Below are 56,133 nucleotides of genomic sequence, written 5' to 3'. Positions count from 1 at the left end.
AGACCTGGTGGGCGGGAAGGCCGCCGGCCTCGCCGCTCTGATCGCGATGGGCGAGCGCGTGCCGGACGGCTTCTGCGTCACGACCGAGGCCCACCGCAGCGGCGAGGTTCCGCGGGCCGAGGTGCTCGCGGCCTACGACCGGCTCGGCGGCGGACCGGTCGCGGTCCGCTCCAGCGCCACCGCCGAGGACCTGCCGTACGCCAGCTTCGCCGGCCAGCAGGACACCTATCTCGGCGTGACGGGGGGCGATGCGCTGATCGACGCCATCCGAGCCTGCTGGGACTCACTGCACTCCGAGCGTGCGGTCGCATATCGCGAGGCCAACGGGATCGCACACGAGTCGACATGGATGGCGGTCGTCGTACAGCCGATGGTCGACGCCGAGGTCGCGGGCGTACTGTTCACCGCCAACCCGCTCACCGGCTCGCGCGGCGACACCGTCGTCGACGCCGCCCCCGGCCTCGGCACCGCGGTCGTGGACGGCACGGTGGAGGCCGATCATTACGTCCTCGGCGGCTCGGATCCCGCGTACGTCCGGGACAGCGAGCAGCTCGGGGAGCGCGGATGCCTCACCCCGGCCCGCCTGCGGGAGCTTCGCGAGGTGGGTGAGCGCGTCGCGGCCCGGCTCGGTGCGCCCCAGGACATCGAGTGGGCCTATGACCGTGACGGCACGCTGTGGCTGCTCCAGTCGCGGCCCATCACCACACTCTTCCCGGCACCTCCGCCCAGCGACAAGCCCGGCCCTCGGCTGTACATCGAGTTCGGCCATGTGCAGGGAATGCTGCAGCCCGCCACGCCCATGGGGATGTCCACGCTGCAGGCGGTGCTCGCGGGGATGCTCGCCGCCTTCGGCCTCAGGGTCGAGGTCGTCGACATCGGCGGGCGGCTCTACGGCGACCTGACCGAGGCGATGCGCGACCCGTCGACACGGAAGCGTCTGGTGAAGATGATGGCGGTGGACTTCGGGCCGCGCGCCCAGAAAGTGGTCGAACACCTTCTGGACGATCCTCGATTCGCCCCGCAGAAGGGTGCCCGGCGACGCAGCGCGGCCGCACTGAAGAGCGCTCCGAAGGCAGCCGTCGGCATCCTCGGCGCGCTGGCCCGCCCGGCGGCCGCACGGGCCCGCGTCTTCGGCGAGATCGACCGTCTGCGGCAGCAGTCGGTGACCGACCCGACCTCGACGGAGGAGCTCCTCGAACTGCTCGAGGACGACGCGGAGTCGGGGATGCGCGCCGATGCGATCATCTGGCCGGTCGCCAGCGCGCTCGTGGTCTCCGCGGCACTTCCGCCGCTCCTCAAGGAGGTCGCGAGCGAGGACGAGATCCGCACGGTGCTCGGCGGTATGCCGTACAACGTCACGATCGAGATGGATCTCGCCCTGTGGCAGGTGGCTCGGCGGGCCGAGCCGTACCGCGAGATGCTCCTGAACACGTCGCCGCAGGAGCTCTCCTCCGCACAACTCACGGGCGAGTTGCCCGAGTTCGGCCTGGACGCGTTCCTCGACCAGTACGGCACCAGGTCCGCCGCGGAGGTCGACGTCGGTGTGCCACGCTGGTCGGAGAACCCCGCACCCGTCTTCGCGATGCTCGCCAACTGCCTGCGGGTCACCGACCCTGAGCAGGCCCCGGACCTGCGGTTCCAGCGCGCCGCGGGCAAAGCCGAGGAGATGCTCGCCGAACTCACGCGCCGGGCATGCGACAAGCATGCCCTGCGCGGCCGGCTCGCCGGCTTCTTCCTGCGCCGCTGCCGGGAGCTGACCGGATTGCGCGAGGCGGGCAAGTTCGCCGGCCTCTACTCCTTGCGCGACCGGCGGCGACGCCTCCTCCTGATCGGCGCCGAACTACAGGCGAAGGACCTGGTCGAACGCGCCGAGGACGTCATGTTCCTCACGCTGCCCGAGTTGCGCACGGTCGTGCGGGACGGTCACGTGCCGCACGCGACGGTGGCGGGGCGCCGCGCGGAGTACGCGAGGGAGCTGCACCGCAGGACCGTCCCGGTGGCCCTGCTCTCCGACGGAACCGATGTGGAGACCTTGCTGCCGGCGCGGCAGTCCGACGGTCGCACGCTCGTGGGCATGGGCGCGGCGTCCGGACGCGTCACGGGACGCGCCCGCGTGGTCCGCGACCCGGCGAGCGCGACGGTCGAACCGGGCGAGATCCTCGTCGCGCCGACGACCGATCCGGGCTGGACCCCGCTCTTCCTCACCGCCGGCGGGCTCGTCACCGAGACCGGCGCGGTGATGGCCCACGGGCCGACGGTCGCCCGGGAGTACGGCATCCCCGCCGTCATCTGCGTCCCGGGCGCCACGCGGCACATCCGTACCGGGCAGCTGATCACGGTCGACGGCGCGGCGGGCACGGTCAGCCTCGAACAGCACTAGCTCTGCGGGACGTCCTTGACGAACACGATGCCGTCGCTGTCCACCAGGTGCGCCGGGTCGAGCGGGGAGTAGCCGAACCAAGGGGATACGCAGGGCGCGGGCCGCGTGGCGCCGAGGGCGGTGGCCAGGCGGGGAGCGTCGGCGAGATGGCGGTCCTCCGGGAGTGCGTACAGGAGTCCTTCGACGGTGTCCGGCGGCGGGGTGTCCACTCCCTGGTGCCGGATCGTGCCGAGGGCCATGGCCAGGAACGCGTACGCCTCCCCCAGGTGGGCGCTCACGAGCGCGCCGGCGCTCCACCACTCCAGCCGCAAGTCACCCAGCCGCATCGTGCTCTTGTTGCGCTGGAGATGGCCGTTGTGGGCGAAGGCCAGCACCGGGCCCCGTTCGGCGAGGGCGAGGAGGTTGTCGGCCATCATCCGGCCCCGCAAGCCCACCAGCCGCGTCATACGGCTCGGTGACGTGTCGGCCATCCAGAAGTGGTAGCGCAGCAGGCCGGTGGCGGTGCGTCCGTACAGGCGCGCGCGGTCCCATTCTTCCCGCGAGGTCAGCGTGATCAGTCCCGGCGTCTGCTCGTCGAGCAGAGCCACCAGATCGTCGGCGAGCAACCGCAGTTCCGTGGCCTCGGCCGACTGTCCGAAGGACTGCGCCGGGTCCATCATCGCGGCGGGATCGGTCCATCGGCCGTCGGCGCCGAGCAGGCGGTCGAGTCTTTCCGCGGTGCAGGGGAGCAGGTCCGCGTCCACGCCGGCCGCGAGGTAGTCGTGGAGCGCGGTGAGGGCCTGCCGGGGACTTTCGGCGCCGCTGATCTCCAGCGGGCCGTCGAAACCGGCGAAGCGGAGCTGCTCGGATGCGGGCCGGCCGTCGTTGTACGCCCGCATCCAGCGCACGAGTTCGCGGTTGGCCGCGGACGCGCCGAAGCCGTGGGTGAAGCCGCGCTCCATGACCTCGTCGAGGGTGCCCGTGCCCGAGGTGATGTGGTCGTCCACGATCAGGCCCGCCAGACAGCCGCTCTCGATCGTGATCGTCCGGTAGCCCTCCTCCTCGACGAGCTGCCGGAAGAGCGCGTTGCGCACGTCGAGCAGCGTGTCCTCGCCGTGGGTGGGCTCGCCCAGGGCGAGCACCCGCGGCCGGTTCGGGAGCAGCGCCATGACGGTGGCGGCCTCGACGGCATGGACGGTGTCTTTGATGTCGGTAGCCATGCCTTCAACGCTATCGTTGAACTTACGGTTGAAACTTTCGCACGACACTGAGGGGATCATGGGGCGAAACCCTCAAAGCGGGGAGCGGCTCAGGCCGGTCGATCTGGCACGCGAGCACGGTCTGTCCACGCAGGCGATCAGGAACTACGAGGAGGCCGGCGTCCTCCCGGCCGCCGGTCGCACGCCCCACGGCTACCGCACCTACACGCCGCTGCATGCGGGGGCCCTGCGCGCGTTCCTCGCCCTGGTGCCCGGCCACGGCCATCAGACGGCGACGTCGATCATGCGGGCGGTGAACGAGGGCGCGGTCGAGGCGGCGTTCCGTCTCATCGACGAGAGCCACGCCCAGCTCCTCGACGACCGCCGGACCCTCCAGGCCGTGGAGAACGCCCTCCGCGACCTGGGGCCGGGGGTGGCATCCGAGCCGGGCGCGGTGTCCGGGTCTGGCGGCACGTTCATCGGGCCGCTGGCGGGAGAACTCGGAATCCGGCCCGCGACGCTGCGCAAATGGGAGCGCGCCGGGCTGGTGCGCCCGCGCCGTGACCCGCTGACCGGGTACCGCGTCTACGACGAGGCCGCTGTACGGGACGCCCGGCTGGCCCACCAACTCAGGCGCGGCGGCTACCTGCTGGAGCAGATCGCCCCGCTGATCGCCCAGGTGCGGACAGCCGGCGGGCTGGAGCCGCTGGAGGCGGCACTGCACGACTGGCACGGCCGCCTGTCCGCCCGCGGGCGGGCGATGCTGTCGGGGGCCGCGGCACTGGAGGCGTACCTCCGCGACCGGGGATAGGGCGAGCCACCGAGCGGTGTGTCGGTGGCGAGAGGGCCGGTGCTCACATTGCCGGCGACGAGGCTGGGCCGGCCTCGAATTGGGTCGACCCGGAGGACTGGAAGCAGTGGCGGGCCGTGATTGCCCGCCTTCGCGCGGTACTTGTGCCGCCACCACCTTCCATCGCTCTCTTCGATGTCCAGCCGTAACGGAGCGCTGATCGGCACGGAAGTCGAGCCAGAACCGGTTCGCGTGAGCAGAGCCAGGGGCGACCGGAGCGCGGCGGCTGCGGACGGCGACGCCCTGGCTGCGATCGAGACCTCGGCTGACCCAGCCACCGCTTGGATTCGCCGGGCGCCTGCGGGAGCGCCCCGGTCGTGCGCGTACGTTACGGGCCGCACCGCGCTCCGTACGACCTGGGTCTGTGTCCGGCACCGCGCGGTGCCGGACACGGACGCTCCGGACGGCCTCCGCTACGTCTGCGTCAGAAGATGCGCTGACCGGGCGTGAGGACACCGTCGGGGTCGTAACGGTGCCGTGCGGCTTCGAGTTCGGCCCAGAAGGGGCCGAAGTGGTGCACCCAGTCGTCCCTGGTCAGCGGTACGGAACCGATCGGGTACCAGCAGCCGCCCGCGGCGACGGTGGCGTCGTACTGGCTACGGTTCGCGGCGACCATCTCCTCGGCGGAATCCGCCCCGGGTGAGGCGGTCTTGAGGAGGGAGAAGAGGTAGACGAGCTCCTCGTCCGGCATGACCGGGAGCGGGGTGCGGCACTGCGCGGTGGGCACGGGGTACAACAGGACGACCGCGCTCACGCCGAGAGCGCCAGCCTTGAGACCGGAGAGCGTCTCCGTGACGACGGCGTTCACGGTGGACGCGGGGAGCAGGCTGTCGTACCAGGGGTGCGGCCGCGTCCACTCGCCCATGGACTTGAAGGCTTGCACCGCCGGGGCGAGCCGGTTCAGGAAGTCGAAGTAGGGCACGTCCTGGACCTCGACCGAGATGTGCTCCAGGTCGCCCGTGAGACGGGCGTCGTCTGCAGGCGCCCCGTCGTAGGTGGCGGCCTCGATCATGTACGTCCAGCCGTCCGGGGTGGGCAGGACCTGTCCGACGAGGTAGTCGAACCGTCCGTCCTCGATCAGCTTGGCCTGCTGCGCGGTGAGAGTGGCGACGCTCCCGAAGAGCATCACGTAGTGCCGTACGGAGCGGGGCGCGGGGACCAGGGAGAGGGTGGCGCGGGTGATGATCCCGCACTGTCCGAGGCCGCCGAGGACGGCTCGGAAGAGGTCGGGGCGCTCAGTGGGTGAGCAGGTGGTGAGCTCGCCCTCACCGGTGACGACCTGGAGTTCGAGCACGTTGTCGACCTGCGTGCCGTGGCGGCTGATCTGCCCGCCCAGGCCTCCGGCCGACAGCGTGCCGCCCACGGAGAGCTCGAGATAGTCGGTGAAGGCCGGCGGGGTGAGGCCCATGGGCAGGGTGGCCTGGACCAGCGTGCTCCACCGCGTCCCCGCCTGGACTATGGCGGTGTCCTCGCGGATCTCGATCGAATCCAGCGAGCCGAGGTCGATGACGAGCCCGGAGGGCACCTGGGCCTGTCCGTTGGTGGAGTGCCCCTGGCCCCGTCCGGCGACCTTCAGCCCGCGCTCCCGGCAGTAGCGGACCATCGTGGCGACGTCCTCGGCCGAGCCGGGGCTGAGGACCGCGGCGGGCGGGCGGCTGACCAGGTGGCCGAAGTCGGTGGACGCCGCGTCGAGGGCGGCTTGGTCGAAGCGCAGCTCTCCGTCCAGGGCGGGAACCGCGTCGAAGGCGGTGCCGACGCCGTGGGCGGCTTCGGTCGGGTCCGGTTGCGCGGCAGGAAGGTGCGAAGGCGTCACGCTCACTCCAGATCAACTCGGCTACAGGGGCTGCCTCCGACTCACGAGCGAACCGAAGGCGGCGCGGCGCCGGCCCGCAGCATGGTCAATCACTCCGGACACTGGCACAGTTCCTTCACATTGTGATCACCTCTGTGCCAGAAGGGCGCCAAAATAACCAAGTTGGTGCCGTTCGGTGCGACCACCCGAGCAATCCGCACTCCCGCTTCCTCGAGTGCCCTACCGGGCTCGGCACTCAGCCCTGGCCTCCCCTATCCCTGAGGGCGACGCGGCGACCGACTCCTATGCTCTTGGCTGTGGACGGATACCAGGGCCCTACGGCATTGATCGAATCGGCCTGGAAGGAACTGAACGGCTCCGACGCGGACCACCGGGGTTCCCGTCTCGATGCCGTCAGCGACGTCCTGGAGACGGGCCGCCTGACGCAGGACGATGCCGAACGGGCCGTCGAGCGTCTCGTCACGGTCGCGCTCTCCGACGAGGGCCACCCAGTACGAGAGTCCGCACTGCACGCGGTCTGCACGGCCTCCACGCACTACAAGCTTCCCTATCGGGTGGTGGAGCCGCTCGCTGTCGGCGCGGATGGCTTCGAACCGCTGCTCCTGGACTACGTCCTGAGCATCTTGGGCTCGACTCACGACCAAGCGGCGCTCCCCATCCTGGAGGGGTTCCTCCAGCACCCCCACCCCGATGTGCGCGGGGAGGCGGCGGATGGGATACACGAGCTGGGCTGGAGTCGGAAGTCCTCCCAGGGGGAGACGGTCTAGCTCCCGGGTCTGAGCAACTCGGCCGTATAGGTACCTGCATGGGCCGCCGAAGACGATGGCGAGCGCACCAGGAAATGTCCCCCTAGACGCGTTCCAAGGGGTGGTGAGGGGTGGACGGGAGTTCGACCTCTATCGGGTCGTGCGGGCAGACGGTTCCACCGTGGCGGACCACGGCCATGATGCCGGACTTGAAGGTGAACTCTCCCGAGTCGGGGTCCAGGGTGAAGACCTCGCCGAGCAGGCCCTTACGGAAGTCGTTGATCTTCGCGCACGGGTTTCGCAGCCCCGTCACCTCGAGCACGGCGTCCGCCCCGAGATGGAGCAGGGCGCCCGTGGGAAGGCCGAGCAGGTCCACGCCGCGGGTGGTGATGTTCTCGCCGAGCTGGCCGGCGGAGACCTCGAAGCCCTTGAGCGCCAGCTCGTCGAAGAGTTCCTCGCGCATGAGGTGGACCTGTCGCAGGTTCGGAAGGTCCGGCTCGTAGGTCATGCGGAACTGATGGCGGATCGTCTCACCGGCGTGAACGTCCCCTTCCACCCCCAGCCCGGCAAGCAGTCTGACGGACTCCCGATTGGGCTTGCTGAACGAATACGTCCCGTTGCAGCTCACCGCCGTGACCTTGGCAGCCATCGCTCACCCCACCCCACCTGTTCCCACCCTGCAGCCAGGCCGATCCTAGAGGCCGCCACGGGCTGACTGGGCGGCGAGTACCCCGACCTTCCACAGGCGGCCGACCGTCGAGTGACGTACGTACTACCGATCGGGACTGCCGTGAGCGCCCAACCGGCGCTCCCCCGGCCTTTGGTCCTACCCGGCTTTCTCCGCGCGGAAGGCGCGCCGGTACGCGGCAGGCGTGGTCCGCAGGGCCTCGTGGAAGCGCCGGCGGAGGTTGACGGCCGAGGAGAGGCCGACCCGGCGCGCGATGGTTTCCACGGACAGGTCGGTCTCCTCCAGCAACGCCCGGGTGGCGGCGATCCGCCGGTCCAACAGCCATCGCCCGGGACTGATGCCGAGCTGCTCGGTGAAGCGCCGCGTCAGCGTGCGGGCCGAGACCTGCGCGTGGACCGCCATCTCGGCGACGCTGACCGGCTGGTCGAGGCGTCCGGCCAGCCACTCCAGGAGCGGGGCCAGCGAGTCGGCGACCGGTCCGGAGGTGGGCAGTTCGGCATACTGCAGCTGGCAGCCCTCGCGGTGTGGCGGCATCACCATCTGCCGGGCGATCCGCATCGCGTACGCGGCACCCTGGTCGACGCTCACCAGGTGCAGGCAGAGGTCCACGCCGGCCGCCGATCCGGCGCTGGTGGCGACGTCGCCGTGGTCCACGTACAGCACCGCGGGGTCGACCCGGACCTGCGGGAACCGGGCGGCCAGCTCGGCGGCCCGGGCCCAGTGGGTCGCGGCCCGTCGGCCGTCGAGGAGTCCGGCGGCGGCGAGCACGAACGCGCCCGAGCAGATGCCGACGATCCGCGCGCCTCGCTCGTGTGCCGCGCGGACCGCGGTGACCACCGCCGACGGCACCTCGGTGCCGACCGGTTGCTGCCAGCCTGGGACCAGCACGGTGTCCGCGCGCTCCAACGCGTCCAGGCCTGTCGTGACCAGCATGTCGTAGCCGACCTGAGTGCGCACCGGGCCGGGGCGCTCGGTGCAGACCTCGAACGCGTAGCGGGCGGGGATCGCCGGGCCGTGGGAGCCGAACACCTCGGTCGCGCAGGCCAGCGGGAACGTCGACTGCGGGGGCTGCAGCAGGGCCACGACCCGGTGCAGCTTCGGGGATTTCGGCAGCGAACGAAGCGTCATGGCGCGAAAGTACCCCTTCATGTCGTTCGGGACACTGGGTTGACTGATTGGTCTAGTCCAACATCTGTGCTGTGACCACCGCGCAGACGAAGAACCAGACCGAGACCGCCGCCCGGACCGAATCGCCGACCACCACCCCTCCCGCCCGACCACCACTGTGGGATCGGCGCTTCACGCTCTACTTCACCGCCCGCGCGGTCTCGCTTCTCGGCGACGCGATGATGCCGGTCGCCGCCGCGCTCGCGGTCGGCCCGCTGTACGGGATCTCCGGAGTCGGCTTCGTCCTCGGCATCTGGACCGGGACGTTCGTCCTCCTGGTCCTGTTCGGCGGGGTGTTCGCCGACCGGTTCGGCGCGCGCCGGATGATGGTCGGCGCGGACCTCGTCCGGGTGCTCACCCAGGGTGGGCTGGCTGCCGCGTTCTTCGCCGGCTCGCCGCCGTTCTGGCTGCTGGCGACCATGGCGGCACTGGCCGGAGCGGCCGTGGCGATGTTCCTGCCGGGGGTGAACGGGATGGTCCCGCTGGTCGCCCGCGAGCCGCAGCGGGCCAATGCCACGCTCAAGGTGGCCGACGCGTTCGCCCATCTGCTCGGCCCGGCCTTGGCGGGGCTGCTGATCGCGCTGACCAGCGCAGGGACCGTGTACGCGATCGACGCCGGCACCTTCCTGCTCAGCGCCCTTTGCCTCGCGCTGATCCGGCTCGCCCCGGCGGCGACGGCCACGGACGCCCCGGTCGGCGCCGACTCCCCTGCCCGCACCGGCAGTTCACTCCGTCGCGACCTGCGCCAGGGCTGGCAGGAGTTCCGCGCACGCACCTGGATGTGGGCGGTGATCCTCATCTGGGTCGTGTACGGCGTGCTGCTCTTCGGCCCGCTCGTACCGCTCAGCTCGACACTGATCGGCGCCCGCCTCGGCCCGAACGCCTACGGTCTCGTGGTCTCCTCCCTTGGCGTCGGAACGGTGCTCGGCGGCCTGCTGGCACTGCGGCTGCGCCCGGCCCGACCGCTGGCCGCCGGCGCGGTGGCGATGGTGCTGTACACCGTGCTGCCGCTCTGCGTGGCGCTGGGCGCCGACCTGCCGGTGCTGCTGGCCTGCCACGCGCTCGGCGGCGGCGCCTTGGCGTTCTGGTCGGTGATGTGGGCGACCAGCGTGCAGACCCACACGCCACCGGCGGTGCTCAACCGGGTCACCGCGTACGAGCTGGCCGGCTCGGTGTCCGGGATCGCGCTCGGCCAGATACTGGCGGGGCCCGCCACCGCACTGACCTCCCCGGGGCGGCTGCTGCTGGTGTCGGCCGGCACCTGCCTGGCGGGCTGCGTGGCGCTGTTCGCGATCCCGGCGATCCGAACCCTGCACCGCGCTACCCCTGCGGACACCGGCGGACCGGGAGCGCCGGAAGGCCGGGACGGCCCGGTCGGCCGGGACGGCTCGGACGGTCCGACGGCCTGAACAGCCCGGCCGGTCCGGACGCCTGGACGGTCCCGTCCGGCCCTGACGGCCCTACGGCCCGGACTTCCCGGACGACCCGACGGCCTGAACAGCCCGGACGGTCCGGACAGCCTGGACGCCCCCGACGCTCCCGTCGTTCCTGACGGCTCGGACGGCCCGGACGACCCGACGGCCTGAACAGCCCGGCCAGTCCGGACAGCCTGGACACCCCCGACGCTCCCGTCGTTCCTGACGGCTCGGACGACCCGGATGACCCGGACGCTCCGACGGCCCGGACGGTCCGGCGCATACGGCCCGGACGACCCGGACGACCCGGACGCTCCGACGGCCCGGACGGTCCGGCGCATACGGCGCAGATCTCCTGCAGTTCGAAGCCTGGGCGGCGAAGCACCGACTCCTCAGCAGCCCCGGATCCGTCGAAGTGACCGTCGAGCTGTCCGCCGGTTCCCGGATCAAACCGAAAGCGGCCGACGCCGAGTTCAAGGGCGTCGGCCGCTCGGGCACTGCCGCCCGCCGCCTCGATGGCGTAGGGCTCGGTCATGCTCGACGAGGCCGCGAGAGCCGGCCTCACCTTCGCCCAAGGCACGCATCCGGATCGCCGAGGCCGCGCGAGACACCGCCGTGACGCTCACTCAGTTCCCTGAATCGACCCGGGTGTTCACACCTCGCGGTTCGGATCTCGACGCCCCTCCACCTTGACGGCTAACACCGTTAGCCTTAGCGTTACGCCTCGCAGCTAACACCGTTAGCCAAGTTGGTCAGTCACACCGCGAGAGGGCCGCAGTGAACACCGCCACAGCCGGCAGCACCCCACACGGTCCGCCGAACGTCGCCGCGCCCGTTCGCCTCGCTGGACCGGACCCCTTCCTACGAAGCCCTGCGAAGTACACGAAGCACGCGTCGGGATTCCGGCGTCCCAGGCACGGCGCCTTCCCCGCCCCGGCCGGTGTTCGCGTCGCGGCTTCCGCGGCCGGACGGCGTATCGGAATGGCAAGCACGCGGACGGCCCGACGTGGCTGACCGCGCGCGGCAGATCATGGCCGCTGCCCGTGAGTTGCTCGACGCCGAGGGGCCGGAGGCGTTGTCGATGCGGCGCATCGCCGAGCGTGTCGGCATCCGGGCGCCTTCCTTGTACAAGCACTTCCCTGACAAGGCCGCCGTCGAGGCGGGGCTCCAGGTCCAGGGAATGACCGAGTTGGCGGAGGAACTGGAGGCCGCCGAAGCCGAGATCGGCGTCGAACCGCCCCTCCTCGTACTCGCCCGCGCCTACCGACGGCACGCTCTCGCCGGCCCGCACCTGTACCGCGTCACCCACACGCAGCCGCTCGTCCGCACCGCTCTCCCCGACGGACTCGAGGATCGCGCGGCGGCGCCGCTCGCCCACGCGGTGGACGGCGACATCGACATCGCGCGCTCGTTCTGGGCCTTCGCGCACGGCATGGTCGTGCTCGAACTCGACGGCCGCTTCCCGTCCGGCGCGGACCTGGACGCCGCATGGCGTACCGGCTGCGATGCGTTCGCCCAAGCGCTCCGACACAAGACCCGGGGAGGGACGGCATGACCACGGCCGCCGAAAGGCCTCCCAACGGCTTCACCACCCGTGCCGCCGGATACACACACGCCGCGGCATGGATGCTCGGGCTCGCGATCGCATGGGGAGCCACACCCGAAGTCGGTGACACGCAGGTCGCGATCACGAACGCGTATGCCGGCCGGCCGTTCCAGGCGGCGGCCCAGCATTGCTTGTTCACGGTGTGGCAGGCGTCGGCCTCGTGGTCATCGGATCCGGACTGCTCGACTGGGCCCGCCGTACCGGCAACTCTGCGGCCGGCTTGGCCGGATGGGCAGGCAGAGTCGCGGGGGTGCTCGCCCCCGTCCAAGCCGTCCTGGAAATGATCGCCGTATCTGGAGCTGATCCAGCGTCACCAGGCAGGGCCGGAGCCCTGTTCGAGGCGGTCCAACGTACGGACGGTGTCAAGATGTTGGCGCTCGCCGTGCTCGCCGGGGCTGCTTGCGGCGCCTCGCGGCACGGCACCCTGCTGCGGCGTTGGGAGGTCGTCGTCGGCTGGCTCCTCGCCGCCACGATCACCGCCTCCGGCATCGGATACCTGTTCCTGTCCCCCGCCTTGACCCCGATCGCGTCCATCTCACTGCCCTTGCTGCTGCTCTGGATCGCCGTACTCGGAGCAGCCCTCAGTCGCCGCCCCTGAGCGCTCCCCCACCGGACGAGCGCCTGACCGACATCGGCCACCCGTCAGTCGGCCGGCCAACAGATGGGACTTCTACGGAGTGACCATGGATCTCGCCTACCTTCCCAGTCCTTCGACCGGGGTCCTTCACCTCGGCCCCGTTCCGTTGAGGGCGTACGCCTTCTGCATCATCCTGGGTGTGTTCGTGGCCATCTGGCTCGCCAACCGGCGCTGGGCCGCGCGGGGCGGCGATCCCGGCGTCATCGCGGACGTCACCATGTGGGCCGTGCCGTTCGGCATCGCCGGTGGGCGGCTCTACCACGTGATGACCAGCCCCGACGCGTACTTCGGCGAACGCGGCGAGCCCATCCGAGCCCTGTACGTGTGGGAGGGCGGCCTCGGCATCTGGGGCGCCATCGCCTTGGGCGGAGTCGGCGCGTGGATCGGCTGCCGTCGCCACCGGATCCCGCTCGCCGCCTACGCGGACGCGGTCGCCCCTGGCATAGCCCTGGCCCAGGCGATCGGCCGTTGGGGCAACTGGTTCAACCAGGAACTCTACGGTCGTCCCACCACGCTCCCCTGGGGCCTGGAGATCGACGTTGCGCACCGTCCGTCCGACATGCTCGACATCGCCACGTACCACCCCACCTTCCTCTACGAGTTCCTCTGGGACATCGGCGTCGCCGCCCTGGTCATCTGGGCGGGCCGCCGCTTCGCGCTCGGTCACGGCAGGGCCTTCGCCCTGTACGTCGCCGTCTACACGGTCGGCCGGTTCTGGACCGAGTACCTGCGCATCGACGAGTCCCACACGTTCCTCGGCCTGCGCCTGAACAACTGGACCTCTGTGGTGGTCTTCCTTGGCGCCATCGCCTGGCTCGTCGTATCGGCCCGCCGTCACCCGGGCATCGACGAGGTGACGGGATCGCAGGACAAGGACCGCCACGAGAAGGCCGACGAGCCGCGCTTGGGCGACGCCGTCAAGACCGGAGGTGGTGAGGCGCGATGACTCGTGAGACCGTCGGCGCCACCATCAGGTCCGACACCCTGCGGGGGTTGTCGCTCCGCTGCGGCTGGGACAGCCCTTGGTGCGCGTCATCGAGACAGTCGAGGAGTTCCGGCCCGCGACCACTGCGTCCGACGTCGGCGTGGGGGGGCAGGATCTAGGCCGGGTTCGTAGCGCGTTCGATGATCACGAGCGTGCCTCTGCTGCCGGGGCGCACGGCGTGCTCCACTCCCGCCTCCACGATGTACATCTCCCCCGCATGCACGTCGACCTCGATGCCGTCGGCCTCCAGCCGCAGAGTTCCCTCCACGACCAGGAGCGCTTCCGCGGTGTCATGGGATTCCGATGCCACAGGGCGTCCGTCCATCCGCAGCACCTTCACCGCGGTGCTCGCGACCTGCCCGAGCAGGAGCGAGTCCCAGGCGTCGGGCAGTTCCCCGGCCGTGCTCCGTATGTCGACGACGTTCATGGCGTGCCTCCTGGCGGGCTGCCTGGCCTGGGGGCTGAATGAGCCGCCGGAGACGCCCGTAGTGGTGATCAAGTGATGTAGTGACGTTAAGGCACGGTGGCCCACAGCTGGTCGACCGTTCGGTAAAACCCGGTCGAGGGTCTGGACGGGGACCACAGGGCTGGACCTCACGGGCCTGGACATCTCGCGCGTGGCACGCACTGGACCGCCTGGCGGCGCGGCCCCCCGAGTGTGCCCGGCTCCTCGACCCCGTACTCGAGCCGCGGATCCACCAAACCCTCCGTCAGGCTCCTTCACCGGGCCAATGGTCTCAGTGGGAAGCGATCTACCAACGGCCATGTCGTCCCCACCACGACGGCCACTCGACGACACCCAGGGCGGGCGGATCTGGATGTCCTGGGCGACGTCGAGAAGTCGGCGCCGGGCTCTTCGCGCGGGGAAGGCGCGGCGCTGCTGCGCAGGGGCAGGCCCCGTCCCGTCCTCAGGCGGGGCGCTCGGCCATGATGACCACGCCCGGCCCGCTCAGCTCTTCCGCAGGGAGTCGAAGTTCGGCGACGGGGCGCAGTCCGGCCTGCTCGATCAGGTCCACGAGCTGTTCCGGCCGCCACTTGTGAGTGGTCCAACGAACCGGCACTCCTCCGTACGCCTCGGTGCGCTCCACGTCTTCGTCACCGACGTGCGTTGCGGTGATGAAGTGGCCGCCCGGCTTCAGGGCAGCCGCGAACAGCGCGAGAACCTGGGGAAGGACCTCGCGGGGGAGGTTGAACAGGGACCACCACCCGAGCACCCCGCCAAGTGAGGCTTCTCCAAGGTCGAGTTCGGTGGCGGAGGCGACGCTGAAGCGGCAGTGCGGATGAAGACGGCGCGCGTTCTCGATCATGCGGGGGGAGAGGTCGACTCCTGACACGTCGAGTCCGCGTTCGGCGAGGTAGGCGGTCACCGTTCCGGGCCCGCAGCCGACGTCCAGGACAGGTCCGAGCTCGCCCACCGTGTCGGCGAATGCGTCGATCGATGCCTTGAGCCATGGATGACGACGGATGTCGCCGAATCCCGTCGTCTGCACCATGTGGACGTAGTTGTCAGCCACGCGGTCATAGGACTCGCGGACCACGTCGAGATCTGCCGGGCGGTCAATGGGGTGTGGGTGCATCAGCCAACCATAGGACGGCGGTTGAAGCGCGGCAGCGTCCGGGAGGACGTCACGGCAGGGTCAGGATGCGGGGGCCCTCGTCGGTGATGGCGACGGTGTGCTCGATGTGGGCGGCCCTGCTGCCGTCGGTGGTGCGCAGGGTCCAGCCGTCGGTGTCGGTGCGGTAGGCGTTCCGCCCGCCGGCCATGAGCATGGGTTCGATGGCGAGGACCAGGCCGTGTCGGAGGGGGAAACCGCGGCCGGGACGGCCGCGGTTGGGGACGTGAGGGTCCTCGTGCATGCGGCGGCCGATGCCGTGGCCGCCGAAGTCGGCGGGCATGCCGCAGCCCGCCGTGCGGGCGACGGTGCCGACGGCGTGGGAGATGTCGCCGACGCGATTGCCCACCTGGGCCGCGGCGACGCCGGCGTCGAGGGCTTGCCGGGTGGCGTCGATCAGATCGAGGTCGCCGGGGCGGGGCGTTCCGACGGTGAAGGTGATGGCCGCGTCGCCCGTCCAGCCGTCGAGCTCGGCGCCGCAGTCGATGCTCACCAGGTCGCCGTCGCGCAGCCGGTAGCCGGTGGGGATGCCGTGCGACACGGCGTCGTTGACGGACGCGCAGATCACGGCGGGGAAGGCGACCGGGGCGAAGGACGGCCGGTATCCGAGGAACGGGGAGCCGGCTCCGGCCTCGGCCAGAACCGACCGGGCCGCTTCGTCCAGTTCTTTCAAGGACACCCCCACGCCGGCCGTTGCCCGGACCGCGGCCAGGGCGCGGGCCACCACGCGCCCGGCTTCCCGCATCGCGTCCAATGCGGCATCGGTCTTGATCTCCACCATGTGTGGACTCCTCGCAACATGTCGACCCAATACTTATACCGGTATTAGTATCACGGTCACGGCTCGGGCTCCTCTCGCACCATGGGTGGAGGAGGGGGTACGGGGCTGCCGGGGCGGAAGCCCGTTCCATGCGGATGCGGAAACGGCCAACTGGAGGGACACGCTCCGACCGCGAGGGCGCAGGCGCTCGAAAAGCATGCGGGGACTGCGATCCGGAGGGGCCGGCGGGCGCCGGTGTCGCGCAAGGATCGCTCCGTCGTCACGGTCCCGTCACGGAGCCGTCGTGGCCCCATCGAACTCGGGGCCCTCCGGATGGCTGGAAAGCACGCAGCTCAATCCCCCACGCCCGCACGGTCGTTGATCGCCTCACATACTGCGCTGACCGGCGGCGGGCGCCGTTGCGCGCCATCGGCCGGTGACGACCACTCGACCTCATCCCAAGCTCCTGGGGGAGACTTGCGCGCACACGTGCACAAAGCACGCGCCTTCACCATCGTGGCGACCACATCGGTGGCGCTGGTGGCAGGCATGACCGGTCCCGCGACGGCGATCGCCGCCAACGCGACGGCCGCACCGGACGTCTCACACGTCGACGGCAACCAGCGGATCCCGCTCATCACGGGCGACCGCGTGGTGGTGGACGCCAAGGGTCGGATGGTGGGCTTCGAGTCCGCCGAGGGCCGTGAACACATACCCGTACAGGTGCGGCGCCTCGAAGGCCACACCCTGGTGGTGCCCAGCGACGCGCAGCGCCTGATCGCCGACGGCAGGCTGGACCAGCGGCTCTTCGACCTCGACGTGCTCACCGACGCGCGACTGCGCAAGAGCCATCGAGACGGGCTCAAGCTGATCGTGCAGTACGAAGGGGGCGCCGGCGCCGCACGGGCCGAAGTGCGCGCGGCCGGCGACACCCAGCTGCGGCGCACGTTCCCGACCATCGACGCCGACGCGATCCGTACGTCCCAGGACGACGTCGCCAGGGTGTGGGACGCGCTGACCGACCGGCAGCGGAGTGGCGCGCGTGCCACCGCGTCCGGCATCGGCAAGGTGTGGCTGGACGGGGTCCGCGCGGCGAGCCTGGACCGCAGCGTCCGGCAGATCGGCGCCGACAAGGCGTGGGAGTCCGGATACGACGGTACGGGCGTCAAGATCGCCGTCCTCGACACCGGCGTCGACAAGACCCACGACGACCTCAAGCCGCAGGTCGTCGGGGAGAAGAACTTCTCCGCCTCCCCCGACGCCGTGGACCGCGTCGGACACGGCACCCACGTCGCGTCGATCGCCGTGGGCACCGGGGCCAAGTCCGGTGGCCGGTACAAGGGCGTCGCCCCCGGTGCCAAGGTGATCAGCGGGAAGGTCCTCGACGACGAGGGCTACGGCGACGACTCCGCCGTCATCGCGGGCATGGAGTGGGCCGCCGCCGAAGGCGCGGACGTCGTCAACCTCAGTCTCGGCGGCCCCGACAGCCCCGGAGTCGACCCGCTGGAAGCCATGGTCGACAGGCTGTCCGCCGAGAAGGGGATCCTGTTCGCCGTCGCGGCGGGCAACGAGGGCGAGGCCGGCGCGTCGACGGTGGGTTCGCCGGGTAGTGCGGACGCCGCGCTGACCGTCGGCGCCGTCGACGAGGACGACACGTTGGCGCCCTTCTCCAGCGTCGGCCCGCGCGTCGGCGACGGCGCCGTCAAGCCGGACGTGACCGCCCCCGGCGTCGCCATCACCGCGGCCGCCGCTCCTGGCAGCGTCCTCGACACGCGCCCCGGCACCCCTCACCCGGCGCCCGGGTACCTGCAGCTCGACGGCACCTCCATGGCCACCCCGCACGTGGCGGGCGCGGCGGCGATCCTGAAGCAGCGGAATCCGGGCTGGAAGTCCACCGAGCTCAAGGGCGCGCTGGCCGCGTCCGCCAAGGGCGGCGACCACACCGCCTTCCAGCAGGGCTCGGGGCGCGTCCAGGTCGACAGGGCACTGGTCCAGAGCGTCATCGCCGATCCGGTCTCGCTGAACTTCGGCACGGCGCGGTGGCCGCACACCGACGACCAGCCCGTCACCCGCAAGGTCGCCTACCGCAACCTCGGGACCACCGACGTCACCCTGGACCTGTCGGTGTCCACCCTGGATCCGAAGGGCAAGCCCGCCCCGGCCGGGTTCTTCACGCTCGGCGCCTCGAAGGTGACCGTGCCCGCCGGCGGCCGAGCCGAAGTCGACCTCGTCGCGGACACCAGGATCGGAGACGCCGACGGCACCTACTCGGGTTACGTCACCGCCACCGGCGCGGGCCAGTCCACCCGCACGGCCGCGGTGGCCGTCCGGGAGGCGGAGTCGTACGACCTCACGCTCAGGACCGTTGACCGTGACGGCACGGACGCCGAGAACTTCTCCAGCACGCTGATCGGCGTCGCCGGCCCGGCCGCCGGCTTCGAGACCCGCGTCGACAACGACCCGGGCAGCCACACGGTCCGTGTTCCCAGGGGCTCGTACACCTTGAACACGGCCGTCTATCAGGACCCCTCGGACTTCACCAAGGGCACCGACTGGATCGCCCAGCCGAAGCTGGACATCTCCGGCGACACCACGGTCACGGCAGACGCACGGACCACCAAGCCGGTGGATCTCACCGTCCCCGGCATCGACCGGGCGGACTACGGGGGCACGTACTACGAGGTCGCCACCGAGGAGCTCGGCCGCGTCGGCAACGGCTGGGTCCTCAGGGGCTTCACCGGCTTCCGCACCGCCCACATGGGTCCGGCCGTCACCGACGGCACCCTCCTGCAGACCTGGGACGCACACTTCCTCAAGGACGCCACCACCCAGTACTCGGTGGCCTTCGGTGGCAAGACCAGCAGGGTCACGACCGGGTACACCAAGCACGTGAAGGCCGACGAGCTGGCCACGCTCAAGGTCGGTCTCGGGGCCTCCGCCCCCGGGAAGTCCGCCCTCGCCTCCCCGTTCGCCCATCTCCCCGGTGCGCCGGAGGGCAACGGGTTCTCCGCCCCGCAGGCGGCGCCGGGCACGCGCACGTTCCTCGTCTCCACCGCCGACGGCGTCGAGTGGCTCACCAAGCTCGACCAGCTCGGCGAGCCCGACGAGTGGGGCTACCCGGCCTGGGAGGGAAGCTGGGAGATGGTCCGGCCGAAGCGCTACGAAGCCGGCAGGACGTATCGGGAGACGTTCAACACGGGCGTCTTCGGCCCGCTCCTGGGCGAGCGGACGGGCGTCTTCCGCACCGCACCCGACCCGGCGACGGGCGAGCAGCATCTCATCGGCGCCCTGCCCCTGTTCGCCGACGGCGAGGGCCATTCGGGGTCCACGCCGTACACCTCGGCCACGTCGACGCTGTTCCGCGACGGCGTCGAGGTCGGCCGGAACGACGACCCGCTGAGCGGCTCGCAGCCCTTCACGGTCGACGCCGCCGACGCCGAGTACCGGCTGGTGACCTCCGTGACACGCCCGGCGAACACCGCCTCGGCCTCCACCCGCGTCGAGACCGGTTTCACGTTCCGTTCGAAGCAGGTCGCGGCCACGACGGCGCTGCCGGTGTCCACGGTCCGCTTCACGGCGCCCGTCGACCTCGCCTCGCGCGCCCCGCAGCACACGCCGGTCGTGGTCCCGGTGACCGTGCAGGGCTCGGCGGCCGGGAAGAACCTCAAGTCCCTGAAGGTGTCGGTGAGTTACGACGACGGCAGCACCTGGCAGCTGGTGAGGGTCCAGAACGGCAGGATCTCCGTGACGAATCCGGCGAAGGACAAGGGGATCTCGTTCTCCGCCGTGGTCACGGACAAGCAGGGCAACACGTCGACGCTGACCATCCACAACGCGTGGTACGGCAAGTGACGCTGCCTCGACGACTGTTCTAGCCGGTCACGGCGTCACCACCTGAGGTGGTGGCGCCGTTCCGTCGTGGTGCGGCCGACGCGTCCCGGCGACGAGCGCCACCGAGCACCCCACAGCCGCCGGGCACCGGGCCTCTCCCGCCACCCGGGCCCCAGCCCCGGCCCCGGATTCCGCCGGATACGCCCGGTCTCCCCGCCCTAGGCTTGACCGGTGGACCTGCGGCGACGTAGCTTCGGGCGCACCGGTTCGTGAGCTCATGGAAGGAGGCGAATTCGGATGTCGACCTTCTCCGAAGCGCATCGCCTCGCTCACGAGACCGCCTGGGCCCCGGGCCGTGTAGCGCACGGCTGCTGAACAGCCCCCTTTTCCGGCGTGCCCTTTTGTTGGCCCCGGTATCTTCCGATCTCTGTCACCGGCTTCGGCACGTCATCGCGTGCTGATCTACGCGCCGGGCTCTCGAGCTGCGCCACCGAAACAGAAGGCTCCCGAAATGGCGACTTGGACAATTGGATCGACCGCGCACCGAAATGAGGATGTGCCATGGTAGCGGCGCGGATCACGGTCAATGGAGAGGAAACTCCGCTTTCACCGGCAGCACCCCACACCACTGTGCTGGATTTCCTGCGCGAGCGTGGCCTCACCGGCACCAAGGAGGGCTGCGCCGAAGGTGAATGCGGCGCCTGTTCGGTCCTCGTGGCCCGTGCCGGCGTGAACAAGCCCACGGACTGGGTGGCGGTCAACGCCTGCCTGGTCCCGGCTGCGGCCCTCGACGGTCAGGAGATCGTCACCTCCGAAGGTCTCGCCACCGCCGGCGAACCCGGCAGGCCGCCCGCGCTGCACCCCGTGCAGGAGGAGATGGCCGTCCGCGGTGGATCCCAATGCGGTTACTGCACACCGGGGTTCATCTGCAGCATGGCAGCCGAGTACTACCGGCCCGACCGCTGCGCCCACACCGACTCGGCCGAGGAAACCGACTCCGAGCACGGCCCGAACGGTTTCGATCTGCATGCGCTGAGCGGGAACCTGTGCCGCTGCACCGGTTACCGCCCGATCCGGGATGCCGCGTTCGCCGTGGGTACGCCCACCGAGGGCGACCCCCTGGCGCAGCGCCGCGAGCAGTCCCCGCCCGAGCCGGTCGCCACCGAATACGTCCAGGACGGCAGCGCGTTCCTGCGGCCGGGCACCCTCGCCGAAGCGCTGCGGCTGCTGCGCGAGCGGACCGACGCGGTGGTGGTCGCCGGAAGCACCGACTGGGGCGTGGAGGTGAACATCCGTTCCCGCCGGGCAAGTTGCGTGATCGCCGTCGACCGTCTGCCCGACATGCGGGAGCTTCGAGTCGAATCGGACCACATCGAGATCGGGGCGGCGCAGACGCTCACCGAGATCGAACGACGCCTCGACGGCAGTGTCCCGCTGCTGGCCGAGCTGTTCCCGCAGTTCGCGTCCCGGCTCATCCGCAACAGCGCGACCCTCGGCGGCAACCTGGGTACGGGCTCCCCCATCGGTGACAGTCCGCCGGTGCTGCTGGCGCTCGAGGCGTCGGTGGTGCTCGCCGACGCCGACGGCGAGCGCGAAGTCCCGCTGGCGGACTATTTCACCGGCTACCGGCAGAGCGTGCGCAGGCCCGGGGAGCTGATCCGGGCGGTACGCATCCCGCTGCCGTTGTCGCCGGTCACGGCCTTCCACAAGATCGCCAAGCGGCGCTTCGACGACATCTCCAGCGTGGCGGTCGCATTCGCGCTCGACATCGAGGACGGGGTCGTCCGCAAGGCGCGCATCGGCCTGGGCGGCGTGGCAGCCACCCCGATCCGCGCCCTCGCCACCGAGGCGGCCCTGGAGGGCGAGCCGTGGACGGCGCAGACCGTCGAGGCGGCGGCCGGGGTGCTGCGGGCCCAGGGCACGCCCATGAACGATCATCGCGCCAGCGCCGGCTACCGCTCCGCGATGCTGGGCCAGAGCCTGTTGAAGCTGTACGCGCACACCACCGAGGCGGTCTCGTCATGAGCCATTTGTCCGAGCGTCCCGAAAGGCCCGTCGTCGGCGTCTCGATGCCGCACGAGAGCGCGAACCTGCACGTCACCGGCGCCGCGCTCTACACCGACGACCTGGTCCACCGGACCAAGGACGTGCTGCATGCCTACCCGGTCCAGGTCATGAAGGCCCACGGCAGGATCACGGCGCTGCGCACCGGGCCCGCGCTCGCCGTGCCCGGTGTGGTCCGCGTGCTGACCGGTGCCGACGTGCCCGGCGTCAACGACGCCGGGATGAAGCACGACGAACCGCTCTTCCCCGACGAGGTCATGTTCCATGGCCACGCGGTCGCCTGGGTGCTCGGCGAGACGCTGGAGGCGGCCCGGCTCGGCGCGGCGGCGGTCGAGGTCGAACTCGAAGAACTGCCCTCCGTGATCACTCTGCAGGACGCGATCGCGGCCGACAGTTTCCACGGCGCCCGGCCCATGATGGTGACGGGCGACGTCGACGCCGGCTTCGGCGACTCCGCGCACGTGTTCACCGGCGAGTTCCACTTCTCCGACCAGGAGCACTTCTATCTTGAGACGCACGCGGCGCTGGCGCTCGTCGACGAGAGCGGGCAGGTGTTCGTCCAGAGCAGCACCCAGCACCCTTCGGAGACCCAAGAGATCGTCGCGCACGTGCTGGGTCTGCACAGCCACGAGGTGACCGTGCAGTGCCTGCGGATGGGCGGCGGCTTCGGCGGCAAGGAGATGCAGCCGCACGGGTTCGCCGCCGTCGCCGCGCTCGGCGCCACACTGACCGGGCGGCCGGTCCGGCTGCGGCTCAACCGGACGCAGGACCTGACCATGTCCGGCAAGCGCCATGGGTTCCATGCCACGTGGAAGATCGGCTTCGACGCCGAAGGCCGTATCCAGGCCCTGGACGCCACCCTGACAGCGGATGGCGGCTGGAGCCTGGACCTGTCCGAGCCGGTGGTGGCTCGCGCGCTGTGCCACATCGACAACACCTACTGGATTCCCCACGCGCGAGTCGTCGGGCGCATCGCCAGGACCAACAAGGTCTCCAACACCGCCTTCCGCGGCTTCGGCGGACCGCAGGGCATGTTGGTGATCGAGGACATCCTGGGCCGGTGCGCGCCACTGCTCGGCCTGGATCCGATGGAGTTGCGGGAGCGGAACTTCTACCGGCAGGGGCAGGGTCAGACGACGCCGTACGGACAGCCGGTCACGCACCCCGAACGGATCTCCATCCTCTGGAACCAGGTTCGGGACGACGCCGGCATCGCCGATCGCAGGCGCGACATCGCGGCCTTCAACGCCGCGCACCCGCACACCAAGCGGGCGCTCGCCGTCACCGGTATCAAGTTCGGGATCTCGTTCAACCTCACCGCCTTCAACCAGGGCGGCGCACTGGTGCTGATCTACAAGGACGGCTCGGTCCTGATCAACCACGGCGGCACCGAGATGGGGCAGGGCCTGCACACCAAGATGCTGCAGGTGGCCGCGACCACCCTGGGGATCCCGCTCCACAAGGTGCGGCTGGCCCCGACGCGGACCGACAAGGTGCCCAACACCTCCGCCACCGCCGCCAGTTCCGGTGCGGATCTCAACGGTGCGGCGGTGAAGAACGCCTGCGAGCAGTTGCTCGGGCGACTGCTGCAGGTGGCAGGCACCCAGCTGGGCGCGAACGCCTCGGACGTGCGCATCGTCGAGGGCGTCGCGCGCGTCCTCGGCAGCGACAAGGAGGTGGCCTGGGACGATCTGGTGCGGACCGCGTACTTCCAGCGAGTTCAGCTGTCGGCGGCCGGTTTCTACCGGACCGAGGGTCTGCACTGGGATGTGAAGTCGTTCAAGGGCTCGCCGTTCAAGTACTTCTCCTACGGCGTCGCCGCGACCGAGGTGGAGGTGGACGGCTTCACCGGCGCGTACCGCATCCGGCGCGTGGACATCGTGCACGATGTCGGCGACAGCCTGTCCCCGATGATCGACATCGGTCAGGTCGAGGGCGGATTCGTGCAGGGCGCGGGCTGGCTGACGCTCGAGGACCTGCGCTGGGACACCGGTGACGGGCCGAACCGCGGCCGGCTGCTGACCCAGGCCGCGAGTACGTACAAGCTGCCCAGCTTCTCGGAGATGCCCGAGGAGTTCAACGTGCGGCTGATGGAGAACGCGACGGAGGAGGGCGCGGTCTACGGCTCCAAGGCAGTGGGTGAGCCTCCGCTCATGCTGGCGTTCTCGGTACGGGAAGCGCTGCGGCAGGCTGCCGCGGCGTTCGGGCCCGCCGGAGTGAGCGTGGAACTCGCGTCCCCCGCGACGCCGGAGGCGGTGTACTGGGCCGTCGAAGCGGCCCGCGGGAGCGGCACGCGGGGTGACGACCGCGCTCGCGGCGACAGTGGCATCCCCACCGACACGAGCACGCTGAGCAATGCCTGACATGACCTGGGTCGCCGCGGTCGCGCGGTTGCGGGCCCGCCGGGAACCCGGCGCGCTCGTGACCGTCGCGACCGTGCGCGGCCACGCGCCCCGTCGGGCCGGCGCCAAACTCGTCGTGGGACGGACCGAGACCTGGGGCTCGATCGGCGGCGGCAACATCGAGGCCGTCGCGATCGACCGGGCCCGCGAGCTGATCGGCTCGCCCGATCCGGAGTCGGAGCTGATCGAGTTCGCCCTCAACGACAAGGTCACCAGCCGACACGGCGTCCAATGCTGCGGCGGGGCCGTCAGCGTCCTGCTCGAACCGCTGCCGGTGGTCCAAGCAGTGGCGATCTTCGGCGTCGGGCACGTGGGGCTGGAGCTGGCACGCATCCTGGCCCGCCACGACCTCGATCTGCATCTGATCGACACCCGCCCGGACGTCCTCACCGACGAACGGCTGGGCGTGCTCGCGGACGCGGTGGCGCAGATCCACGTGCACCACGTACCGCTGCTTCCGGAGGAGGTGCTCTCGGAGCTGCCGCCGGGCACCCACGCTCTGATCATGACCCACGATCACGCCGAGGACGCGGCACTGTGCGACGCCGCCCTGCGCGTCACCGGCCTGGGCTCGATCGGATTGATCGGCTCGGCCGCCAAGTGGGCGCGGTTCCGGCACCGCCTGTCCACCGAGGGCGGCCACGACGCCGCCACGATCGACCGGATCAAGACCCCGATCGGAATCCCCGGGATCGCCGGCAAGGAACCGGCCACGATCGCGGTGAGCGTCGCGGCGGACCTGCTGCGGACCTTCGAACAGGACGCCCGGCAAACGGGTCCGAACTGACAGAGTCGAGCCGATTGGCTTCCTCCTTCTGGACGCGGGTCGGATTCCCGCACGACATGGTCGGAACAGGGCACACAATGCCCGGAGTGCGGCGAGAATCGACCGGGGACGCCCGCCCCGCCGCCCGTATTCGGCCGACTGACGTGGAGCCGCTCATGACCACCGCACGGGACCTCGCGATCGTTGCCCTGGGAGTGCCGCCCGACCGCCCCGTGGAGCAGGGCGACCTGTCGCTGGCGTTGGCGGGGGCCGAGGTGTTCGACCTCGTCGAGGCGGAGGCCCTGGTCGTGGACGGCGACCTCGTCGTGCCGGGGGCCCAAGCGCCGACCGGGGACCGCCTGCTGGACGAAGCCGTCGGGGCGCTCAAGCGCCAGGAGCCGTACGAGTCGGTCGAGGACTGGCTGTGGCGGCGGGGCCGCGGGCTCTCGTCGGCGTACGTCGACGACTTGGCGCGGGCAGGGCTGACGGCCCCGCCACGCCGTCGGAATCCGCTGCGGACCGGGCCGACGAAGCCGGTCGACTCGGCGGTCCGGCGCCGGGCCGAGGAGCGCTGGGCGGCGGGCGAACCCGTGCTCGCCGCGCTGGCGTCCGCCGTCGGGATCCGGGACGCGCCGGCCGAGGACGCGCCCGAGCTCGCCGCCGACGCGGTCGCGGCGGTACTGGCCGCCGTCGGCGACGCCGTCCAGGAGCTGGGGGCCGTACGACAGCGCCGGGCGATCGAGGACTCCGCGTTCGACAACATCTGGCGCGGCTACTGACCGGCCGTGGCCGGTGACCGCCTCCGGCCGGTGCGGCGCGTCCGGCGGCGACGCACCGGCCCTGCGGGGTCTGTGATCGGGGGCGGGGAGCGCAGATACTGCTGAGGGTCGCACCACACCTGCCAGCGCTGCCAGGAGATGCCCGTGAAGATGCTGATCAACGTTCCGGAGACCGTGGTCACCGATGCGCTGCGGGGGATGGCCGCCGCGCATCCCGAGCTCACCGTCGATGTCGAGCGTCGCGTCGTGCTGCGGCGGGACGCGCCCGTGGACGGCAAGGTGGGGCTGGTGTCCGGGGGTGGGTCCGGGCATGAGCCGTTGCACGGGGGGTTCGTGGGGCCCGGGATGTTGGCGGCCGCATGCCCCGGGGAGGTGTTCACGTCGCCGGTGCCCGATCAGATGGTGCGTGCCGCCGCCGCAGTCGACAGCGGGGCCGGGGTCTTGTTCGTCGTCAAGAACTACACCGGGGACGTCCTCAACTTCGAGATGGCCGCCGAGCTCGCCGAGGACGAGGGCATCCAGATCGCCAAGGTGCTCGTCAACGACGACGTGGCGGTGACGGACAGTCTGTACACGGCCGGGCGGCGCGGGACCGGGGCCACGCTGTTCGTGGAGAAGATCGCCGGGGCCGCTGCCGAGGAGGGCGCGCCGCTGGAGCGGGTGGAGGCGATCGCGCGTCGGGTGAACGAACGGTCGCGGAGTTTCGGCGTGGCCCTGAGCGCCTGCACCACGCCCGCCAAGGGCAGCCCCACCTTTGACCTGCCCGCCGGTGAGCTGGAGTTGGGCATCGGGATCCACGGCGAGCCGGGGCGTGAGCGGCGGTCGATGATGACCTCGCGGGAGATCGCGGACTTCGCCGTCGATGCCGTGCTGGAGGATCTGCGGCCGTCCGGTCCGGTCCTCGCCCTGGTCAACGGCATGGGTGCCACTCCGCTGCTCGAGCTGTACGGCTTCAACGCCGAGGTCCAGCGCGTCCTGACCGAACGTGCGGTGCCGGTGGCCCGGACGCTGGTCGGGAACTACGTCACCTCCCTCGACATGGCCGGCTGTTCGGTCACGTTGTGCGAGGCCGACGAGGAGATGCTGCGGCTGTGGGACGCGCCCGTGCAGACGCCCGCCCTGCGCTGGGGCCGGTGAGAGGGGTGTCCGAGGTGAACGAGTTCGACGCCGCGTTCTTCCTTCGCTGGCTGACCATCGCCGCGGCCGCCGTGGACCGTGAGGCCTACCGCCTCACCGATCTCGACTCGGCGATCGGCGACGCCGACCACGGGGCCAATCTGAAGCGGGGGTTCGCCGCGGTGACGGACGTACTGGAGAAGGAGCCGCCCGCGACGCCGGGAGCCGTACTCGTCGCCGCCGGACGGCAGTTGATCTCCACCGTGGGTGGCGCGTCCGGTCCGCTGTACGGGACGCTGCTGCGCCGGACGGGGAAGAGTCTCGGCGAGGCTGCGACCGTGACGCGGCAGGAGCTGGCCGCGGCGCTCACCGCGGGAGTCGCCGCGGTGGGACAGCTCGGCGGGGCGCGGGTCGGTGACAAGACGATGCTGGACGCGCTCGTTCCGGCGGCCGAGGGGCTCGGCGAGTCCTTCGCGGCGGCCCGGGACGCGGCCGAGCGCGGCGCCCTCGCGACCGTCCCCCTCCAGGCGCGCAAGGGCAGGGCGAGCTATCTCGGCGAGCGTTCCATCGGGCACCAGGACCCGGGGGCCACCTCGTCCGCGCTGCTGATCGCCGCCCTCTCCGAGGCGGCGGCCGCATGACCGCGCAGGTGGGAATCGTCCTCGTCTCGCACAGCGCGGAGGTGGCCGCCGCCGTCGCCGCGCTGGCCCGGGGTCTCGCGGCCGGCGGGGCGACCGCGCCGATCGCCCCCGCGGGCGGCACACCGGCCGGCGGCCTCGGCACCAGCTCCGACCGGATCGCCGCGGCGGCACACGAGGTCGACCGGGGCGCCGGTGTGGCGCTGCTCGTCGACCTCGGCAGCGCCGTGCTGACGGTCAAGGCGCTCCTCGCCGAGGAGGACGAGCTGCCGGAGGGTTCCCGGCTCGTGGACGCCCCGTTCGTCGAGGGCGCCGTCGCCGCCCTCGTCACGGCGAGCGCGGGCGGTGACCTGGACGCCGTGGTGGCCGCGGCATCGGAGGCGTACACGTACCGAAAGGAGTGAGAGGGGGGCGCGCGCGAGACCTGTCACACACCGTCCGGAAGGGCCTCCGTGTTGTGATGTACCTGGTCAACCCACTACTGTCACAGCGCCTTGGTGTACGGGAAACCGGTGCGGTACCGGTGCGGCCCTCGCCACTGTGATCGGGAAGTCCGGCTCCATCCCTCCGGGGAAGCCACTGGACCACCGCGGGAGACCGCGGCGGTTTGGGAAGGCGGAGCCGCGACGGCATGACCCGTCAGCCAGGAGACCGGCCAAGGTGCGTTGTCCATCCACGAGGTGCTGGAGAGGGTCTCCCAACCATGCATATAGCCGAGGGGTATCTGCCCCCTGTGCACGCGGCCGCCTGGGGCGTCGCGTCCGCTCCTTTCGTCGTCCACGGAGTTCGCGCACTGACCCGTGAGGTCAAGGCCAACCCCGAGTCCACCCTGCTGCTCGGTGCGTCCGGTGCGTTCACTTTCGTCCTTTCCGCGCTCAAGATTCCGTCGGTGACGGGAAGTTGCTCGCACCCCACCGGTACGGGGCTCGGCGCGATCCTCTTCCGGCCGCCCGTGATGGCGGTCCTGGGCACGATCACGCTGCTCTTCCAGGCGCTGCTGCTCGCCCACGGCGGGCTGACGACGCTCGGTGCCAACGTCTTCTCGATGGCGATCGTCGGTCCCTGGGCCGGTTTCGGTACGTACTGGCTGCTGCGCCGGTCCAACGTGCCGCTGATGGTGAGCGTGTTCTTCGGTGCGTTCGTCGCCGACATCTCCACCTACTGCGTCACCAGCGTTCAGCTCGCGCTGGCCTTCCCGGACCCGGGCAGCGGTGTGCTCGGCGCGCTGGCCAAGTTCGGCGGGATCTTCGCCGTGACCCAGCTGCCGCTCGCCGTCAGCGAGGGGCTGCTCACGGTGCTCGTGATGCGGCTGCTCACGCAGTCCAGCAAGGGGGACCTGACCCGCCTCGGTGTCCTGCTCCCGTCCCGGAAGAAGAACGAGAACGCGGAGGCGAGCGCCTGATGAGCCGGAACGCGAAGATCAACACACTGCTCCTGCTCGTCGTCGCGGCGCTCGCGGTGCTCCCGCTGGTGCTGGGGCTCGGCGACCACAAGGAGGAGCCGTTCGCAGGGGCCGACGCCGAGGCGGAGACGGCGATCACGGAGATCGCTCCCGACTACGAGCCGTGGTTCAGCCCGCTGTACGAGCCGCCGTCCGGCGAGGTCGAGTCGGCGCTGTTCTCGCTCCAAGCGGCGCTCGGCGCCGGCGTGCTCGCGTACTACTTCGGGCTGCGGCGCGGTCGCAGGCAGGGCGAGGCGCGCGCCGTGACGGCGAAGGAACCGCTGGTCACCACCGGCGACGAGTAAGCGCCGATGCTGCCGATCGACGCGGCGGCGCACAGCAGTCGCTGGCGCCGCCGTCACCCCTGCGAGAAAGCCGTGCTCGGGTTCGGTCTGACGCTGTGCGCGGTCTGTCTGCCGCCCTGGCCGGGCGCCGTGCTCGTCGCGGCGGCCACGCTCGCCGTGCTTCTCGGCCCCGCCGGGGTGCCGGGGCGTCAGCTGTGGCGGGCGTTCCGGATCCCCCTGGGATTCTGTGTGACGGGCGCGATCCCGCTCCTGTTCGAGGTCGGCGGAGCGCGGGGGATCGTCGCCCTCGCGCCGGACGGTCCGGTGCATGCGGGCGAGTTGCTGCTGCGGACCTCGGCTGCCTCGCTGGGCGTGCTGCTGTTCGCGTTCACCACACCCGTCTCGGACGTGCTGCCACGTCTCGTACGGGCGGGGGTTCCGGCGCCCGTGGTGGACGTGGCGCTGGTGATGTACCGGATCAGCTTCCTGCTGCTGGACGCGATATCCAAGATCCGACAGGCGCAGGCGGCCCGGCTCGGGCTCACCACCCGGGCGGCGACCTGGCGCTCGCTCGCGGGGCTCGGCGCGACCGCGTTCGTCCGCGCCTTCGACCGGGCGCAGCGCCTGCAGACCGGGCTCGCCGGGCGGGGGTACGACGGGACCCTGCGGGTGCTGGTGCCCCAGGCCGCGGTCTCGGCCCGATTCCTCGCGTCGACGGCCGGTCTCCTGGCCTGTCTCGTCGCGCTCTCTCTCGTCCTGGAAAGGTCCCTGCCGTGAGCCCTGCGCCGCCTGTCGTGGAACTGGTGAAGGCCACGTTCGCCTACGAGGACGGGCCGGTCGTCCTCGACGGCATCGACTTCGCCGTGCCGGAGGGCCGGGCGATGGCTCTCCTCGGCCGCAACGGCGGCGGCAAGACGACGCTGCTGCGGCTGCTCAGCGGGGGTCTGCGCGGCAGCGCCGGCACGCTCCGGCTGGACGGCGAGGACGTGTCGTACGACCGGAAGGGGCTGACCCGGCTGCGGACGACCGTGCAGTTGGTCGTCCAGGACCCGGACGACCAGCTCTTCGCGGCCTCGGTCGGGCAGGACGTGTCGTTCGGGCCGATGAATCTGGGGCTTCCGGAGGATGAGGTACGACTCCGGGTCCGCGAGGCGCTGGAGGCGCTGGACATCGTGGCCCTGGAGGACCGGCCGACCCATCTGCTCTCGTACGGGCAGCGGAAGCGGGCGGCGATCGCGGGCGCCGTGGCGATGCGGCCGCGGGTCCTCATCATGGACGAGCCGACGGCCGGTCTCGACCCGCACGGGCAGGAGCGCCTTCTTGAGGTGCTCGGGCGGTTGCGGGACTCCGGTACGACGGTGGTCATGGCGACGCACGACGTCGATCTGGCGCTGCGCTGGGCGGACGAGGCCGCCGTGCTCTCGCCCGAGGGGCTGCGGACGGGCCCGATCGAGGAGCTGCTCGCCGACGACGAGCTCCTCGACGCGGCGCGCCTGCGTCGCCCGTGGGGCATGGCGGTGACGCGGCTGCTGCGCGCGCACGGCCTGCTCGCCGCGGACGCGGAGGGTCCGCGCACGGCGGAGGACCTGGACAGCTGGGTGACCGCACCGCGAGGCGCGTGAGGCACAGGAGGCATCCGAGACACCGAACGGAGCTGGGGGCCCGAGACGCCTGATGCACCCGCGTCCCCAAGGCACCTCGTGCACCTGGGCGCCCTGAAGCGCAAGGCATACGACGCGCCGTGCGCACCTGGGCGCCCACGGCGCTTGAAGCACCACGACGGCCCCCTGGCGGATCCCCGCCAGGGGGTCGTGGTGCGCAACGTCGCGCAGATCACCCTCCCCCGCTTATGCAACTTGTTGCACAAGCCCCCTCGGGTCGTCTACAACAGTCACGACGACACTGCGCGAGGAGGCGCCCCCATGACCACCCCGTACCCGCACCTGCTGAGCCCGCTCGACCTCGGGTTCACCACCCTGCCGAACCGGGTGCTCATGGGTTCCATGCACGTAGGCCTCGAGGAGACCGAGAACGGCTTCGAGCGCATGGCCGCGTTCTACGCCGAGCGCGCCCGCGGCGGCGTCGGGCTGATCGTGACCGGCGGCATCGCCCCGAACGAGGCCGGTCGCCCCTGGGACGGCGGCGCCAAGCTCAGCACCGATGACGAGGTGGCCGAGCACAAGCTCATCACCGAGGCCGTGCACGCCGAGGGCGGCCGGATCGCGATGCAGATCCTCCACTTCGGCCGGTACGCCTACCACCCCGCGCTCGTCGCACCCAGCGCGATCCAGGCGCCGATCAGCCCCTTCGTCCCCAACGAGCTCACCGACGCCGAGGTCGAGCAGACCGTCGAGGACTACGCCCGCTGCGCCGAGCTGGCCAAGGCCGCCGGGTACGACGGCGTCGAGGTCATGGGCTCCGAGGGCTACCTGATCAACGAGTTCATCGCGGCCGCCACCAACCAGCGCACGGACCGCTGGGGCGGCAGCTACGAGAACCGGGTCCGCTTCCCGCTGGAGATCGTCCGGCGCATCCGCGAGCGGGTCGGCGAGGACTTCATCGTCATCTACCGCCTCTCGATGCTCGACCTGGTCCCGGGCGGTTCCACGCTGGAGGAGGTCGTCGCCCTCGCCAAGGAGATCGAGGCCGCCGGCGCCACCATCATCAACACCGGCATCGGCTGGCACGAGGCCCGCATCCCCACCATCGCCACCTCGGTGCCGCGCGGCGCGTACACCTGGGTGACCAAGAAGCTGATGGGCGCGGTGAGCATCCCGCTCGTCACCAGCAACCGCATCAACACCCCCGAGGTCGCCGAGCAGATCCTCGCCGAGGGCCGCGCGGACATCGTCTCCATGGCCCGCCCCTTCCTGGCCGACCCCGAGTTCGTCGCCAAGGCCGCCGCCGACCGCGCGGACACCATCAACACCTGCATCGGCTGCAACCAGGCCTGCCTGGACCACACATTCAGCCTGAAGATCACCTCCTGTCTGGTGAACCCGCGCGCCTGCCACGAGACCGAACTGGTCCTCTCCCCCACGCGGCTCGCCAAGCGGATCGCGGTCGTCGGCGCGGGCCCGGCCGGACTCGCGTTCTCCGTCTCCGCCGCCGAACGCGGCCACTCCGTCACCCTGTTCGACGCCGCGAGCGAGATCGGCGGCCAGCTGAACATCGCCAAGCGGGTGCCGGGCAAGGAGGAGTTCGACGAGACGCTCCGCTACTTCCGTACCCAGCTCGACGAGCGCGGCGTCGAGGTCCGGCTGAACACCCCCGTCGCCGCCGGCGACCTCGACGGCTACGACGAGGTGGTCGTCGCCACCGGCGTCACCCCGCGCACCCCGGCGATCGAGGGCATCGACCACCCCAGCGTCGTCAACTACCTCGACGTCCTGCGGGACGGCGCGCCGGTCGGCGAGCGGGTCGCGATCATCGGAGCCGGCGGCATCGGCTTCGACGTCGCCGAGTTCCTCACCGACGGCGGCGAGGGCGCGAGCCAGGACGCCGAGACGTACTTCAAGCAGTGGGGCGTCGACACCTCGTACGAGACGCGGGGCGGACTGCGCGCCCCCGAGCGGCCGAAGCCGCCGCGCCAGGTCCACCTGCTCCAGCGCAAGACCACGAAGGTCGGCGCCGGACTGGGCAAGACCACCGGCTGGATCCACCGCGCCGAGATGAAGCACCGGGGCGTCACGATGGTCGCGGGCGCGTCGTACGAGCGGATCGACGACGAGGGCCTGCACCTCACGATCGACGGCGAGCCGCAGACCGTCCCGGTCGACACGATCGTCCTGTGCACCGGCCAGGAGCCGCGCCGGGGCCTCTACGAGGAGCTGATCGCCGCGGGCCGCACCGCGCACCTCATCGGCGGCGCCGACGTGGCCGCCGAGCTGGACGCCAAGCGCGCCATCGACCAGGGCACGCGGCTGGCGGCCACCCTGTGATCACCGTGGCCGGCCACTCCTAGGATGCGTGCATGTCCCTCCCGCACGCGATCCTGACCGCGCTGCTCGAGAAGCCGTCCTCCGGCCTCGAGCTGACGCGTCGCTTCGACAAGTCGATCGGCTACTTCTGGTCGGCCACGCATCAGCAGATCTATCGCGAGCTGGGCAAGCTGGAGCAGGCGGGGCACATCCGTGCCCTGCCCGCCCCGGTGCCCGCGCGTGGGCAGAAGAAGGAGTACGAGGTCCTGCCCGCGGGCCGCGAGGAGCTGACCGAGTGGGTGGCGCGGAGCGAGGACCCCAAGCCGATGCGGGCCGCTCTGCTGCTGCGGATGCGGGCGGCGGCGGTCGTCGGGGCGCCCGGTATGCGGGAGGAGCTGGGCCGCCATCTCGACCTGCACCGGAGCCAGTTGGAGGAGTACCTGGCGATCGAGGCGCGGGACTTCCCGCCCGCGCGCCGGGAGACCGAGCCGGATCGGCTGCGCCATCTGGTGCTGCGGGGCGGGATCGATCTGGAGCGGTTCTGGGTCGAGTGGCTGACGCATGCGCTCGATGAACTGGAGCGCTGAGGCGCGCGCTCGATGAGCCGGAGTGCCGGCCTCCGCTCCAGGTCGTCGGCCCGCGCCCGTCCTCCTACTCGGCGTCGCCGGCCAGCTGCGCCACGAGCTCCTTCTCGTCCTCCTCCGCGAGCGAGGTCTTGAGGACCGTGCCGCCGTATCCCTGCATGGCGGCGGCGAACTTCTCGTCGTCCATCTTCGACGCCATGATCACCACGGCGGAGGAACCGGGCTCGAGCAGGGACTGGACCTTCTCCCGGAAGCCCTTGTCGATGCCCATCTGGTTCAGCTTGCCGATCAGTCCCCCGATCGCGGCGCCCACCACGCCGAGCCCGGGCGTGAGGACGATCATGCCGAAGACCAGCCCCCAGAGCGCCCCCGCCGTGGCCGAGATGGCCGTCTTCTCGCTCTTCCTGGGCGTGTCGACATGAATCTCGCCCTCCAGGTCCACGGAGACGACCGCGAGTCCGCCGAGCGTGACCACGTGGGCCTTCTCCAGCTCCTGAACCGTCTTGAAGGCCTTGTTCGCGACCGAGCGCTCTTCGTAGCCGATGACGATGAGTTCTGACATCTGTGCCTCCGTGATCAGTAGCGCAGGACGCCGGCGATCCGGCCCGCGCCGGACAGGGTGTCGTCGGGTACGAAGCGCACTTCCGCCCCTGTCTGCAGGGCCTGCTCGACGATCTCGTCCACGATGTCGTCCCGCGAGTCGAGGTCGGCCGCCTCGGCCGGCTCCAGATGGTCGCCGTAGTCGCGGACGATCGCCTGGAAGTGCTCTTCCACCGCCAGCAGCCGGATACGGCCCTCCTTCGCGGCCTTCCACGCCTCGTCGAGACCACCGGCGAACTCGCGTCGGCCCTGTGCCGCGTCCAGTTCGGAGACGACCGCCGCCTTCTCCGCCGTCGCCTTGTCCGTACGCAGGGGCTCGAGCGCCTGCCACACCTGAGCGGCCGGACCGGCGGCCAGCCCGCCGCGCTGGACGATCGTCGTGTCCTTGCCGAGCGGACCGATCTCCTCCAGGAGGGACACCGCCGCGGCCTCACCGAGCACGTACAGCGGCCGCGGGGAGGAGCTGAGCACCCTGCGCAGCGCCTCGTGCGCCTGACGCATGAACTGGCGGGTCTGCTCGTCGCGGAAGGTGCTCGGCATGTCGCCGATGCGCTCCTTGCGCTCCGCGTCCGGGTCCTCCAGGCTCCGCGTCAGCGGGAAGCCGTCCTCGGTGTGTTCGGTGACGTGCTCGGCGTCGCCGTTCCACAGCGACACCCGGTCGGCGGCCACGGCGAGCGCCCAGAAGGGCTGCTCGGCCGCGTGGGCGGCGACGAGGTTGCGGGTGAGGAAGGTGTCGGCGATCACGACGCGCTCGGGCACGGAGCGGGCCACGGACCAGACCTGGTGTTCCCCGGGCGCCGCGTAGATCACGAGACCGTCCTCGGCGTGGACGAGGTCCACCTCCGCGAGGGCCTGCTCCAGCTGGCTCAGCACGTCCGTACGCCGCTCGCGGGTCACCGCTGGGTCCGCCTGGAGCAGCTCCCCGGCCTGGGCCAGGAGGTTGCGGAGCCGGACGGGATCCTGGGTGTTGTCGGGCTCGCGGCGGTGTGTCGGCATGAGCAGGGACACGGCCGGATAGGGACGGGGCTGACGCAGTTTCGCGAGCACGTCGCTGCTGAGCGCGGGTTGCATGGAAGCCGACCTTTCGGAGTGCTTGGGCGCAAGGCCGTGGCAGGTCACGGCGGTGCCGGAGGCCGGCCGGCCGGTCGGCCGGCCGCACTTCGGTGCGCGCCTGGGCCGCGGAGACGTCGGGGGACTCCTCCGTCCGGCCATCGTCGCCCGGAGTCCGGCCGACCGCGAGCGGAGCACCTCATCCGGGGAGGGGCACTGCCCTTCCCGATCGCGCCCCCTGCCGGGTCGCGGCGCCGCCGGAAGCGACGATCGGGGGCTCGGGCGGGCCCGCCACGGGTGGCCGGTCCGGGCGACAGCCCGGGTTCGCTCCGACCCGAGCACCCGGCCGTACGCCCCCGCCGCCGCCGCCCCGCTCACTCCCCCGCCGCCGCCCTCCGCCAGGCCGCGTCGCGGAGGAGGCGTAGGCCGTTGAGGCCCACCAGGACCGTGGAGCCCTCGTGGCCTGCCACGCCGAGCGGCAGCGGGAGGTGGCCGGCCAGGTCCCAGATCACCAGGGCGCCGATGCAGGTGCCCGCGATCACCAGGTTCTGGACCACCAGTCGGCGGGCGCGGCGCGAGAGGGCCAGGACCGCGGGGACCGTCGCGAGCTCGTCGCGCACGACGACCGCGTCGGCGGTCTCCAGAGCCAGGTCGGATCCGGCCCGGCCCATGGCGATGCCGCTGTGGGCGGCGGCCAGGGCGGGCGCGTCGTTGACGCCGTCGCCGACCACCAGGACCTTCGAACCGGCCCGCTCCCACTCGCGTACGGCGTCGACCTTGTCCTGCGGCAGGAGCCCCGCCCGTACGTCGGTGATCCCCGTCTGCTCGGCGATCCGGCCCGCCGCCCCGGCGTTGTCGCCGGTCAGGAGGGTGGGGGTGGTACCGGTGAGGCGGGTGAGGGCGGCCACCGCCTCGGGGGCGCCGTCGCGGAGCCGGTCGGAGAGTTCGAGGACGGCGACCCGGGTGCCGTCGACGACGACCTCGACGGTGGTGTCGGCATGGTCGCCGTCCGCGCGCCGGACGCGTACCTCGCGGCCCTCGACCACGGCCCGTACGCCCTCACCGGGTACCGAGACGAAGTCGCTCGCCTCGGGGACGGTCAGGGCGCGGGCGCGTGCCGCGGCGACCACCGCGCGGGCCAGGGGGTGTTCGCTGGGCAGCTCGGCCGCGGCGGCCAGGGCGAGCGCCTCCGGGTCCCCCTCGACGCGGGTCACCCGGGGCGTGCCCTCGGTCAGGGTGCCGGTCTTGTCGAGCGCGACCCGGTCGACCGCGCCCAGGCGTTCCATCACGACGGCCGATTTGACCAGGACGCCATGACGGCCGGCGGTGGCGATCGCGGAGAGCAGCGGCGGCATGGTGGCGAGGACGACCGCGCAGGGCGAGGCCACGATCATGAAGGTCATGGCGCGGAGCAGCGCGCTGGTGAAGTCGGCACCGAGCGCGAGCGGGATCGTGAAGAGCGCCAGGGTGGCGACGACGACGCCGACGGAGTAGCGCTGCTCGATCTTCTCGATGAAGAGCTGGGTGGGCGCCTTGGTGGCACTGGCCTCCTCGACGAGGGCGACGATCCGGGCGATGACGGAGTCGGCCGCGTCCTTGTCCACCCGTACGCGCAGGGCTCCGGTTCCGTTGAGGGTGCCGGCGAAGACCTCGTCGCCGGGCGACTTGGCGGCGGGCAGCGACTCCCCGGTGATGGTCGCCTGGTCGACGTCGCTGGCGCCGTCGAGCACCGTGCCGTCGGCGGGCAGCCGCTCCCCCGGCCGTACGAGAACGGTGTCGCCGATCCGCAGGTCGGCCACGTCCACCGGCTCCTCGGCCCCGCCCGTCAGCCTTACCGCCTTCGCGGGCGCCAGGTCGAGCAGGCCGCGTACGGAGTCGGCGGTGCGGCGGGTGGCGAGGGCTTCCAGGGCGCCGGAGACGGCGAAGATGACGATGAGGAGGCCACCGTCGAGGTACTGGCCGATCGCCGCCGCGCCGATCGCCGCGACCACCATGAGCAGGTCGACGTCGAGGGACTTCTCGCGCAGCGCCTGGAGCCCCGCCCAGCCGGGCTCCCAGCCCCCGGCGGCGTAGCTGACCGCGTAGAGCGGCCCCCAGGCCCAGGCGGGGGCGCCGGTCAGGTCCAGCGGCAGGGCGAGGAGGAAGGCGAGGGCGGACAGCGCGGCCCAGCGGACCTCGGGCAGGGCGGACGCGCGCGTGCGGCGGGAAGGCGGCGGGGCCTTGTCCGCGGCGGCGGTCCGGGCGTCGAGCACCGGGGAAGCCATGGGTGGGCACCTCTTCGATCGGGACGTCGGGGCGGAGGCCCTCACCATAGCGGAACACATGAAGAGGTCTTCATTCGTCAGTTTATCGCCGCCGCTACGATGAGCGCATGGGACACGGCGTGAACGGCGAGACGACCCCGGCAACCCACCTGGACGCGGAGTCCGCGGCCACCATCGCCGCCACCCTCCAGGCCCTCGCGACGCCCTCGCGACTGATGATCCTCACCAAGCTGCGCCAGGGTCCGTGCGGAGTGACCGAACTCGCCGAGGCCGTCGACATGGAGCAGTCGGCCGTCTCCCACCAGCTGCGCCTGCTCCGCGCGTTGGGCCTCGTCACCGGGGTACGACAGGGCCGGCGAATCGAGTACAGCCTCTACGACAACCATGTCGCCCAACTCCTCGACGAAGCCGTGTACCACATCGAGCATCTGCGCCTCGGCGCACGCGACGTGCCCCGCGAGACCGTGGATACTGCTCAGTAGGAGATCCACTTCGGGGAAGGGGCGGGGATGGCCGACGAGTTGGGGCACCGCGGGACACGTCACGCGGTGGTCATCGGGGGGAGTCTCGCGGGCCTGCTGGCGGCGCGGGTGCTCAGCGAGCACGCGGAGAGGGTGACGGTCGTCGAGCGCGACCGCTTCCCCGAGGGACCGGACGCCCGGCCGGGTGTACCGCAGAGCCGCCACACGCATGTGCTGGTCGAGGGTGGACAGCACGCGCTGGACGAGCTGTTGCCGGGGTTCATGAAGGAACTCGGCGAGCTCGGCGCACCTCTCGTGGGCATGCCCGAGGACATGGTGCAGTGGCAGAACGGCCGGTGGATCCGGCGGATGCCCGCCACGTCCACCATCTCCTCGGGCCCCCGCTCGCAGCTCGAATGGCTGGTACGCCGACGGGTTCTCGCCGATCCGCGGATCGAGGCCGTCGAGGGGGCCGAGACGGTCGGTCTGATCGGCGACTCCTCGCGGGTCCGAGGGGTGCTGTTGCGCGACCGTGGCGCGGGCGCATCCAAGGAGACCCGATCCCTGGAGGCCGATCTGGTCGTGGACGCCTCGGGCCGTGGCACGGGCGCCGCCGACTGGCTGGCCGCGATCGGCGCCGAGCCGCCGCACGAGGAGACGATCGACACGGGGCTCGCGTACTCCACCCGTGTCTACCGGGGTCCGCGGGACAGCACCTCGGACACCTCGGACGCGCGCGCCTACTACATCCTTCCCAACCCCGGGCAGGTGTACGGCGGTGGCGTGCTGCCGCTCGGCGGCGGCCGGTACGTGGTGACGCTGTCCGGGCTGCGGGGCGACGAACCGCCCACGGACGAGGCCGCGTTCGAGGAGTACGCACTCCGGCTGCCGCACCCGCTCATCGGCGAGTGGCTGGCGAAGGCGGAGCCGGAGTCCGCCGTCTTCGGCTTCCGCAAGACGGCCAACATCCGTCGCCGGTACGACCTTCCGGGCCGCCGCCCGGCCGGCTTCCTCGCCACCGGCGACGCGCTGTGCGCCTTCAATCCGATCTACGGCCAGGGCATGGCGGTCGCCGCGATGAACGCGGTCGCGTTGCGCCGGGCACTGAGCCGTCCGAAGCGGACGGCGACCACCCGGGCTGTGCAGAAGGCGCTGATCGACTCCTCGAAGCAGGCCTGGGAGATCTCGACGGGCGCGGACAAGACGATGCCGGGAGCCACCGGCAACGCGACGGGCGTACGCGCGCTGGACAAGCCGGTGGGCTGGTACATGAGCCGACTGCAGCAGCGGTACGCGGGGGATCCGGTCGTGGGCGCGGCGTTCCGTTCCGTACTGAGCCTGACGTCGCCGATGACGTCGCTGTTCGCACCCGCGGTGGCGCGGGCGGTGCTCTTCGCCCCCGCCCCGGAGACGCCGGCGGAGCCGCCGATGCGACGCGAGGCGTAGGGCGTACGACGACGGTGTCCGGGGCGCCGACGGCGGCGCTCCGGGGGCGCGGGCGGGCGTCAGATCCCCGGCGCCGCCGTGACCACGCCGGCGGCGATCGCCGCGCTCAGTGCCGCGTAGTCGTCGGCGTTCTGGCCCGCGTACCGGATCGCGAAGTCGGCGATCGACCGGTCGAAGACGTCCGAGGAGCCGAGGTAGGCGGCTATGGCGATGCGGTCGCCGGAGCGCGCGTGGGCGCGGGCCAGGGCTCGGCCACAGAGGCCCGCGTACGCGCGGAGCATCGACGGGGACATGGTCTCCACCTCGGCCGAGCCCTTCATGTCGCGCAACTGGCGCCAGTAGAAGTGGCGCTTCTCGGGTCCGGTCATCCAGCCGAGGAAGATGTCGCTCGCGGCCTGCGTGAGTCGCTGCCCGGAGACGACCCGCTGCCCCTGATGCGTGTACGCGCTCGGCGAGAGGTACGGCTCCAGGACCGAGCGGCCGGCCTCCTTGATCTGGAGGATCAACGGGTCGCCGTCGTCGCGGCCTTGGAGGAGGAGAATGAAGCAGCGGGTTCCGACACTGCCGACGCCGACGACCTTGCGAGCCGCCTCGACGTAGTGGAACCGGTCCAGGAGCAGTCGGCGCTCCTCGGAGAGGGTGCTGCGGTAGTCGCTGAAGATCTTGCCGAGGGTGACCCGGTCCATGTCCGTGACGCGTTCGAGCAGTGGCGGGTCGTCGACGATGTGGCGGCCACCGCTCGCGTCCTCCTCGGTGAGCTTGGTGAGCGCCTGGAGGCTGGTGCGGCGGCGGGCGCGGGCGAGGCGGTTCTCGAGCCGCGCGCGGCGTTCGGGGCGGACGAGGGCGGTCAGGTCGTCGGCGTCGATCCGGGCGTACCAGACGGGGAGCTCTCCGAGTTCCGCGAGGCGTCCCATGGCGATGCGGTACGACTCGGTGGCGACGAGGGCCGCCCGGTGGGCCTTGGCCTTGGTGGTGCCGTTCTGCAGCGCGGCCACGGCGACGCTGGCGGCGAGCCGCTTCACATCCCATTCGAACGGGCCGGGGAGGGTCTCGTCGAAGTCGTTGACGTCGAAGAGAAGCGTCCGTTCGGGTGAGGCGTAGACGCCGAAGTTGAGCAGATGGGCGTCGCCACAGAGCTGGACCGTGAGGCCGGTGTGGCGCTGGGCGGCGAGGTCCGCGGCCATGACGGCGGCGGCGCCGCGCAGGAAGGCGAAGGGCGACACGACCATGCGGCCGTACCGGATGGGGACCAGCTCGGGCACGCGGTCCACGGCCTGCCGCTCCAGCACGGTCAGCGGGTCAGGGCGCTGCGAGGAGGGGATCCAACGGCCGTGTGAGGACCGTGGCACGCTTTTGCGGGCCGCTCTGCCGGCCTGGGCCCGCGCCGCCGGTGTCGTCATCCGGCCTCACCCGCCTCTTCCACAGCGCCTACCGGTCGAGACTCATTACAAGGTCAGACGGCGCCGCGCGCACCCCGAGCGGCCCCGATTTCGGCCACTCCCCCCGACCCCCCTTCCTTAATGGTTTAGACCAATGATAGGAATTGATCACCCACGCGGTTCAGACTGTCACGCTGAGCAGTCACGCTCAGGAGCAGTCACCCGAGCAGTCACGCTGAGCAAAGAGAGGCTTGGAACATGGCTGAGCCCGAACCCGAGCAGACGGCGGTCCCGCTCTACCTCCGGGTCGCCGCCGCGCTGCGGAGCGACCTCGACGGCCGGCAGATCTCCCCCGGCAGCCGCCTCCCGTCCGAGCGCTCCCTCGCGCACCGCTACCACGTGAACCGGCAGACGGTCCGCAGCGCGCTCCAACTGCTGCGCGAGGAACGGCTCGTCGTCACCGACCGCCGCGGCACCTTCGCCGCCGGCCCCGAACACTGGCCGCGGGTACCGGCCCTGACGGCACGCCGGCAGTGCTTCCCCGGTGGCACGGAGGCCGCTGACGCCCTGGTGCGCGCCTCGATCTCCTGGGAGGCGCCGCCGGCCGCGACGGCCGGGCGGCTCGCACTCGTCCCCGGCGAACCCACCCTCGTCCACCGGCATGTCGTCCTCTCTCCCGGCGGCACACCCCTGCAGCGTTCGGTGTCCTGGTTCTCCCGGCCAGCGCTCGCCGAGATACCCCAGCTCGCCCGCTATCGGCGGGGCGGCAACACCGTGCCCCAGCCCGATCTGCGGCTGCTCTACCACTGGATGCACCAGGCCGGACTCCGCCTCACCCGCCGGGAGTCGATCGCCGTGCCCCCGGCCTCCGCCACGGGCGTCGGGGACGGCACGGCCCGGCTGGTCGTCCACCGGGTGGTGTGCGACCAGCACGGGCACGCGCTGGAGATCACGGACATCGACTTCGCGGCCCACGGGGCGGCGTGGACCTATGAGTTCAGCGGCTGACGATCCGACTGAATCCCCGTCCGCTCCGAACATAACCGTGACCTACGGGACTTACACGATGCCCTCCGCGATCTCCGCCTCCTCACGCGCACTTCCGTACGCCGAGGGAGTGCCGTACGAGCGGCGGGCCACGTACCACCAGACACTGGCGAGCAGGAGGACGACGGCGAGCGCGATGACCGCGTAGTTCATGGAGTCGATGGTCACCGGGGACTTCTGCGGCAGGCAGAACAGCACGGTGACCACGGCCACCCAGATCACGGCGATCCACCCGATGGGGGCGCTCCAGCGGCCCAGGCTCCACGGGCCCGGAGTGAACCGCTTGCCCGCCCGCAGCCGCAGATAGATCGGAATGGCATAGGCGGGGGTGATGCCGATGACGTTGATGGCGGTGACGGCGCCGTAGGCGGTGGCGGAGTAGAGCGACGGCACGGCCAGGAGCGCGGCGAAGCCGACCGCGAGCCAGACGGCCGGCACAGGGGTCTGCGTACGGCTGCTGACCTTGCGCCAGAGAGCGGATCCGGGCAGGGCGTTGTCGCGACTGAAGGCGAAGACCATCCGGCTGGCGGCGGCCACCTCGGCGTTGCCGCAGAAGAGCTGGGCCACGATCACCACCAGCAGCAGGACGGTGGCGCCACCGGAACCGAGCGCGTCGAGCAGGATCTGGGCGGGCGGGACTCCGGTGGCGCTGTTCTGCGTGCCCGCGTAGTCCTGGATGGCGAAGGTCAGCCCGGCGAGCAGTGCGAAGCCCGCGATCCACGAGACCCAGATGGCGCGGACGATGCCCTTGGCCGCGCTGACCGAGGCGTTGGAGGTCTCCTCCGAAAGATGGGCGGAAGCGTCGTAGCCGGAGAAGGTGTACTGGGCGAGGAGCAGGCCGACGGCGGCGACGTAGAAGGGATTCGCCCAGCCCGTGTCGTTGACGAACTCGGTGAAGACGAACTCGGCGGACTGGTGGCGGTCGGGGATGAACGCCAGGGCGCCGACGATCACGGCCACGCCGGTGAGGTGCCACCACACGCTGATGGAGTTCAGCACGCTGACGAGCCGTACTCCGAAGAGGTTGAGCACGGCGTGCAGCAGCAGGATCGCGAGGAAGATCAGGAAGGTGGAGCCCGCCGTGGGCACGATGCCCCACTGGAGGTTGAGGAAGGCTCCGGTGAAGAGGGCGGCGCCGTAGTCGATTCCGGCGATCGCACCGAGCAGACCGAGCAGATTCAGCCAGCCGGTGTACCAGCCCCAGCGCCGGCCGCCGAGCCGGTCGGCCATGTAGTAGAGGGCGCCGGAGGTCGGGTAGGCGCTGGTGACCTCGGCGAGCGCGAGGCCGACGCACAGCACGAAGAGCCCGACGCCCGCCCAGCCCCACATCATGACGGCGGGGCCGCCGGTGCTGAGACCGAATCCGTAGAGCGTCATGCAGCCGGACAGGATGGAGATCACGGAGAAGCTGATGGCGAAGTTGCCGAAGCCGCCCATGCGGCGCGCGAGCACGGGCTGGTAGCCGAGCTCGCGGAGCCGTGCCTCCTCGTCCTGCGCGGCCGGGGGCCTGCGTATCTCGTCGGCGGGGACGGTGCGGGACATGCCGGTACCTCCGGGAAGGGGCGGGCGGGCGAACTGGGGAGCCGAGCGGGGTGCTGCGGCCATGGGGCGAGGGCGGTGCTCGGGGTGGTGCCGGGGCGTCGCGAGGACGTCGTGCATGCGGGGGTCAGGGGTCGAGACAGCGTGCGCGGGCGCGTACGAAGACCTCTTCGGCGAGCGCCCGGTCATCGGGCCGTGGAGTGCGGTACGCCCAGGGCAGGACCGTCCAGTACGGCCCGAGGGCCTCGAACACGCGGGCCGCGTCGGTGAAGCGGAGGGCACCGAAGAGGGCGTGGGCGAGGTGGTTGAGGTCCAGGAGGGACGCCTCGGCGGTGGCGCAGAAGAGGAACCAGGAGTCCAGGGCGCGGCGGGCGTCACGGACGGCGTCCTCGGCGACCCAGTGCAGGTCGAGGGCGTGCTCCTGGCCGCGCTCGCGCCGGTAGCGCTCCACCCGGACGTAGAGCGGGAGCGCGTGCAGGGCGGAGCCTGTCGGGGCCGAACCGGCGGCCCACTGTGCGTAGTTGACCGCCTCGGAGAGCGGTCCGGACCGTCGCCCGTAGAAGAACTGCAGCATTCGGTGGTGCGCCTCGCGGTTCTGCGGGTCGCGCTTCTCGGCCTCGGCGAGGAGTCCCCAGGGGCCGGGCGGCAGCATGGGCGCCGGCGGGCGCAGGCGGTGTTCCTCCATGCGCTGGCGCTCGTCGAGCGCGGCGAGGGCGAGCAGGCACACCCAGGGGACGGGGTCGTCGGGCGCCTGTTCGGCGGCGTCGCGGCAGGCGGTCCAGGCCTCCTGCCAGAGGGCGCGGGTGCGGGGGTGGCCGCCGCGGTGGGCACGTACGGCCCGCTCCACGGCGACCCGGGTGTGCATCACGGTCGCGGAGACGCTGTCCGGCTGTTCCGCCCGCCAGATCCGCACGACGTCGGTACCGGCGGCGACGGCGGCGAGCACCTGGGTGCGCCGGGTCCAGCCGTCCCATCCGGGTGTCTCGTCGAGCAATCGGGCCATGGACACCCAGCGGCCGGTCCGCAGATCCTGGACGGCGTGGCGCAGGGCGTGGTCGTGGCCCGCCGGATGGTAGACGGGCCGGAAGCCGTGTCCTGCCTTCACGGAGCGGGGCGTGCGGTGGGAGACATGGGTCCTCGGTGGGTCCTCGGTGGGCGGCGGGGGTGGTCAGTCCCCGGGTGGGTGTCCCGGCCGTTGATCGGCGATCACTATAGAGGCGCGTGGACGAGCACGATCCACTTTCACTTCTGACCGTAACTATCCAGCCACTGAACGAATTTGAAGATCCCTCACATATCTATGACGAGCTGACGCCGGGGCCGCGAACCGCTTGACGGGAGGGCCCGCGTGCACCAGTCTGTCCGCTTCCGCGATCAAGAACCGAAGGCGCTTCGGGGACGGGAGTACGACGATGACGGGCCCGGTACTCGCCGTCGACCAGGGCACTTCCGGGACGAAGGCGCTGGTCGTCTGCCCGGAGCGGGGCGTGATCGGTTCCGGAACGGCGCCCGTGCGGCCGCGCCATCTGCCGGGCGGCCTGGTCGAGGTCGATCCGGCCGAGCTGTACGACTCCGTCGTCGCCGCGGGCCGGGCCGCGCTCGCCGAGGCGGACACCCCGGTCGCGGCGGTCGGCCTGGCCAACCAGGGCGAGACCGTTCTCGCCTGGGACCCGGCGACGGGCGACCCGCTCACCGACGCGCTCGTCTGGCAGGACCGCAGGGCCGAGAGCCTCTGTACTGAACTCTCAAATCACGCCGACGAGTTGAGGCAGTGGACCGGGCTGCCGCTCGACCCCTATTTCGCCGCCCCCAAGATGGCCTGGATCCGTCGGCACCTCACGGGCGCGGGCGTCGTCACGACGAGCGACGCCTGGCTCGTGCACCGCCTCACGGGCGCGTTCGTCACCGACGCCGCGACGGCCGGGCGCACCGGTCTGCTCGATCTGGACAGCGTGTCGTGGTCCGCTCCCGCCCTCGACGTCTTCGGGCTGGGTGCCGAGCGCCTGCCACGTGTGGTCGACGCCGACACCCGGGTGGGCGTCACCACCGCGTTCGGGCCGCCGCTCCCCCTGACCGGGCTCCTCGTGGACCAGCAGGCGGCCCTCCTCGCCCAGAGCGTCACGGAACCCGGCGCGGCCAAGTGCACCTATGGAACAGGGGCGTTCCTGCTGGCGCAGACCGGGCCGTCGCCGCGCCACGGCGACTCGGGGCTCGTGAGCTGTGTGGCCTGGCGGCTCGCCGGGCGGACGAGCTACTGCCTGGACGGCCAGGTGTACACGGCCGCCTCCGCCGTACGGTGGCTGACCGACCTCGGGGTGCTCTCGGGCGCCGCGGACCTCGACACCGTGGGCGGCACGGTGCCGGACTCCGGAGGCGTCACCTTCGTACCGGCCCTCGCCGGGCTCGCCGCCCCTTGGTGGCGCGGCGACGTACGCGGCTCGCTGCACGGCCTCGGCCTGGACACGACCGGCGGGCACCTGGTGCGTGCCCTGTGCGAGGGGATCGCCGCGCAGGTCGTGGAGCTGGCCGGCGCGGCCGGCGCCGACCTCGGGGCACCGCTGACCGCACTGCGCGTGGACGGCGGGCTGACCCGCTCCGCCCTGCTGATGCAGACCCAGGCCGATCTCCTCCAACTTCCGGTCGAGGTCTCGGCATTGCCGGACGCCACGGCGCTCGGTGTCGGCGCGGTGGCGCGGCTCGGTCTCGACCCCGGCCTCACCGTCGAGGAGGCCGTCCCGGCGTGGAAGCCGTCGGCCGTCTACGAGCCCGCCATCACGAGCGCCGAGGCGGCGGAACGCCTCGGCCGGTTCCGCACGGCCGTGACGGCGCTCCTCGACGACGCCCCCGGATCGTCACGGTGATGGCGGCGGGGCGGCTGGGCGGCGGCGCGGGGGCGCCGGCGGGGGACTCGGGGGGCTGGACGAGGGCGGGAGAGCCATCCCGCCCCTCCGGCGTCGTCACCCGAAGAGGAGCGCTGCCGGACACCTCCGCACCGGGCTCGGAGTACGACGTCGTGGTGGTCGGCGCCGGGGTGGTGGGCTGTGCGATCGCCCGCGAACTCGCCCGCCGGCCGCTGCGGGTCGCGCTCGTCGAGGCGTCCGGCGATGTCGGCGAGGGCACGTCCAAGGCCAACACCGCGATCCTGCACACCGGTTTCGACGCCGTACCCGGCTCGCTGGAGGCTGGACTCGTACGGGACGGACAGCGTCGGCTCGCCGACTACGCCCACGAGACGGGCATCCCCGTCGAGCCGCTCGGCGCCCTGCTCGTCGCCTGGGACGAGGACCAGCTGGCCGCGCTCCCCCGCCTCGCGGACAAGGCGGCCCGCAATGGCCACCGCACCACGCGGCTGCTGACCGCCGGAGAACTGTCCGCCCGCGAACCACACCTGGGACCCGGGGCGCTCGGCGCGCTCGACGTCCCCGGCGAGTCGATCATCTGCCCCTGGACGACCACACTCGCGTACGCCACCCAGGCCGTCCGCTCCGGCGTCGATCTGCATCTCGACTGCCGTGTGGAGAAAGCCGATCCAGGCGAGCCGCACCGGCTGGTCACCCCGCGCGGCGTGCTGCGCGGCCGGTACGTCGTCAACGTCTGCGGTCTGTACGCGGACCGGTTCGACGCCCTGTTCGGCCGCGACGACTTCACGGTCACGCCGAGGCGCGGTCAGCTGATCGTCTTCGACAAGTTCGCGCGCTCCTTGGTCCGGCACATCCTCCTCCCCGTCCCGGGTGCGCTCGGGAAGGGCGTCCTGGTCGCACCGACGGTGTACGGAAACGTGCTGCTCGGCCCGACGGCCGAGGACCTGGACGACAAGTCGGCCACCGGGTCCACGGCCGACGGCCTGGCGGCGCTGCGCGCCCAGGGCCGCCGAATCCTCCCGGACCTTCTCGACGAGGAGGTCACGGCCGTCTACGCCGGGCTGCGGGCGGCGACCGAGCACGACGACTACCGGATCGCCGCTCACCCTGGTCTGCGCTATGTCACGGTGGGAGGCATCCGGTCCACCGGCCTGACCGCGTCCCTGGGTATCGCCGCGCACGTGGTGGGCCTCCTCGCCGACAGCGGACTGTCCCTGGGGGCCGAGCGTCCGCTCGCCCCGGTGCGGATGCCGAACCTGGGCGAGGCGTTCCCGCGCCCGTACCGTGACGCCGAACTCATCGCCACCGAACCGGAGTTCGGCTCCATCGTGTGCTACTGCGAGCGGGTCACACGGGGAGAGATCCGGGCCGCCCTCGCCTCGACGATCCCGCCGGTCTCGCTCGACGGACTGCGGCGGCGGACGCGTGCGCGCGGCGGCCGGTGCCAGGGGTTCTCCTGCGGAGCGACGGTCCGCGCGATGTTCGAGGAGGCGGAATCCCCGTGATCGGAGCGGTGAACCGTACGGTGGACGTGCTCGTCGTCGGCGCGGGGCCCGCCGGACTCGCGGCTGCGGCCCGGCTCGCGGCGGCGACGCCCCCGGGCCGGGGCTCAGGCCGGGGCGCGGGTTCGGGCCGGGGCGCGGGCGCGGGCTCCGCGGGCCGGTTTCGGATCGAGGTCCTGGAGCGGGAGCAGGAGGCCGGTGGAGTGCCTCGCCACTGCGCCCACGGTGGTTTCGGCCTGACCGGGCCGGGTCGCCCCACCGACGGGCCGGGATACGCGCGCCGGATGGCGCGGGCGGCGGTGGTGGCCGGGGCCACGGTCCGTACCGGGGTCTTTGTGACCGGCTGGGCGGGCCCGCTCACCGTGGAGGTCACAGCCCCGACCGGGCTGGAGCGGATCACCGCGCGGGCCGTGGTCCTGGCGACCGGCGCCCGCGAACGTCCGCGCAGCGCACGCCTGGTGCCGGGAGCGCGACCGGCCGGGGTGCTGACGACCGGCGAGCTCCAGCAGTCCGTGCATCTGTACGGGGTACGCCGTGAGCGGCTCGGGCGGCGGGCCGTCGTCATCGGCGCGGAACCGGTGGCCCACCACGCCGTACGGGCGCTGCGTCGGGGCGGTGCGGATGTCGTGGCCATGGTCACCGAAGAGCCGCGCGTACCACGGCGGTTCACGGCAGCGCCCCTCCCTCCGCTGGTGACGGGCGCTGTGGTGACGGAGTTGCTGGGCCGGCGGAGGCTCACCGGCGTCCGCCTGAGCCGTCCCGACGGACGGAGCGTCACGATCGGATGCGACACGGTCGTCTTCACCGGGGACTGGATCCCCGACCACGAACTCGCCCGCGCCGGGGCGGTGCCGCTGGACCCCGGTACGCGGGGGCCCGCGGTGGACGGCTCCTTCCGTACCGGATCGGCCGGCGTCTTCGCGGCGGGCAACGTGCTGCGCGGGGTCGAATCGGCAGGCGCGGCGGCGGCCGAGGGGCGCGGGGCGGCGGACGCCGTACTCCGGTACCTGTCGGGGGAAGCGTGGCCGCTGTCGGCGGTTCCGGTGGTCGCGGACGGCCCTGTCGGGTGGGTGGCGCCGAACCGGATCACCGCCGCGGGGGTCGGTCGTCCGCTTCTGCTGCGCGTGAGGGAGCCACGGGTGCGCCCGGTCGTGGAGGTCGCGCAGGACGGCCGGATCCTCCACCGCGTGAGGCTCCTGGGCACGGCATGGCCGCACCGTTCCGTACGGCTGCCCGCCGCGTGGGCGCGCCGGGTGGACCCGGCGGGCGGCCCGGTGACGGTCCGGATCGACCCGTAGACGCCACTGGCCTGGGCCATTGGCGAATGTCCGGCACCGTTGACCACCGGCCGCCACATGGTCATGCTCATGGCGGAATCGGCGGAGGTCCCGTCCGCTTCCGACACGGAGGTGTCATGGCCCGGCGCATGGTCAGATCCCTGCTCTCGATGGTCCTGTTGGTGGTCGCCGCACTCGCGGGGACGGTCGCCACATCCGGTACGGCCCATGCCGACGAGTGCTACACCTGGGGCCGCACCCTGTCCTCGGGCATGTCCGGCGCGGACGTGACACAGCTGCAGATCCGGGTCGCCGGATATCCCGGCTACGGCGCCGTGCTGACGGTCGACGGCGACTACGGCCCCGCCACCAAGGCCGCGGTGACCCGCTTCCAGCAGGCGTACGGACTCTCCGCCGACGGCGTCGCCGGTCCCGCGACCTTCTCGAAGCTGTACGCGCTCCAGGACGCCGACTGCACGCCGATCCACTTCACCTACGCCGAACTCAACAAGTGCAACGGCGACTTCTCCGGCGGCGCCGTCACGGCGGCCACCGCGAGGTCGAACGCCCTGCGCGCGATGTGGAAGCTGGAGGCGTTGCGCCACGCGCTCGGCGACGTGCCGATCTCGGTGAGCAGCGGATTCCGCTCGCACGCCTGCAACTCGGCGGTCGGCGGGGCGTCGGACAGCCGGCATCTGTACGGCGACGGCATCGACCTCACGGGCTCGCCCTCCCTGTGCACGCTGGCCAAGCAGGCGCGCAACCACGGCTTCAACGGGATCCTCGGCCCCGGCTACCCGGGCCACGGCGACCACGCACATGTGGACACCCGTGCCTCCCGGTTCTGGTCGGCGAGCAGCTGCGGCATCTGACGCGTTCCGCCACACTGGACGCCATGGCGGACAAGCGCAGTGCCGGGCTCCTTCTCTTCCGCAGGACGGCGGACGGTGACGTCGAGGTGCTGATCGGCCATATGGGCGGGCCCTTTTGGTCCTCGAAGGACGTGTCGGCCTGGTCGATCCCCAAGGGCGAGTACGGCCCCGAGGAGACACCGGAGGCCGCCGCGCGCCGCGAGTTCGAGGAGGAGCTCGGCCTGCCGGCCCCGGACGGCGAGCGGCTCGCGCTCGGCGAGGCGCGGCAGCCGAACGGCAAGACGGTCACGATCTGGGCGGTCGAGTCCGACCTCGACCCGACCCGGATCGTGCCGGGCACCTTCACGATGGAGTGGCCCCGCGGCTCGGGCACTCAGCGAGAGTTCCCCGAAATCGACCGGGTCAGCTGGTTCACCCCTGAGGCCGCCGCTCCGCTTCTCGTGTCGGGCCAGCGGGTCTTCCTCGAGCGGCTCGCCACGGCGCTGGACGGACGCGGCGAGCCCTGAGACGGCACCTGTGGACCGTCACACAGCGGCGCCGGTGTGCGGTGCGTCGGGTTCCGGTTCCGGCAGGGGTTCGGAGAGCTGCTCGCGCAGGTAGTTCCAGATCACGGAGATCAACGCGGCCACGGGCACGGCGAGCAGGCTGCCCACGATGCCTGCCAGACTGCCGCCCAGCGTCACCGCCAGCAGGACCACTGCCGCATGGAGACCGAGTCCACGGCTCTGGATCATGGGCTGGAAGACGTTCCCCTCGAGCTGCTGCACGACGACGATGATCCCCAGCACGATCAGCGCGTCGGTCGGTCCGTTGGACACCAGGGCGATCAGCACCGCGACCAGGCCGGCGAAGAGCGCACCCACGATCGGCACGAACGCGGACACGAACGTCAGCACGGCCAGCGGGAGGACCAGCGGCACGTCCAGGATCCACAGTCCGAGGCCGATGAAGACGGCGTCGAGCAGGCCCACGAACGCCTGTGACCGTACGAACGTGCCCAGAGTGTCCCAGCCGCGCTCGGCGACGATCGGAACGTCGACGGCGAGACGGCCGGGGAGCTGTCGGGTGAGCCACGGCAGGAAGCGCGGGCCGTCCTTGAGGAAGAAGAACATCAGGAAGAGCGCCAGGACGGCGGTCACGATGCCGTTGAACACGGTGCCGACGCCCGTGGCGACGGTGGTCACCACGCTGCCGACGCTGTCCTGGACGCGGGCCATCGCCGAGTCGAACGCGCCCGAGATCTGGGCGTCGCCGATGTTCAGCGGCGGCCCGGCGGCCCACTCCCGCAGTTTCTGGATGCCTTCGACCACGCCGTCGGCCAGCTCGCCGGACTGGGAGGCCACCGGCACCGCGATCAGCGCCAGGACGCCCGTGACGGCCAGGAGGAACAGGACGGTCACGACCGCCGCGGCCAGTGCGGGGGGCCACCCGTGCCGGCGCAGGAAGCGCGCGAGGGGCCAGGTGAGGGTCGTGAGGAACAGACCCACTATGAGCGGCCAGACGACCGGCCACATGCGGCCCACGATCCAGAGGCTCACGGCGGCCATCACGAGGACCAGCAGCGACTCCGCGGAGACTCGTGCCGCGGTGCGAAGCGCGGCGGCGGCTTTGGTGGAACTCAACGTGGCAGACATGGGGTCACCCTATTGATGCCGCGGCCACGTCTCGGCACCGCTCCCCGCTCCATGATCGGGCGGGTGCCCACGACGGACGCGCTCGGACGTCAGGGCGGCGGATCCTCGGGCGGGAGTTCGAACGACCCGGGCCGCGGCTCCAACTGGGCCACCATCTCCGCGAACCGGATGCACACCCGTTTGATCTCGTCATGCGTGTTGTTGCGTTCGGTGATCACGACCGCGAGCAGGAGAGCCGTCAGCGCCGTCGTGCCGTTGAAGGCCTGGAGCGTGACCATGGTGGAGAAGAGATCCCCGCCCGCGAACGGACCCTTCTCTCCGGTGGCGGCCAGAATCGCCAGCGTCGAGACCACGAGCGCGCAGGGCGCCGCGCCGGCCAGCTGGAAGCGGAACGCCGCCCAGATCAGGAGGGGAGAGACGAGGAAGAGCAGCGCCGAGTCCGTCGTGCGCGTGGCCAGGAGCGTCACGAAGACCGTGCCGAATGCCAGCGCCCCCGCCTCCAGCCAGCGCGCGGGCCGGGCCCGCACCGGCCACCGGGCCCTGCGCAGCACGAGCAGGAAGGGTGTCACGACGAGGATCCCCATCGCGTCACCGGTCCACCACACCGACCATGTGGACCAGAAGTCGCCCGCGTCCTCGGCTCCGGAGAGGACCAGTACGCCGCTGCCGATGGTCGAACTGATCAGCATGCCGGCGAGGGCGCCGAGGAAGATCAGCGCCAGCACGTCCCGCAAGCGGTCCAGTTCATTCCTGAATCCGGCTTTCCGCAGCATCAGGAAGGCACAGACCGGTGCCAGGGTGTTGCCTACGGTGATGACCAGGACCGCGACCGCCGAGGGGCCGAGGAACACGTTCGCCAGACACGCGCCGAGGGCGATGCCCGGCCAGACGCGCAGCCCCATGAGGAGCAGCGCGGCCAGCGCGACGCCGGTCGGCGGCCACAGGGGGGTGACCTGGTCGCGTACGAGTTGCTGGAGCAGCCCGATCCGGGCAGCTCCGTAGTAGACGGCGGCGACGGCAAGCACGCGCAGGGCGGTAGACCCGTAGCGACTCATCTCCGCACCGCGCACGACAGCAGTCTGCACGCGCATCGCGGTCCCTGCGACTTCGGCGACGGACCCGTGGTCAGACCGGCTCCTGGGGTGGGACCGGCTCCTGGGGGCCTTCGTAGCGCACGACGAGGACCGCGGCGTCATCCCGGTGTCCGGTCTGATCGGCCACTTTGACGACGGCGGAGGCCAGTATGTCGGGGTCGGCGTCGAACCCCGCGCGCACCAGATTGGCCACCTCGGCCAGGCCGGACTCCATCGGGTAGTGGGGCCCCTCCACCACTCCGTCGGTGACCAGCACCAGGACCCCCGCCTCTCTCAGACGTCGGTGGGTCACCGGATACCGCTCGCCCTGCACGATGCCCAACGGCGGCCCGCCGCTGTCGAGCGCGATCCCCCACTGGCCCGCTGCCGTGGCCCAGATCATCGGGACATGGCCTGCCCGGGAGACCGTCAGATCGCGGGTGACAGGGTCGAAACGCAGGAAACAGCAGGTCGCGAACCGGCCACACCCCATGGCGATCAGCAGATCGTTGGTCCGCCCCAGCACCTCTCGGGTGTCGCTCGTCGACTCGGCGATGGCGCGCAGGCTGGTTCGCACCTGCCCCATGAAGGCGATCGCCTCCACATCGTGGCCCTGCACGTCGCCGATCGCGAGCCCCAGGGACCCGTCGCTCATCACGAAGACGTCGTACCAGTCACCGCCCACGTCCAGCCCGTCCCGCGAGGGCGTGTATCTGGCCGCGAAACGCAGCCCCGGCACCTCCGGCAGTCCCGGCGGAAGCATGTGACGCTGCAATGCCATGGCCAGCTCGACCCTGGCCCGCTGGAACTTGATCCGCTCCAGGGCCTGATCGACGAGCTGCCCGAGTGCCACCAGAAGTTGCTGCGCATTGTCGGGCGGCTCGGGATGGTGTCCGCGCATCACGGCTCCGGGTGTTCCACCGACTCCCGACTTCACCCTAGCCGCCGGTGCCCCAGGGCTCCACATGGGCCTGCTCCGCGGCACGACCGTCCAGGTCACCGAGGGTGACCATCGGGGGCCTGCCCGGGCCGTCCTGGAGCACGGCGCCGGTGTCCGACATCCCGAGCGGTGTCGCCTGCGTCCTCATTGTCAGACCCGTAGGAGAGGGTGGAAGCGTCCAACCTGTCGAGAGGGAGCCCGACATGACCACGTTCTCCGTCCGCGAGCGCGCCGCCGCTCAGGCGTACCTTCGTCTGCTGGAGTCCACCCAGGCGGTCCTGACCGATCCGCGTCTGGAGCCGTACGCGGCGGCGATGCTCACACACCCCTTGGCCGAGGCCGACGAGGCCCTGAGGGCCGCGGGGCTGTCGGGCAACGAGGCGCATCTCCTGCGCCTCGTCTCGGCTCTGCGCGCCTCCCCCGCGCCGGACCGCGGCCGGACGGGGTGAGGGGCGTGACGGGTCACCCGAGGCGCACCGGGAGGGCGCGGACGCTGTTGCCGACGAAGCCGGCGTGGCGGGGGAGGTCCTCGTCGTCGGCGGCGAGGTCCAGGGTGGGGAAGCGGGTGAAGAGTGCTTCCAGGGCGATCGTCGCCTCCATACGGGCGAGCGGGGCGCCCAGACAGTAGTGGGGGCCGTGGCCCAGGGAGAGGTGCTTGGCGGCGGGGACGCGGGTGACGTCGAAGTGCGCCGCGTCCGGGCCGTGGGCCTTGGTGTCACGGCCTGCCGCCGAGTAGGCCGCGAGGACCGGGGTGCCCTTCGGGATCACCGTGCCGTCGACGGTCAGGTCGCGGGTGGGGTAGCGGAACGGGAAGTAGCTGACCGGGCTGTCCCAGCGCAGGGTCTCCTCGACGACGTCGGACCAGTCGGCGCCTCCCTCGGTGACGTGGGCGAGTTGGTCGCGGTGCGCGCACAGCGCGCGGACGGCGTTGGTGAGGAGGTTCAGCGTGGTCTCGTGGCCGGCGATGATCAACAGTACGAGAGTGCCGATGAGTTCGGGCTGGCTGAGCCGGTCGCCGCCCTCGTCGCGGGCGGCGATCAGGGCGCTGGTGAGATCGTCGCCGGGGTGGCGGGCGCGGTCGTCCGCGATGGCGGTGAGGACTTCCAGGAGCTCCCGGTTGGCGGCCATGGCCTGCTCGGGGCCGATGTCGGTGGCGACGACCTGGTTGGAGAGGTGGTGCAGCCTGTCCTGGTACTCCTCGTCCACTCCGAGGAGTTCGCAGATGACGCCGAGGGGCAGCGGAAGGGCGAAGTGACGGCGCAGGTCGGCGACGCCGTCGCCGGCGTCGGCGGCCTCGGCGAGCCGGTCGAGGAGTCCGGCGGTGACCGACGCGACCCGGGGGCGCAGCGCCTCGACCCGGCGGGCGGTGAACGCCTTGCTCACCAGGGAACGCAGCCGGCGGTGGTCGGCGTCGTCGGAGGTGGTCATGCCCTGGACGGTGGCGAACGTCCGCAGCGGCCAGCCGTCGGATATGCGGCCTTCGGTGAGGGCGGTGAAGTGCTGCGCGCTCTTGGCGACTTCGGGGTGCGAGAGAAAGTCACGCAGGGCCTCGTGGCCCAGTACGGCCATGCCCTCGACGCCTCCGGGCAGCTCCACGGGGGTCACGGCGCCCTGGGCGAGGAGCCGGGCGTTGGCCGCGTGGGGGCAGCCGCCGGCGGGGTCGAGGCGGTACGGCGAGGCGTTCAACGGGCACTCCTGACGGCGAGGGCGGAATCGATGCGGCTCGCGAGCGGTCAGATCCTACGGTCAACCCGCGTCGGAACGTGACGAGTTGGTCACCCCTTGGCGCGGAGGCGGTGGGCCGCGACCCGCTCGCGGGAGGCGCAGGTGGCGGAGCAGTACCGCTGCGCACTGCCGGGGCCGGTGCCCGGGTAGAGCGTGGCGCACCGGGCGGAAGCGCATTCGCCCCAGGTGATCCGGCCGTGCTCGGTGAGGACCTGGGCGAGTGCGAGGGCGCCGGCCGCGAGGAACCAGTCGGCCCAGCCGGCGTCGTCGCCCCGGCCGACGTGCAGGTGCCAGGGGTGTCCGTCGTGGCGGGAGAGCCGGGGCGGGCCCGCGTGCGCGGCGAGCAGGGCGTTGAGCTCCTCGGCGGCGCGGTCGGGGTCCGTCTCGGTGAGGACGCCGGTGATACGGACGACGGCGGTGCGGAGTTCGTCGGCGTCGCGCGCCGAGAAGGCGGTCGCGGTGAGGTCCCGCGCGTCCTCCCCGTGGTGTGCGAGCAGCTCGGCGAGGGCTCCGCGGGGCAGGTCCGGCGCGGCGCGTACGGCGTTGGCGATGTCGAACAGCCGCTGGACGGGCCGGAATCCCTGGCCGGAATCATTCACGGGGGCCCCTCCACCTTTCGTGGGTGCTGGAGTGTGGGGGTTTAGGTTAGAGGGGGGGGGGGGGGTGTGTGGGTGGTGTGTGTGGCGGTGGGGATGCGGTATAGACCCGTAATAGGGGTCACCGTGCATATCGGGGGGGGGTGGGGGTCGCGGCCGCGTATCGTGTTGTTTACGACATTCGAGAACGACTCGTACGTGTAC

General features: G+C 71.6%; 49 protein-coding genes and 1 riboswitch (1 of these 50 running past the window's edge). Of the genes, 30 read left to right on the top strand and 19 right to left on the bottom strand.

Translation table 11 applies throughout. From position 1 onward, the window contains the following. A protein-coding gene (locus tag ACFVZW_RS00600; protein WP_384514619.1) for a PEP/pyruvate-binding domain-containing protein crosses the window boundary here: on the top strand, window positions 1–2,380 show its 3' portion. The gene continues 59 nt to the left of window position 1, outside the view; only the last 2,380 of its 2,439 coding nucleotides appear in the window; the start codon falls outside the window, past its left edge; it ends in the stop codon at window positions 2,378–2,380. On the opposite strand, the gene ACFVZW_RS00595 is transcribed toward ACFVZW_RS00600, so the two are convergent. Next, window positions 2,377–3,579 carry an erythromycin esterase family protein gene (locus tag ACFVZW_RS00595; RefSeq protein WP_384514616.1) on the bottom strand — a complete coding sequence of 401 codons (1,203 nt, stop codon included), beginning with the start codon at window positions 3,577–3,579 and terminating at the stop codon, window positions 2,377–2,379. The two genes, ACFVZW_RS00600 and ACFVZW_RS00595, sit on opposite strands and share 4 nt — an antisense overlap. A gap of 58 nt (window positions 3,580–3,637) precedes the next feature. Between ACFVZW_RS00595 and ACFVZW_RS00590 the strand changes: the two genes are divergently transcribed. Then, window positions 3,638–4,369: a TioE family transcriptional regulator gene (locus tag ACFVZW_RS00590; RefSeq protein ID WP_384514613.1), complete on the top strand. Its 732-nt coding sequence runs from the start codon at window positions 3,638–3,640 to the stop codon at window positions 4,367–4,369. Between the two features lie 463 nt (window positions 4,370–4,832). On the opposite strand, the gene ACFVZW_RS00585 is transcribed toward ACFVZW_RS00590, so the two are convergent. Further along, complete coding sequence (locus ACFVZW_RS00585) at window positions 4,833–6,221, bottom strand: FAD-binding protein (protein ID WP_384514610.1); 1,389 nt, start codon at window positions 6,219–6,221, stop codon at window positions 4,833–4,835. A 296-nt stretch (window positions 6,222–6,517) separates the two neighbouring features. On the opposite strand from ACFVZW_RS00585, the gene ACFVZW_RS00580 reads away from it, so the two are divergent. Further along, a complete protein-coding gene (locus tag ACFVZW_RS00580; RefSeq protein ID WP_384514607.1) occupies window positions 6,518–6,988 on the top strand; it encodes a HEAT repeat domain-containing protein in 471 nt (156 codons plus the stop codon). A gap of 82 nt (window positions 6,989–7,070) precedes the next feature. On the opposite strand, the gene ACFVZW_RS00575 is transcribed toward ACFVZW_RS00580, so the two are convergent. Beyond that, window positions 7,071–7,616: an MOSC domain-containing protein gene (locus tag ACFVZW_RS00575; protein WP_384514604.1), complete on the bottom strand. Its 546-nt coding sequence runs from the start codon at window positions 7,614–7,616 to the stop codon at window positions 7,071–7,073. A gap of 177 nt (window positions 7,617–7,793) precedes the next feature. Further along, window positions 7,794–8,783: a GlxA family transcriptional regulator gene (locus ACFVZW_RS00570; RefSeq protein ID WP_384514601.1), complete on the bottom strand. Its 990-nt coding sequence runs from the start codon at window positions 8,781–8,783 to the stop codon at window positions 7,794–7,796. A gap of 71 nt (window positions 8,784–8,854) precedes the next feature. Between ACFVZW_RS00570 and ACFVZW_RS00565 the strand changes: the two genes are divergently transcribed. From ACFVZW_RS00565 to lgt, 4 genes are all read left to right on the top strand, one after another. After that, on the top strand, window positions 8,855–10,231 hold the full coding sequence (locus ACFVZW_RS00565; RefSeq protein WP_384514598.1) for an MFS transporter: 1,377 nt from the start codon (window positions 8,855–8,857) through the stop codon (window positions 10,229–10,231). Between the two features lie 1,012 nt (window positions 10,232–11,243). Continuing rightward, entirely contained in the window at window positions 11,244–11,792 is a 549-nt protein-coding gene (locus ACFVZW_RS00560; RefSeq protein WP_384514595.1) for a TetR/AcrR family transcriptional regulator, read from the top strand. Window positions 11,793–12,210: 418 nt separating this feature from the next. Then, a complete protein-coding gene (locus tag ACFVZW_RS00555; RefSeq protein ID WP_384514592.1) occupies window positions 12,211–12,441 on the top strand; it encodes a hypothetical protein in 231 nt (76 codons plus the stop codon). A gap of 85 nt (window positions 12,442–12,526) precedes the next feature. After that, window positions 12,527–13,426, top strand: a complete 900-nt coding sequence (gene lgt, locus ACFVZW_RS00550; protein ID WP_384514590.1) for a prolipoprotein diacylglyceryl transferase — start codon at window positions 12,527–12,529, stop codon at window positions 13,424–13,426. A gap of 154 nt (window positions 13,427–13,580) precedes the next feature. Here lgt and ACFVZW_RS00545 read toward each other — a convergent pair whose 3' ends face one another. The 3 genes from ACFVZW_RS00545 to map all read right to left on the bottom strand — a co-directional run bounded on the left by ACFVZW_RS00545 (window position 13,581) and on the right by map (window position 15,859). Further along, entirely contained in the window at window positions 13,581–13,892 is a 312-nt protein-coding gene (locus tag ACFVZW_RS00545; RefSeq protein WP_384514589.1) for a cupin domain-containing protein, read from the bottom strand. A gap of 481 nt (window positions 13,893–14,373) precedes the next feature. Continuing rightward, entirely contained in the window at window positions 14,374–15,042 is a 669-nt protein-coding gene (locus ACFVZW_RS00540) for a class I SAM-dependent methyltransferase (protein ID WP_384514586.1), read from the bottom strand. Window positions 15,043–15,091: 49 nt separating this feature from the next. After that, window positions 15,092–15,859, bottom strand: coding sequence for a type I methionyl aminopeptidase (gene map, locus ACFVZW_RS00535; RefSeq protein WP_384514583.1), 768 nt, complete (start codon window positions 15,857–15,859; stop codon window positions 15,092–15,094). A gap of 528 nt (window positions 15,860–16,387) precedes the next feature. Here map and ACFVZW_RS00530 point away from each other — a divergent pair. From ACFVZW_RS00530 to ACFVZW_RS00465, 14 genes are all read left to right on the top strand, one after another. Beyond that, the gene (locus ACFVZW_RS00530; protein WP_384515033.1) at window positions 16,388–19,690 is read left to right on the top strand and encodes a S8 family serine peptidase; all 3,303 of its coding nucleotides are present in this window, start codon (window positions 16,388–16,390) and stop codon (window positions 19,688–19,690) included. Window positions 19,691–20,230: 540 nt separating this feature from the next. Beyond that, window positions 20,231–21,694, top strand: coding sequence for a xanthine dehydrogenase small subunit (locus ACFVZW_RS00525; protein ID WP_384514580.1), 1,464 nt, complete (start codon window positions 20,231–20,233; stop codon window positions 21,692–21,694). After that, complete coding sequence (xdhB, locus tag ACFVZW_RS00520) at window positions 21,691–24,096, top strand: xanthine dehydrogenase molybdopterin binding subunit (RefSeq protein WP_384514578.1); 2,406 nt, start codon at window positions 21,691–21,693, stop codon at window positions 24,094–24,096. The genes ACFVZW_RS00525 and xdhB overlap by 4 nt, the downstream gene beginning before the upstream one ends. A gap of 1 nt (window position 24,097) precedes the next feature. After that, the gene (gene xdhC / locus ACFVZW_RS00515) at window positions 24,098–24,922 is read left to right on the top strand and encodes a xanthine dehydrogenase accessory protein XdhC (RefSeq protein ID WP_384514576.1); all 825 of its coding nucleotides are present in this window, start codon (window positions 24,098–24,100) and stop codon (window positions 24,920–24,922) included. Between the two features lie 155 nt (window positions 24,923–25,077). Continuing rightward, window positions 25,078–25,680 carry a GPP34 family phosphoprotein gene (locus ACFVZW_RS00510; RefSeq protein WP_384514573.1) on the top strand — a complete coding sequence of 201 codons (603 nt, stop codon included), beginning with the start codon at window positions 25,078–25,080 and terminating at the stop codon, window positions 25,678–25,680. Between the two features lie 144 nt (window positions 25,681–25,824). Beyond that, window positions 25,825–26,817: a dihydroxyacetone kinase subunit DhaK gene (dhaK, locus tag ACFVZW_RS00505; RefSeq protein WP_384514570.1), complete on the top strand. Its 993-nt coding sequence runs from the start codon at window positions 25,825–25,827 to the stop codon at window positions 26,815–26,817. A 14-nt stretch (window positions 26,818–26,831) separates the two neighbouring features. After that, entirely contained in the window at window positions 26,832–27,437 is a 606-nt protein-coding gene (dhaL, locus tag ACFVZW_RS00500; RefSeq protein WP_384514567.1) for a dihydroxyacetone kinase subunit DhaL, read from the top strand. Next, entirely contained in the window at window positions 27,434–27,838 is a 405-nt protein-coding gene (locus ACFVZW_RS00495) for a PTS-dependent dihydroxyacetone kinase phosphotransferase subunit DhaM (RefSeq protein ID WP_384514564.1), read from the top strand. The genes dhaL and ACFVZW_RS00495 overlap by 4 nt, the downstream gene beginning before the upstream one ends. Window positions 27,839–27,884: 46 nt before the next feature. Continuing rightward, window positions 27,885–28,109: riboswitch (cobalamin riboswitch) on the top strand. 28 nt (window positions 28,110–28,137) lie between these two features. After that, on the top strand, window positions 28,138–28,836 hold the full coding sequence (locus tag ACFVZW_RS00490) for an energy-coupling factor ABC transporter permease (protein ID WP_376431959.1): 699 nt from the start codon (window positions 28,138–28,140) through the stop codon (window positions 28,834–28,836). Then, window positions 28,836–29,180, top strand: coding sequence for an energy-coupling factor ABC transporter substrate-binding protein (locus ACFVZW_RS00485; protein WP_384514560.1), 345 nt, complete (start codon window positions 28,836–28,838; stop codon window positions 29,178–29,180). Before ACFVZW_RS00490 ends, ACFVZW_RS00485 begins: the two co-directional genes overlap by 1 nt. A gap of 6 nt (window positions 29,181–29,186) precedes the next feature. Then, the gene (cbiQ, locus tag ACFVZW_RS00480) at window positions 29,187–29,936 is read left to right on the top strand and encodes a cobalt ECF transporter T component CbiQ (protein ID WP_384514557.1); all 750 of its coding nucleotides are present in this window, start codon (window positions 29,187–29,189) and stop codon (window positions 29,934–29,936) included. Beyond that, window positions 29,933–30,781, top strand: a complete 849-nt coding sequence (locus tag ACFVZW_RS00475; protein ID WP_384514554.1) for an energy-coupling factor ABC transporter ATP-binding protein — start codon at window positions 29,933–29,935, stop codon at window positions 30,779–30,781. The genes cbiQ and ACFVZW_RS00475 overlap by 4 nt, the downstream gene beginning before the upstream one ends. A gap of 300 nt (window positions 30,782–31,081) precedes the next feature. Continuing rightward, complete coding sequence (locus ACFVZW_RS00470) at window positions 31,082–33,100, top strand: FAD-dependent oxidoreductase (protein ID WP_384514551.1); 2,019 nt, start codon at window positions 31,082–31,084, stop codon at window positions 33,098–33,100. Window positions 33,101–33,132: 32 nt separating this feature from the next. Then, window positions 33,133–33,666: a PadR family transcriptional regulator gene (locus tag ACFVZW_RS00465; RefSeq protein WP_384514548.1), complete on the top strand. Its 534-nt coding sequence runs from the start codon at window positions 33,133–33,135 to the stop codon at window positions 33,664–33,666. Between the two features lie 64 nt (window positions 33,667–33,730). Here the strand turns inward: ACFVZW_RS00465 and ACFVZW_RS00460 are convergent, their stop codons facing one another. From ACFVZW_RS00460 to ACFVZW_RS00450, 3 genes are all read right to left on the bottom strand, one after another. Further along, window positions 33,731–34,225: a DUF1269 domain-containing protein gene (locus tag ACFVZW_RS00460; protein ID WP_384514545.1), complete on the bottom strand. Its 495-nt coding sequence runs from the start codon at window positions 34,223–34,225 to the stop codon at window positions 33,731–33,733. A 14-nt stretch (window positions 34,226–34,239) separates the two neighbouring features. Continuing rightward, window positions 34,240–35,334 (bottom strand): chemotaxis protein, encoded by a 1,095-nt coding sequence (locus ACFVZW_RS00455; protein ID WP_384514542.1) that lies wholly within the window; start codon window positions 35,332–35,334, stop codon window positions 34,240–34,242. 353 nt (window positions 35,335–35,687) lie between these two features. Continuing rightward, window positions 35,688–37,577, bottom strand: a complete 1,890-nt coding sequence (locus ACFVZW_RS00450; protein WP_384514539.1) for a heavy metal translocating P-type ATPase — start codon at window positions 37,575–37,577, stop codon at window positions 35,688–35,690. Between the two features lie 107 nt (window positions 37,578–37,684). Between ACFVZW_RS00450 and ACFVZW_RS00445 the strand changes: the two genes are divergently transcribed. Beyond that, window positions 37,685–38,059: an ArsR/SmtB family transcription factor gene (locus tag ACFVZW_RS00445; RefSeq protein WP_383560012.1), complete on the top strand. Its 375-nt coding sequence runs from the start codon at window positions 37,685–37,687 to the stop codon at window positions 38,057–38,059. Between the two features lie 27 nt (window positions 38,060–38,086). Then, window positions 38,087–39,484: an FAD-dependent oxidoreductase gene (locus ACFVZW_RS00440; protein ID WP_384514536.1), complete on the top strand. Its 1,398-nt coding sequence runs from the start codon at window positions 38,087–38,089 to the stop codon at window positions 39,482–39,484. A 59-nt stretch (window positions 39,485–39,543) separates the two neighbouring features. On the opposite strand, the gene ACFVZW_RS00435 is transcribed toward ACFVZW_RS00440, so the two are convergent. Further along, the gene (locus tag ACFVZW_RS00435) at window positions 39,544–40,884 is read right to left on the bottom strand and encodes a DUF2252 domain-containing protein (protein WP_384514533.1); all 1,341 of its coding nucleotides are present in this window, start codon (window positions 40,882–40,884) and stop codon (window positions 39,544–39,546) included. A 237-nt stretch (window positions 40,885–41,121) separates the two neighbouring features. On the opposite strand from ACFVZW_RS00435, the gene ACFVZW_RS00430 reads away from it, so the two are divergent. Beyond that, a complete protein-coding gene (locus tag ACFVZW_RS00430; RefSeq protein WP_384514530.1) occupies window positions 41,122–41,871 on the top strand; it encodes a GntR family transcriptional regulator in 750 nt (249 codons plus the stop codon). Window positions 41,872–41,922: 51 nt separating this feature from the next. Here the strand turns inward: ACFVZW_RS00430 and ACFVZW_RS00425 are convergent, their stop codons facing one another. Next, window positions 41,923–43,452, bottom strand: coding sequence for an amino acid permease (locus ACFVZW_RS00425; RefSeq protein WP_384514528.1), 1,530 nt, complete (start codon window positions 43,450–43,452; stop codon window positions 41,923–41,925). A gap of 124 nt (window positions 43,453–43,576) precedes the next feature. Then, entirely contained in the window at window positions 43,577–44,554 is a 978-nt protein-coding gene (locus ACFVZW_RS00420) for a hypothetical protein (RefSeq protein WP_384514525.1), read from the bottom strand. A 307-nt stretch (window positions 44,555–44,861) separates the two neighbouring features. On the opposite strand from ACFVZW_RS00420, the gene ACFVZW_RS00415 reads away from it, so the two are divergent. From ACFVZW_RS00415 to ACFVZW_RS00395, 5 genes are all read left to right on the top strand, one after another. Then, entirely contained in the window at window positions 44,862–46,310 is a 1,449-nt protein-coding gene (locus ACFVZW_RS00415) for an FGGY family carbohydrate kinase (RefSeq protein WP_384514522.1), read from the top strand. Next, window positions 46,310–47,815, top strand: coding sequence for an FAD-dependent oxidoreductase (locus ACFVZW_RS00410; protein WP_384514519.1), 1,506 nt, complete (start codon window positions 46,310–46,312; stop codon window positions 47,813–47,815). The genes ACFVZW_RS00415 and ACFVZW_RS00410 overlap by 1 nt, the downstream gene beginning before the upstream one ends. Next, complete coding sequence (locus tag ACFVZW_RS00405) at window positions 47,812–49,110, top strand: FAD-dependent oxidoreductase (RefSeq protein ID WP_384514516.1); 1,299 nt, start codon at window positions 47,812–47,814, stop codon at window positions 49,108–49,110. Before ACFVZW_RS00410 ends, ACFVZW_RS00405 begins: the two co-directional genes overlap by 4 nt. A 116-nt stretch (window positions 49,111–49,226) precedes the next feature. Continuing rightward, window positions 49,227–49,961, top strand: a complete 735-nt coding sequence (locus tag ACFVZW_RS00400) for a D-Ala-D-Ala carboxypeptidase family metallohydrolase (RefSeq protein WP_384514513.1) — start codon at window positions 49,227–49,229, stop codon at window positions 49,959–49,961. Between the two features lie 23 nt (window positions 49,962–49,984). Further along, window positions 49,985–50,467 (top strand): NUDIX domain-containing protein, encoded by a 483-nt coding sequence (locus tag ACFVZW_RS00395; protein ID WP_384514510.1) that lies wholly within the window; start codon window positions 49,985–49,987, stop codon window positions 50,465–50,467. A gap of 18 nt (window positions 50,468–50,485) precedes the next feature. Here the strand turns inward: ACFVZW_RS00395 and ACFVZW_RS00390 are convergent, their stop codons facing one another. The 4 genes from ACFVZW_RS00390 to ACFVZW_RS00375 all read right to left on the bottom strand — a co-directional run bounded on the left by ACFVZW_RS00390 (window position 50,486) and on the right by ACFVZW_RS00375 (window position 53,756). Continuing rightward, window positions 50,486–51,595 carry an AI-2E family transporter gene (locus ACFVZW_RS00390; protein WP_384514507.1) on the bottom strand — a complete coding sequence of 370 codons (1,110 nt, stop codon included), beginning with the start codon at window positions 51,593–51,595 and terminating at the stop codon, window positions 50,486–50,488. A gap of 89 nt (window positions 51,596–51,684) precedes the next feature. Continuing rightward, window positions 51,685–52,650, bottom strand: coding sequence for an MASE1 domain-containing protein (locus ACFVZW_RS00385; RefSeq protein WP_384515030.1), 966 nt, complete (start codon window positions 52,648–52,650; stop codon window positions 51,685–51,687). Window positions 52,651–52,720: 70 nt separating this feature from the next. Continuing rightward, window positions 52,721–53,569 (bottom strand): PP2C family protein-serine/threonine phosphatase, encoded by an 849-nt coding sequence (locus tag ACFVZW_RS00380; RefSeq protein ID WP_384515027.1) that lies wholly within the window; start codon window positions 53,567–53,569, stop codon window positions 52,721–52,723. 37 nt (window positions 53,570–53,606) lie between these two features. Beyond that, window positions 53,607–53,756: a hypothetical protein gene (locus ACFVZW_RS00375; RefSeq protein WP_384514504.1), complete on the bottom strand. Its 150-nt coding sequence runs from the start codon at window positions 53,754–53,756 to the stop codon at window positions 53,607–53,609. A 55-nt stretch (window positions 53,757–53,811) separates the two neighbouring features. Between ACFVZW_RS00375 and ACFVZW_RS00370 the strand changes: the two genes are divergently transcribed. Beyond that, a complete protein-coding gene (locus tag ACFVZW_RS00370) occupies window positions 53,812–54,057 on the top strand; it encodes a hypothetical protein (RefSeq protein ID WP_384514502.1) in 246 nt (81 codons plus the stop codon). Window positions 54,058–54,070: 13 nt separating this feature from the next. Here ACFVZW_RS00370 and ACFVZW_RS00365 read toward each other — a convergent pair whose 3' ends face one another. Further along, on the bottom strand, window positions 54,071–55,294 hold the full coding sequence (locus tag ACFVZW_RS00365) for a cytochrome P450 (protein WP_384514499.1): 1,224 nt from the start codon (window positions 55,292–55,294) through the stop codon (window positions 54,071–54,073). Window positions 55,295–55,383: 89 nt separating this feature from the next. Continuing rightward, the gene (locus ACFVZW_RS00360; RefSeq protein ID WP_384514496.1) at window positions 55,384–55,932 is read right to left on the bottom strand and encodes a CGNR zinc finger domain-containing protein; all 549 of its coding nucleotides are present in this window, start codon (window positions 55,930–55,932) and stop codon (window positions 55,384–55,386) included. Window positions 55,933–56,133 lie beyond the last annotated feature (201 nt).

The sequence above is a fragment of the Streptomyces sp. NPDC059567 genome (genome assembly GCF_042735655.1).
Classification (GTDB): Bacteria; Actinomycetota; Actinomycetes; order Streptomycetales; family Streptomycetaceae; genus Streptomyces.
The sequence above is the reverse complement of the archived record's forward strand: the minus strand, read 5'-3'. Positions and strand labels throughout refer to the sequence as shown.

Excerpts from the sequence above, each read along its gene's own strand:
- ACFVZW_RS00450 (WP_384514539.1), bottom strand. The coding sequence starts at position 37,577 with ATGGCTTCCCCGGTGCTCGACGCCCGGACCGCCGCCGCGGACAAGGCC.
- ACFVZW_RS00495 (WP_384514564.1), top strand. The coding sequence starts at position 27,434 with ATGACCGCGCAGGTGGGAATCGTCCTCGTCTCGCACAGCGCGGAGGTG.
- ACFVZW_RS00595 (WP_384514616.1), bottom strand. The coding sequence starts at position 3,579 with ATGGCTACCGACATCAAAGACACCGTCCATGCCGTCGAGGCCGCCACC.
- xdhB (WP_384514578.1), top strand. The coding sequence starts at position 21,691 with ATGAGCCATTTGTCCGAGCGTCCCGAAAGGCCCGTCGTCGGCGTCTCG.
- ACFVZW_RS00530 (WP_384515033.1), top strand. The coding sequence starts at position 16,388 with ATGACCGGTCCCGCGACGGCGATCGCCGCCAACGCGACGGCCGCACCG.
- map (WP_384514583.1), bottom strand. The coding sequence starts at position 15,859 with ATGGTGGAGATCAAGACCGATGCCGCATTGGACGCGATGCGGGAAGCC.
- ACFVZW_RS00370 (WP_384514502.1), top strand. The coding sequence starts at position 53,812 with ATGACCACGTTCTCCGTCCGCGAGCGCGCCGCCGCTCAGGCGTACCTT.
- ACFVZW_RS00460 (WP_384514545.1), bottom strand. The coding sequence starts at position 34,225 with ATGTCAGAACTCATCGTCATCGGCTACGAAGAGCGCTCGGTCGCGAAC.
- ACFVZW_RS00430 (WP_384514530.1), top strand. The coding sequence starts at position 41,122 with ATGGCTGAGCCCGAACCCGAGCAGACGGCGGTCCCGCTCTACCTCCGG.
- ACFVZW_RS00570 (WP_384514601.1), bottom strand. The coding sequence starts at position 8,783 with ATGACGCTTCGTTCGCTGCCGAAATCCCCGAAGCTGCACCGGGTCGTG.
- ACFVZW_RS00465 (WP_384514548.1), top strand. The coding sequence starts at position 33,133 with ATGTCCCTCCCGCACGCGATCCTGACCGCGCTGCTCGAGAAGCCGTCC.
- ACFVZW_RS00590 (WP_384514613.1), top strand. The coding sequence starts at position 3,638 with ATGGGGCGAAACCCTCAAAGCGGGGAGCGGCTCAGGCCGGTCGATCTG.
- ACFVZW_RS00490 (WP_376431959.1), top strand. The coding sequence starts at position 28,138 with ATGCATATAGCCGAGGGGTATCTGCCCCCTGTGCACGCGGCCGCCTGG.
- ACFVZW_RS00375 (WP_384514504.1), bottom strand. The coding sequence starts at position 53,756 with ATGAGGACGCAGGCGACACCGCTCGGGATGTCGGACACCGGCGCCGTG.
- cbiQ (WP_384514557.1), top strand. The coding sequence starts at position 29,187 with ATGCTGCCGATCGACGCGGCGGCGCACAGCAGTCGCTGGCGCCGCCGT.
- ACFVZW_RS00510 (WP_384514573.1), top strand. The coding sequence starts at position 25,078 with ATGACCACCGCACGGGACCTCGCGATCGTTGCCCTGGGAGTGCCGCCC.
- xdhC (WP_384514576.1), top strand. The coding sequence starts at position 24,098 with ATGACCTGGGTCGCCGCGGTCGCGCGGTTGCGGGCCCGCCGGGAACCC.
- ACFVZW_RS00485 (WP_384514560.1), top strand. The coding sequence starts at position 28,836 with ATGAGCCGGAACGCGAAGATCAACACACTGCTCCTGCTCGTCGTCGCG.
- ACFVZW_RS00390 (WP_384514507.1), bottom strand. The coding sequence starts at position 51,595 with ATGTCTGCCACGTTGAGTTCCACCAAAGCCGCCGCCGCGCTTCGCACC.
- ACFVZW_RS00395 (WP_384514510.1), top strand. The coding sequence starts at position 49,985 with ATGGCGGACAAGCGCAGTGCCGGGCTCCTTCTCTTCCGCAGGACGGCG.
- ACFVZW_RS00455 (WP_384514542.1), bottom strand. The coding sequence starts at position 35,334 with ATGCAACCCGCGCTCAGCAGCGACGTGCTCGCGAAACTGCGTCAGCCC.
- ACFVZW_RS00575 (WP_384514604.1), bottom strand. The coding sequence starts at position 7,616 with ATGGCTGCCAAGGTCACGGCGGTGAGCTGCAACGGGACGTATTCGTTC.
- ACFVZW_RS00440 (WP_384514536.1), top strand. The coding sequence starts at position 38,087 with ATGGCCGACGAGTTGGGGCACCGCGGGACACGTCACGCGGTGGTCATC.
- ACFVZW_RS00435 (WP_384514533.1), bottom strand. The coding sequence starts at position 40,884 with ATGACGACACCGGCGGCGCGGGCCCAGGCCGGCAGAGCGGCCCGCAAA.
- ACFVZW_RS00525 (WP_384514580.1), top strand. The coding sequence starts at position 20,231 with ATGGTAGCGGCGCGGATCACGGTCAATGGAGAGGAAACTCCGCTTTCA.
- ACFVZW_RS00380 (WP_384515027.1), bottom strand. The coding sequence starts at position 53,569 with ATGCGCGGACACCATCCCGAGCCGCCCGACAATGCGCAGCAACTTCTG.
- ACFVZW_RS00410 (WP_384514519.1), top strand. The coding sequence starts at position 46,310 with ATGGCGGCGGGGCGGCTGGGCGGCGGCGCGGGGGCGCCGGCGGGGGAC.
- ACFVZW_RS00540 (WP_384514586.1), bottom strand. The coding sequence starts at position 15,042 with ATGCACCCACACCCCATTGACCGCCCGGCAGATCTCGACGTGGTCCGC.
- ACFVZW_RS00385 (WP_384515030.1), bottom strand. The coding sequence starts at position 52,650 with ATGAGTCGCTACGGGTCTACCGCCCTGCGCGTGCTTGCCGTCGCCGCC.
- lgt (WP_384514590.1), top strand. The coding sequence starts at position 12,527 with ATGGATCTCGCCTACCTTCCCAGTCCTTCGACCGGGGTCCTTCACCTC.
- ACFVZW_RS00545 (WP_384514589.1), bottom strand. The coding sequence starts at position 13,892 with ATGAACGTCGTCGACATACGGAGCACGGCCGGGGAACTGCCCGACGCC.
- ACFVZW_RS00555 (WP_384514592.1), top strand. The coding sequence starts at position 12,211 with ATGTTGGCGCTCGCCGTGCTCGCCGGGGCTGCTTGCGGCGCCTCGCGG.
- ACFVZW_RS00415 (WP_384514522.1), top strand. The coding sequence starts at position 44,862 with ATGACGGGCCCGGTACTCGCCGTCGACCAGGGCACTTCCGGGACGAAG.
- ACFVZW_RS00400 (WP_384514513.1), top strand. The coding sequence starts at position 49,227 with ATGGCCCGGCGCATGGTCAGATCCCTGCTCTCGATGGTCCTGTTGGTG.
- ACFVZW_RS00425 (WP_384514528.1), bottom strand. The coding sequence starts at position 43,452 with ATGTCCCGCACCGTCCCCGCCGACGAGATACGCAGGCCCCCGGCCGCG.
- ACFVZW_RS00445 (WP_383560012.1), top strand. The coding sequence starts at position 37,685 with ATGGGACACGGCGTGAACGGCGAGACGACCCCGGCAACCCACCTGGAC.
- ACFVZW_RS00470 (WP_384514551.1), top strand. The coding sequence starts at position 31,082 with ATGACCACCCCGTACCCGCACCTGCTGAGCCCGCTCGACCTCGGGTTC.